The organism is Streptomyces sp. NPDC012825 (assembly GCF_042900925.1).
Taxonomy (GTDB): domain Bacteria; phylum Actinomycetota; class Actinomycetes; order Streptomycetales; family Streptomycetaceae; genus Streptomyces.
Genome location: NZ_JBIBBZ010000007.1, coordinates 1 through 55484, shown reverse-complemented (window position 1 = coordinate 55484; position 55484 = coordinate 1). Strand labels below are relative to the sequence as shown.

General features: G+C 74.5%; 47 protein-coding genes, 2 pseudogenes and 1 riboswitch (1 of these 50 running past the window's edge). Of the genes and pseudogenes, 18 read left to right on the top strand and 31 right to left on the bottom strand.

Annotation, left to right across the window (positions count from 1 at the left end):
• From ACFY7E_RS17535 to ACFY7E_RS17515, 5 genes are all read right to left on the bottom strand, one after another.
• On the bottom strand, positions 1-1772 hold the 5' portion of the coding sequence (locus ACFY7E_RS17535; protein WP_389485745.1) for a hypothetical protein. The gene continues 145 nt to the left of window position 1, outside the view; the window shows 1772 of its 1917 coding nt (coding positions 1-1772); its start codon is at positions 1770-1772; its stop codon lies beyond the left edge, outside the window.
• Entirely contained in the window at positions 1769-5839 is a 4071-nt protein-coding gene (locus ACFY7E_RS17530; RefSeq protein WP_389485743.1) for a DUF5682 family protein, read from the bottom strand. Before ACFY7E_RS17530 ends, ACFY7E_RS17535 begins: the two co-directional genes overlap by 4 nt.
• Positions 5836-6990, bottom strand: coding sequence for an AAA family ATPase (locus tag ACFY7E_RS17525; RefSeq protein WP_389485740.1), 1155 nt, complete (start codon positions 6988-6990; stop codon positions 5836-5838). The genes ACFY7E_RS17530 and ACFY7E_RS17525 overlap by 4 nt, the downstream gene beginning before the upstream one ends.
• A 262-nt stretch (positions 6991-7252) precedes the next feature.
• Positions 7253-12202, bottom strand: a complete 4950-nt coding sequence (locus ACFY7E_RS17520) for a DNA-binding protein (RefSeq protein ID WP_389485738.1) — start codon at positions 12200-12202, stop codon at positions 7253-7255.
• Positions 12199-13056 carry a DUF4132 domain-containing protein gene (locus tag ACFY7E_RS17515; RefSeq protein ID WP_389485736.1) on the bottom strand — a complete coding sequence of 286 codons (858 nt, stop codon included), beginning with the start codon at positions 13054-13056 and terminating at the stop codon, positions 12199-12201. Before ACFY7E_RS17515 ends, ACFY7E_RS17520 begins: the two co-directional genes overlap by 4 nt.
• A 246-nt stretch (positions 13057-13302) precedes the next feature.
• Here ACFY7E_RS17515 and ACFY7E_RS17510 point away from each other — a divergent pair, with 246 nt between their 5' ends.
• The 3 genes and pseudogenes from ACFY7E_RS17510 (at position 13303) to ACFY7E_RS17500 (ending at position 14514) form a co-directional block, all read left to right on the top strand.
• Complete coding sequence (locus ACFY7E_RS17510) at positions 13303-13737, top strand: hypothetical protein (RefSeq protein WP_389485734.1); 435 nt, start codon at positions 13303-13305, stop codon at positions 13735-13737.
• Positions 13738-13789: 52 nt separating this feature from the next.
• Positions 13790-14110, top strand: a pseudogene (locus ACFY7E_RS17505) (DUF6766 family protein); the annotation flags it as partial.
• Complete coding sequence (locus ACFY7E_RS17500) at positions 14026-14514, top strand: DUF6766 family protein (RefSeq protein ID WP_389486124.1); 489 nt, start codon at positions 14026-14028, stop codon at positions 14512-14514. The pseudogene ACFY7E_RS17505 and the gene ACFY7E_RS17500, both read left to right, overlap by 85 nt.
• Positions 14515-14783: 269 nt before the next feature.
• Here the strand turns inward: ACFY7E_RS17500 and ACFY7E_RS17495 are convergent, their stop codons facing one another.
• The gene (locus ACFY7E_RS17495) at positions 14784-14984 is read right to left on the bottom strand and encodes a hypothetical protein (RefSeq protein WP_389485732.1); all 201 of its coding nucleotides are present in this window, start codon (positions 14982-14984) and stop codon (positions 14784-14786) included.
• A 244-nt stretch (positions 14985-15228) separates the two neighbouring features.
• On the opposite strand from ACFY7E_RS17495, the gene ACFY7E_RS17490 reads away from it, so the two are divergent.
• Entirely contained in the window at positions 15229-16038 is an 810-nt protein-coding gene (locus ACFY7E_RS17490) for an SDR family oxidoreductase (RefSeq protein ID WP_389485729.1), read from the top strand.
• A gap of 254 nt (positions 16039-16292) precedes the next feature.
• Here the strand turns inward: ACFY7E_RS17490 and ACFY7E_RS17485 are convergent, their stop codons facing one another.
• The 4 genes from ACFY7E_RS17485 to ACFY7E_RS17470 form a co-directional block, all read right to left on the bottom strand.
• On the bottom strand, positions 16293-17441 hold the full coding sequence (locus tag ACFY7E_RS17485; RefSeq protein WP_389485727.1) for a hypothetical protein: 1149 nt from the start codon (positions 17439-17441) through the stop codon (positions 16293-16295).
• A 47-nt stretch (positions 17442-17488) separates the two neighbouring features.
• Positions 17489-18019: a DUF5709 domain-containing protein gene (locus ACFY7E_RS17480; protein ID WP_383447426.1), complete on the bottom strand. Its 531-nt coding sequence runs from the start codon at positions 18017-18019 to the stop codon at positions 17489-17491.
• 91 nt (positions 18020-18110) lie between these two features.
• Complete coding sequence (locus tag ACFY7E_RS17475) at positions 18111-18452, bottom strand: DUF6480 family protein (protein ID WP_389485725.1); 342 nt, start codon at positions 18450-18452, stop codon at positions 18111-18113.
• 120 nt (positions 18453-18572) lie between these two features.
• Entirely contained in the window at positions 18573-18755 is a 183-nt protein-coding gene (locus tag ACFY7E_RS17470) for a hypothetical protein (protein WP_389485723.1), read from the bottom strand.
• Positions 18756-18961: 206 nt separating this feature from the next.
• Here ACFY7E_RS17470 and ACFY7E_RS17465 point away from each other — a divergent pair, with 206 nt between their 5' ends.
• A complete protein-coding gene (locus ACFY7E_RS17465; RefSeq protein WP_389485721.1) occupies positions 18962-19717 on the top strand; it encodes a nucleotidyltransferase family protein in 756 nt (251 codons plus the stop codon).
• A gap of 114 nt (positions 19718-19831) precedes the next feature.
• Here ACFY7E_RS17465 and ACFY7E_RS17460 read toward each other — a convergent pair whose 3' ends face one another.
• The 3 genes from ACFY7E_RS17460 to ACFY7E_RS17450 form a co-directional block, all read right to left on the bottom strand.
• Positions 19832-20443, bottom strand: a complete 612-nt coding sequence (locus ACFY7E_RS17460) for a hypothetical protein (RefSeq protein WP_389485719.1) — start codon at positions 20441-20443, stop codon at positions 19832-19834.
• 4 nt (positions 20444-20447) lie between these two features.
• A complete protein-coding gene (locus tag ACFY7E_RS17455; protein ID WP_389485716.1) occupies positions 20448-21032 on the bottom strand; it encodes an RNA polymerase sigma factor in 585 nt (194 codons plus the stop codon).
• Between the two features lie 79 nt (positions 21033-21111).
• The gene (locus ACFY7E_RS17450; RefSeq protein WP_383447409.1) at positions 21112-21585 is read right to left on the bottom strand and encodes a hypothetical protein; all 474 of its coding nucleotides are present in this window, start codon (positions 21583-21585) and stop codon (positions 21112-21114) included.
• Positions 21586-21822: 237 nt separating this feature from the next.
• Here ACFY7E_RS17450 and ACFY7E_RS17445 point away from each other — a divergent pair, with 237 nt between their 5' ends.
• Entirely contained in the window at positions 21823-22269 is a 447-nt protein-coding gene (locus ACFY7E_RS17445) for a hypothetical protein (protein WP_389485713.1), read from the top strand.
• Positions 22270-22646: 377 nt separating this feature from the next.
• Here ACFY7E_RS17445 and ACFY7E_RS17440 read toward each other — a convergent pair whose 3' ends face one another.
• Both ACFY7E_RS17440 and ACFY7E_RS17435 read right to left on the bottom strand, forming a co-directional pair.
• Positions 22647-23210 (bottom strand): type 1 glutamine amidotransferase domain-containing protein, encoded by a 564-nt coding sequence (locus ACFY7E_RS17440; protein ID WP_389485710.1) that lies wholly within the window; start codon positions 23208-23210, stop codon positions 22647-22649.
• Between the two features lie 94 nt (positions 23211-23304).
• Positions 23305-23658, bottom strand: coding sequence for a DUF3040 domain-containing protein (locus ACFY7E_RS17435; RefSeq protein ID WP_389486123.1), 354 nt, complete (start codon positions 23656-23658; stop codon positions 23305-23307).
• Positions 23659-23949: 291 nt separating this feature from the next.
• Here ACFY7E_RS17435 and ACFY7E_RS17430 point away from each other — a divergent pair, with 291 nt between their 5' ends.
• Positions 23950-24933, top strand: coding sequence for a SigB/SigF/SigG family RNA polymerase sigma factor (locus ACFY7E_RS17430; RefSeq protein WP_389485707.1), 984 nt, complete (start codon positions 23950-23952; stop codon positions 24931-24933).
• Here ACFY7E_RS17430 and ACFY7E_RS17425 read toward each other — a convergent pair.
• The gene (locus ACFY7E_RS17425) at positions 24911-25309 is read right to left on the bottom strand and encodes an ATP-binding protein (RefSeq protein WP_389485705.1); all 399 of its coding nucleotides are present in this window, start codon (positions 25307-25309) and stop codon (positions 24911-24913) included. The genes ACFY7E_RS17430 and ACFY7E_RS17425 overlap by 23 nt on opposite strands.
• Positions 25310-25629: 320 nt before the next feature.
• On the opposite strand from ACFY7E_RS17425, the gene ACFY7E_RS17420 reads away from it, so the two are divergent.
• Positions 25630-26091: an ATP-binding protein gene (locus ACFY7E_RS17420; RefSeq protein WP_389485703.1), complete on the top strand. Its 462-nt coding sequence runs from the start codon at positions 25630-25632 to the stop codon at positions 26089-26091.
• A gap of 124 nt (positions 26092-26215) precedes the next feature.
• Positions 26216-27256, top strand: coding sequence for an NAD-dependent epimerase/dehydratase family protein (locus ACFY7E_RS17415; protein WP_389485701.1), 1041 nt, complete (start codon positions 26216-26218; stop codon positions 27254-27256).
• A 52-nt stretch (positions 27257-27308) separates the two neighbouring features.
• Here the strand turns inward: ACFY7E_RS17415 and ACFY7E_RS17410 are convergent, their stop codons facing one another.
• The 4 genes from ACFY7E_RS17410 to ACFY7E_RS17395 form a co-directional block, all read right to left on the bottom strand.
• Positions 27309-27809, bottom strand: a complete 501-nt coding sequence (locus ACFY7E_RS17410; protein WP_389485699.1) for a hemerythrin domain-containing protein — start codon at positions 27807-27809, stop codon at positions 27309-27311.
• Between the two features lie 125 nt (positions 27810-27934).
• Complete coding sequence (locus ACFY7E_RS17405) at positions 27935-29542, bottom strand: FAD-dependent oxidoreductase (protein ID WP_389485697.1); 1608 nt, start codon at positions 29540-29542, stop codon at positions 27935-27937.
• A gap of 125 nt (positions 29543-29667) precedes the next feature.
• Positions 29668-30630 carry a diiron oxygenase gene (locus ACFY7E_RS17400; RefSeq protein WP_389485694.1) on the bottom strand — a complete coding sequence of 321 codons (963 nt, stop codon included), beginning with the start codon at positions 30628-30630 and terminating at the stop codon, positions 29668-29670.
• A gap of 53 nt (positions 30631-30683) precedes the next feature.
• Positions 30684-32198 (bottom strand): flavin-containing monooxygenase, encoded by a 1515-nt coding sequence (locus tag ACFY7E_RS17395; RefSeq protein ID WP_389485692.1) that lies wholly within the window; start codon positions 32196-32198, stop codon positions 30684-30686.
• A 185-nt stretch (positions 32199-32383) separates the two neighbouring features.
• On the opposite strand from ACFY7E_RS17395, the gene ACFY7E_RS17390 reads away from it, so the two are divergent.
• Positions 32384-33115: a TetR/AcrR family transcriptional regulator gene (locus tag ACFY7E_RS17390; RefSeq protein ID WP_389485689.1), complete on the top strand. Its 732-nt coding sequence runs from the start codon at positions 32384-32386 to the stop codon at positions 33113-33115.
• A 162-nt stretch (positions 33116-33277) separates the two neighbouring features.
• Here ACFY7E_RS17390 and gap read toward each other — a convergent pair whose 3' ends face one another.
• Positions 33278-34273: a type I glyceraldehyde-3-phosphate dehydrogenase gene (gap, locus tag ACFY7E_RS17385; RefSeq protein WP_383444699.1), complete on the bottom strand. Its 996-nt coding sequence runs from the start codon at positions 34271-34273 to the stop codon at positions 33278-33280.
• 109 nt (positions 34274-34382) lie between these two features.
• On the bottom strand, positions 34383-35339 hold the full coding sequence (locus tag ACFY7E_RS17380; protein WP_389485686.1) for a GlxA family transcriptional regulator: 957 nt from the start codon (positions 35337-35339) through the stop codon (positions 34383-34385).
• A gap of 274 nt (positions 35340-35613) precedes the next feature.
• Between ACFY7E_RS17380 and ACFY7E_RS17375 the strand changes: the two genes are divergently transcribed.
• Entirely contained in the window at positions 35614-36876 is a 1263-nt protein-coding gene (locus ACFY7E_RS17375; RefSeq protein ID WP_389485683.1) for a serine hydrolase domain-containing protein, read from the top strand.
• A gap of 51 nt (positions 36877-36927) precedes the next feature.
• On the opposite strand, the gene ACFY7E_RS17370 is transcribed toward ACFY7E_RS17375, so the two are convergent.
• From ACFY7E_RS17370 to ACFY7E_RS17360, 3 genes are all read right to left on the bottom strand, one after another.
• Positions 36928-37461: a GNAT family N-acetyltransferase gene (locus ACFY7E_RS17370; RefSeq protein ID WP_389485680.1), complete on the bottom strand. Its 534-nt coding sequence runs from the start codon at positions 37459-37461 to the stop codon at positions 36928-36930.
• Between the two features lie 135 nt (positions 37462-37596).
• Positions 37597-38817 (bottom strand): S8 family peptidase, encoded by a 1221-nt coding sequence (locus tag ACFY7E_RS17365; RefSeq protein WP_389485678.1) that lies wholly within the window; start codon positions 38815-38817, stop codon positions 37597-37599.
• A 225-nt stretch (positions 38818-39042) separates the two neighbouring features.
• Entirely contained in the window at positions 39043-39882 is an 840-nt protein-coding gene (locus ACFY7E_RS17360) for an alpha/beta fold hydrolase (protein WP_389485675.1), read from the bottom strand.
• Positions 39883-40073: 191 nt separating this feature from the next.
• Between ACFY7E_RS17360 and ACFY7E_RS17355 the strand changes: the two genes are divergently transcribed.
• Positions 40074-40511, top strand: a complete 438-nt coding sequence (locus tag ACFY7E_RS17355; protein ID WP_383444682.1) for a nitroreductase family deazaflavin-dependent oxidoreductase — start codon at positions 40074-40076, stop codon at positions 40509-40511.
• Between the two features lie 34 nt (positions 40512-40545).
• Here ACFY7E_RS17355 and ACFY7E_RS17350 read toward each other — a convergent pair whose 3' ends face one another.
• From ACFY7E_RS17350 to ACFY7E_RS17340, 3 genes are all read right to left on the bottom strand, one after another.
• On the bottom strand, positions 40546-41658 hold the full coding sequence (locus ACFY7E_RS17350) for an ABC transporter substrate-binding protein (protein WP_389485672.1): 1113 nt from the start codon (positions 41656-41658) through the stop codon (positions 40546-40548).
• Positions 41659-41830: 172 nt separating this feature from the next.
• Positions 41831-42667: a ketose-bisphosphate aldolase gene (locus tag ACFY7E_RS17345; protein WP_389485669.1), complete on the bottom strand. Its 837-nt coding sequence runs from the start codon at positions 42665-42667 to the stop codon at positions 41831-41833.
• 168 nt (positions 42668-42835) lie between these two features.
• Positions 42836-43759, bottom strand: coding sequence for an SIS domain-containing protein (locus ACFY7E_RS17340; protein WP_389485667.1), 924 nt, complete (start codon positions 43757-43759; stop codon positions 42836-42838).
• Positions 43760-43908: 149 nt separating this feature from the next.
• Here ACFY7E_RS17340 and ACFY7E_RS17335 point away from each other — a divergent pair, with 149 nt between their 5' ends.
• On the top strand, positions 43909-44718 hold the full coding sequence (locus ACFY7E_RS17335; RefSeq protein ID WP_389485664.1) for a DeoR/GlpR family DNA-binding transcription regulator: 810 nt from the start codon (positions 43909-43911) through the stop codon (positions 44716-44718).
• Between the two features lie 168 nt (positions 44719-44886).
• A pseudogene (locus ACFY7E_RS17330) lies at positions 44887-46910 on the top strand (phosphocholine-specific phospholipase C).
• A 55-nt stretch (positions 46911-46965) separates the two neighbouring features.
• On the opposite strand, the gene ACFY7E_RS17325 reads toward ACFY7E_RS17330, so the two are convergent.
• Positions 46966-47601 carry a hypothetical protein gene (locus tag ACFY7E_RS17325; protein WP_389485662.1) on the bottom strand — a complete coding sequence of 212 codons (636 nt, stop codon included), beginning with the start codon at positions 47599-47601 and terminating at the stop codon, positions 46966-46968.
• Positions 47602-47984: 383 nt separating this feature from the next.
• Positions 47985-48168, top strand: a riboswitch (cyclic di-AMP (ydaO/yuaA leader).
• Positions 48169-48172: 4 nt separating this feature from the next.
• Here ACFY7E_RS17325 and ACFY7E_RS17320 point away from each other — a divergent pair.
• Complete coding sequence (locus ACFY7E_RS17320; protein ID WP_389485660.1) at positions 48173-49081, top strand: transglycosylase SLT domain-containing protein; 909 nt, start codon at positions 48173-48175, stop codon at positions 49079-49081.
• Here ACFY7E_RS17320 and ACFY7E_RS17315 read toward each other — a convergent pair.
• Together ACFY7E_RS17315 and ACFY7E_RS17310 are read right to left on the bottom strand one after the other, a co-directional pair.
• Positions 49078-50391 carry a phosphoribosyltransferase family protein gene (locus ACFY7E_RS17315; protein ID WP_389485658.1) on the bottom strand — a complete coding sequence of 438 codons (1314 nt, stop codon included), beginning with the start codon at positions 50389-50391 and terminating at the stop codon, positions 49078-49080. The two genes, ACFY7E_RS17320 and ACFY7E_RS17315, sit on opposite strands and share 4 nt — an antisense overlap.
• 125 nt (positions 50392-50516) lie before the next feature.
• Positions 50517-51281, bottom strand: coding sequence for an alpha/beta fold hydrolase (locus ACFY7E_RS17310; RefSeq protein WP_389485656.1), 765 nt, complete (start codon positions 51279-51281; stop codon positions 50517-50519).
• A gap of 152 nt (positions 51282-51433) precedes the next feature.
• On the opposite strand from ACFY7E_RS17310, the gene ACFY7E_RS17305 reads away from it, so the two are divergent.
• From ACFY7E_RS17305 to ACFY7E_RS17295, 3 genes are all read left to right on the top strand, one after another.
• Entirely contained in the window at positions 51434-53953 is a 2520-nt protein-coding gene (locus ACFY7E_RS17305) for a SpoIIE family protein phosphatase (protein WP_389485654.1), read from the top strand.
• A 168-nt stretch (positions 53954-54121) separates the two neighbouring features.
• On the top strand, positions 54122-54382 hold the full coding sequence (locus ACFY7E_RS17300; protein WP_389485652.1) for a type B 50S ribosomal protein L31: 261 nt from the start codon (positions 54122-54124) through the stop codon (positions 54380-54382).
• A 152-nt stretch (positions 54383-54534) separates the two neighbouring features.
• Positions 54535-55209: an NAD-dependent epimerase/dehydratase family protein gene (locus tag ACFY7E_RS17295; protein WP_389485650.1), complete on the top strand. Its 675-nt coding sequence runs from the start codon at positions 54535-54537 to the stop codon at positions 55207-55209.
• The last annotated feature ends 275 nt before the right edge of the window (positions 55210-55484 follow it).

Sequence of the window (55484 nt, the reverse complement as noted above, 5' to 3'; positions counted from 1 at the left end):
AGGGCCGCCGCGAGCTGCGCCGCGCCGCCGAGGCCCGCCCGGCGCAGCGGGGCGAGGAGGGCGGCCGCGTCCGTCCCCCGGCCGGCCTCGGCCACGGCACGCCGCCCGCCCGCGACCCCCGTCTCCAGGAGCCGCCGCACCCGCCACAGCGGCGCGTCCGCCAGCGGATCCGGTACGGCGGTCGGCGGGGCGCCCGACCCGGAACCCGCGGCCCCGCGCGGGAAGTGGCTTCCCTGGAGGCGGTCGTACCCCAGATCGGCCCTGCCGAGCCACTCCTCCGGCAGCCGCAGCGTGTACGGCTCCCCCGGCACCGGGCCGACCGCCAGCGGCCGGAGCGTCGCCGCCCGGTCCAGGTCCGGACGGCCGAGGACGCGCAGGGCGAGCCCGGGGTGTTCCGCGATCCTGCGCAGGTTGGCGGCGTGCGGCAGCTCCGGGTGGGGGTGGGCGGGACGCAGCCGCAGCAGCGGCCCGTCCCCGGCGACCCGGACCACGAGGTACTCCCCCGCCGCTCCCAGCACTTCCACGTCACAGCCGAGGAGGGCGGCTTCGGCGGTGCCGGCCTCCCGTGGACCGTCGTCGAACGCCGCGGCCATCGCCTCGCCCACCGGCCGGGCGAACAGCACCGACGCGGGCTCCTCGGACCAGTCCACCCCTCGTAGCGGGGTCGCGCTCACGCCCCGGCCCGCCCCGAGCCGCCCGTCCGGCGAGACGGTGGCGCCGGCGATCCGCAGCCCTCCGCGCGCGAGGCCCGCGTGGTCGAGGACGCCTCCGCCGAGCGCCACGGAAGCGGAGCCCGCTCCCCCGGCCCTGGCCGGTCCGCCGGGGCGGACGTCGGACACCGTGTAGCGGGCGCCGTCCGGGCCCATCAGATGGGTGGACACGCCCCCGTATCCGGTGGCGGAGAGCACCGGCTCCCGGCACAGGCCGTACACCCTGAGGCTGCCGCCCTGCGCGTAGGCGCGGCGCGCGCCGCCCGCCAGGCCGGGCCCCGCCGTCCCCGAGGAGAGCGGGGCCGCCGCGGCGAGGAGTTCGCGGAAGGCGCCCGCGAGGTCGCCGAGGCGCTGCCCCCGGCCGCGCTCCCGCGCGGCGCGCAGTCCCCGTACGACGCGCAGCGCGGCCGCTTCGGCGCGGGGCAGTCCGGCCAGGCGCGCGGTGTGGGCGGCGCGCAGCAGTTCGGCCTGGACCACCGCCCCGCCGGCCGTGACCCCAGCGGACAGGGCCTCGGCGGCCGCCTCCCACAGGGCGGTGGCGGCCCGGACCTGGGCGGGGGTGAGTGGGGGCGTGGCGGGTTCGGGGGCGGGGCCGTCGGGGGCCGGGACGGGTACGGCGGGCACGGTGACCTCCAGGCGGCCTTCAGTGCGCTCCGGGAGGTCCGTGGTCGGCTCGAAGGCGTCTGCGTCCGGCTCGGAGAGGGCTGCGGCCCGCTCGGAGGAGTTCACGGCCGGTTCCGGGAGGCCCGTTTCCGCGTCCGTTTCCGCGTCCGCGAGGGGTGCCGCGCCGAGGACCGCCGCGCGGTGCAGGCAGCGCGGGGCCAGCAGGCAGGTGCAGACGGCCTGTCCGGCTTCGGTGACCGTGCCCGACGGGCCGGGGCGCAGGGTGACCAGGGCGTCTTCGCCGAAGCGCACGCCGAGGGACCCGTCGGCGGCCCGGACGGCGTGCTCGGCGCAGCCCGCGATCGCGGCGTCGAGCTTCTTGCGCAGCCGTGCGCTGAGCTGCTCCACGGCCTCGGCGAGGACGTCGGGGGCGACGGGCGGCAGGGATTCGGGGCTCAACGGGGTTCTCCACGGAGGCGGTCGCCCACCCAGCGGGCGAGGGCGAGCGGGCTGAGGGCGGCCACCGGCATCCCGGCGGCGACGAGTTGACGCGCCACCGGCACCGAGTAGCGGGGCGCCCCGGCGTCGTCGAGCGCCGCGCAGCCCATCAGGTGCGCGCCGGAGGCGGCCAGGGCGCGGACCTCGCCGAGGAGGCCGGCGAGCGGTGCGCCCTCCTCGAAGTCGCTGACCACGACGACGAGGGTGCGGCTCGGCACGGTGATCAGCGAGCGGGCGTGCGCGAGACCCGCCGCGATGTGCGTGCCGCCGCCGACCCGTACCTCCAGGAGCAGCGACAGGGGGTCCTCGACCCGGTCGGTCAGGTCCACCACCCGCGTGGAGAAGGCCAGGAAGTGCGTGGACAGGGTCGGTACGCCGCCGAGCACCGCGGCGGTCAGCGCCGACCAGATCACCGAGGCCTCCATCGAACCGGAGACGTCGACCACGAGGATCAGACGCCAGTCCGACTCCTTGCTCGCCCGGGTGCTGAACACCGGACGTTCCGGCACGACCACGACCCGGCCGTCGTCCGTGCGCCGGGTGTGGGCGAGGTTGGCGCGCAGGGTGCGGGCGAGGTCGAGGCGTCCGCCGGGCCGCCGGGTGGGGCGCGGGGTGGCGAGTCCGGAGAGCGCCGGGCGCAGGCGGGTGGCCAGCTCCCGGGCGAGCTCGTCGACGAGCCGCTTCACCAGCGGCCGCAGCCGGGCGAGTCGTGCCTCGGGCATGCCTCCGGCCAGGGAGAGCACCGAGCCGAGGAGTTCCACCGAGGGACGGACCGCCGCCGGGTCCAGCTGGGTGAGCACGTCGGTGCGTCCCGCGCCGGCGGCCTCGGCCAGGACCTCTTCGCGGACGTCGGCGCCGAAGAGTGCCTCCAGTTCCCGCGACCACTCGCGCGCGGTGGGGAAGGAGTGCTCCTGTCCCCCGCCTCCGCCGGAGCCGGCGTCCAGGTCGTCGGCTCCTTCGCCGCGCCCGCCGCCGTACAGCTCGTCCAGGGCGCGGGCGTAGCGGCGCGCGTCGGCGGACAGCCGGTCCCTGTGGCGGCCGAGGAGGAGCCGCCAGCGGTCGGCGGGGGCGAGCCGCCGGTCCGGTACTCCGGTGGAAAGCGTGTCCGCCGGGGCGGCGGCGCCGGTTTCGGGTTCGGGATCGGGATCGGGGTCGGGGTCGGGGTCGGGGTCGGGTGTGGAGTACGGAGCGGCCGGGGCCTCCGGGTCGGGCAGGGCCAGGGACTTGAGCGCGGCGAGTCCGGCCGCGTCGGCCGCCGCCCACAGGGCGAGCAGCTCGGGCGGGGCGTCGAGGGAGAGGTCCAGCCGGTCGCCGAGCCGTTCGGCCACCGTGGTCAGGAGCCGGTCCCGGGCGGCCGGGGCGAGGGCGTCGAAGCCGCCGCGCAGGGCCGGGAGCCGGTCGAGGAAGTCCCGGTCGGCGAGGGCGTCGACCCGGTCGAGGAGCGGGGTGAGTGCCTCCGGGGAGGCCTGGAGCAACGGGCCGGCGGCCGTGAGCAGTCCCGCGAGCCGCCTCGTCAGGGCCCGCCGCGCCTCGGGGGTGGCGGCTCCGTCGATCCAGCCGGCCGCCCGCTCGCCGAGGTCCGCGGCCGGGTCCAGGTCGAGCAGCACCCGTACGGCCAGGGCGGCGCCCTGGATCAACGGCGAACCTTCGGCGGCGAGTTCGGCCAGGGTCCGGTCCATCCGGAGGCCCAGGTGCCGGGCGGCCGACCGGTCCGCGAGCGCGACGAGGGCTCCGGCGTCCGCGGGGGTGTCGCTGCCGGCCAGGCCGGGCAGCGACCGCACGGCGGCCTCCAGGAGTTCGCCGGTGAGCGTCCCGGCCGTGGCGCGGGCGTCCTCGGTGGTGCCGGGGTAGTGGCCGCGCCGCAGGCCCTCCAGGAGGTCCAGCGCTTCGAGGAGTTCGGGCAGTCCCGCGCTGTCGGGCAGGACGGCGGAGGCCTCGCGCAGCCGCGCGTCGACCAGGTCGGGCAGGTCGCAGCGGGCGGCGGCGGCGAGCCCGGCCAGAAGCTGGACCGGGATGGGTCCGCCCTCGGCGGCCTCGCGGCGCGCGGTCTCGGCCAGGGTGCCGGCGGCGGCCTGGGCGGCGGTGACCCCCCGTACTCCGGCGAGGTCGAGCCGGGCGGGCACGGACGGGTTCCAGGCCAGGCGCCACTTGGTGCCGAGCGCGGTGCCGTCGCCGGTGGCGGCGACGGCGAGGGGTTCGCCGTAGGAGGCGCCGATGACGAGGAGGCGTTGCAGCAGCACCTCGCGACGCCCGTCGAGGGGCGAACGGAGCGGGTCGAGGCGTACCTCCCGGGGTCCGGGCTCCTCCGGGCGGGGCAGCCGCAGCCGGGCGAGTTCCTCCTCGACCGAGGGGCCCAGGCCGGAGCGGGGCGCGTGCGGGCTGATCCGGCCGCGCGCCGTGCCGACGAGCACGGACTCCAGGGCGCGGGCCAGCGCCCGGCCCCGGCCGAGGGGTTCGCCCTGTCCGAGGACGGTGGTGACGGCCTCCAGGAGTTCTCCCCGCCCGGGAGCGGGCAGGCCGCGCAGCGCGGCCAGGTCGCAGGCGAGGCGCAGCGTCTCGGCGGCCTCGCCGGTGCCGGCGGTGTGCCCGGCGCGGCGCATCTCCCGGCACAGGCCGGTCACCGCGGCGGAGGCCGCCTCCCGGATCCGCTCGGGGTTCCCGGCCGCGGTGAGCACGGCCTGCTGCCACAGCGGGTCACGGATCCCGGCGGGGTAGCCGGACCGGGAGTCGAGCAGGTCGAAGGAGTACGGAACGAACGAGGTCACCGCCGGGGCGGGGTCCGTGGCCGGAGCCTCCGGGGTCCCGGCCCGGACTGTCGCGGCCGTGGCCGAAGTCCCCGGGGCCGGGATCGTCGGAGCCGGGGCCTCCGGGGTCCCGGCCGGAACCGTCGTATCCACGGTCGTCGCCGAGGTCGCCGAGTCCGTCACAGGGACCCCCAGAGCGCGGCCCCGGTCAGCCTTGCCGGGCTCGTCCGCGCCGGAGAGGGTGCCGGAGCCAGTACCGGCGCCTTCCGGCCCGCGCCCGTGCCCCCCGGGCTCGTCCGAGCCGTATCTGTCCACTCCGGGTCCGTCCGAGCCGGACCTGTCCACCCCGGGCCCGTCCGAAGCGGCCCCACCCGAGTCTGCCCCGTCCACTCCGGACCCATCCGAGTCGGCCCCGTCCAAAGCGGCCCCGTTCACCCCGCCCCCGCCCGAAGCAGCCCCGCCCGAGCCGGCCCCGTCCAAGTCGGTCCGGGTCGGCCCGGCCCCGGTCGGGTCTGTCGTCGAGTCCGTACCGGCCGTCCCCTCCCCTTCCGCCGGCGTGAGCAGCGCGGGCGCGTGGAAGGCTCCGATCACGGCGGCGACGCGTCGGCCTCCGGCCGAGGCCTCGGCGATCACCCGTCGCATCCGGGTCTCCCTGGCGAGGTCGACGGCGGGCATGTCCGCGTCGGCGCGCAGGGCCCAGCCCACGCCCAGGGCGGCGCGGCGGACCGCTTCCGGGGAGCATCCGGGGGCCAGCACCTCCACGGCGCGGTCCCACATGTCCTCGCCCTCCCGGCCGGTGCCGGCGGCGGCGAGCGCGGCGGCGAAGGCGCCGCGTCCCGGGGTCTCCCCGGTGTCCGGAGCGGCACGGTCGCCGTCCGTCCCGCCGTCCACCCCGCCGTCCCGGTCCCGGTCCGTGCCGAGCAGGGACCAGCCGGGGTCGGACAGGGGCAGGTCGCAGCAGACGACCTCCGCGCCGCGGTCCCGGGCCCAGCGCACCGCCGCGAGTTCCGGGGAGAAGTCCGCGAAGGGGTAGAACGCCAGGCGTCCGCCCTCGCCCGCTCCGGCCAGGGCGACGGGGGCGACGGTCTCCGGGTCCGCCAGGTGTTCCAGCCAGGGCCGGAAGTCGGCCGGGAGTTCCACGCAGACCACCTCGGCGCCCGCCTCGTCGAGGAGGGCGGGCACCACGGCGGCCAGCGCCGGGCTGTGGTGGCGCACCCCGAGGAGGTACGGGGTGCGGGACGCGGCGAGGGCGTCCACGGCCGCCCGTGGGTCGAGGGTCGTCACCGCAGGCTCCCGCGCAGGTCCCAGAGGCGGCGCCACATCGCCGAGCCGTTCTCGGCCCGGCGGCGGACCGGGCCGTCCCAGTAGCCGAGGAGGCGCGCGTGGTCGGCCGGGTCGTCCTTGCGGACGACGCCGAGGAGGTGGCCGGGCAGGAGGTCGAGGACGTCCCCGCCGGGGAGGTAGGCGGCCGCGACCCCGAGGGACGCCGCGACCTGGACGGCCTCGGCGGTGGACATGACCGTGCCCGGCCGCTCCACGTCCCAGCCCTCGGTGGAGCGGCCGGAGCGCAGGTCCCGGAAGACGGTGACGAGGGCGTCCAGGACGGCGTCGTCGACGCCGAAGGGCGCGCCCGCGCGCTGGACCGCCGCGACGGCCTGGCGGCGGATCAGGACGGCCTCGGCGTCGGCGTCCGCGATCGGGTCGACGGTCTCGAAGTTGAAGCGGCGCTTGAGCGCGGCGGACATCTCGGAGACGCCCCGGTCGCGCAGGTTGGCGGTGGCGATGACGGTGAAGCCGGGGGCGGCGGTGACCACCGCGTCCTCGGTGGAGGTCAGTTCGGGGACGGTGATCCGGCGGTCGGACAGGATGGAGACCAGGGCGTCCTGCACCTCGGGCAGGCAGCGGGTGATCTCCTCGACGCGCACCACCCGGCCGGTGCGCATGGCGGCGAGGACCGGGGAGTCGACGAGGGCCTGCGGGGAGGGGCCCTGGGCGAGCAGCAGGGCGTAGTTCCAGCCGTAGCGGAAGGCGTCCTCGGTGGTGCCGGCGGTGCCCTGCACGGTGAGGGAGCTGGTGCCGCCGACAGCGGCCGCGAGCAGTTCCGACAGCATCGACTTGGCGGTGCCGGGCTCGCCGGTGAGGAGCAGTCCGCGCTCTCCCGCGAGGGTGACCACGCAGCGTTCCACCAGGGCGCGTTCGCCGACGAACTTCGGGGCGATCTCCAGCTTCGCGGGCAGGCCCGCGCGGCGCTTCGGCAGGGCGAGCTCCGCGCCGTCGCTGCCGCAGACGAACGTGACGGCCGCGCGGGGGGTCAGGGCCCAGCCGGGCGGGCGCGGGCCGGGATCCTGGGCGGCGAGGAAGGCGAGTTCGGCGGCGTGGCGCTCCTCGGCCGGCCGGACCTGCCGGGCGGGGGCGGGCTGTTCGGTGACGGTCATGCGGGGTTCCTCCGGGAAGGGGGGTACGGGTGTCCGTCGCGGGGCGCCCGGGGGGGGGGGCGCCCCCCCGCCCCCCCGGGCGGGGGGGGGGGGGGCGGGGGGCGGGGGGGCCGGGGGGGGGGCCGCGCCGCGACGTCGCCGCGTGCGGTGGTCGGTCGGTCGGTCGACGGTGTGCCGTGCCGTCGCCGTCTCGGCGGGTGGCCGATCGGCCGGTGGCCAGGCCGACGGCGGCCGAGCCGGCGGCGGCCGGTCCGGGGGTAGGTCAGCGGCGGCGCCTGGTGCGCCGGACCTTGAGCTCCTCGAAGCGGGGAAGGTCGCCGTCGAGGGTCCGCCGCCAGGCGCGGGCGAAGAGTTCGGCGGCCGGTTCGACCGGTACCAGGACGCTCAGGAAGGGCCCGTACATCGGCAGCTTCCACTGCTCGACCGGCAGTCCGAGTCCCTTCTGCTCGGACCAGGCGCCGGGCAGGAACAGCGAGCGTCCCGCCCGGGCCCGTACGGCCGACACCACCAGGTCGGTGGCGGCCAGTTCGGCGCGGGCCGCCTTGAGGCGGGCCGGCTTCCACCCGGTCCACCGGGCGGTGTTGCGGTCGGTGGGGTCGGGCAGGGCGAGGAGCGTCAGGTACAGCGTCGCCGCGTCGGCCCCCAGGCCGTGGGTCCCGGCGACCTCCGCGACCAGGTCGGGCACGGAGCGCGAGGGGTCCTGGGGCCACCAGGTGCCGTCCTGGTCCGTCTCCCCGGCGGCGGGCGCGCCCGGGTCGGCGAGGAGCCGTGCGAACGCCGGGTCGTGCGCCCGCCGCAACGCCGTCTCGACGTCGGTCGGCCGCTGGTCGGGGCCGCGCAGGACCGTCAGGTACGGGTCGGATCCGGTGGAGTCGAGCAGGGCGGTCCGCAGGGCCGGCTGGGGCTGTCCGTCGTGCGTGGCCATGAGGACCGCGCCGTACCGTTCGTGGTCCGGGGCCGTCTCGGTGGGGGTGCCCGCCACCTTCCGGAAGTCCGCGAGGCCGGTGTAGTGGCCCGCGGCGACGAGGAGTTCGGGCGAGGCCAGGCGCTGCCGCACGGCGGTGAGGGCACCGGGCAGCGCCGCCCGCGCGGGATCGCCGGCGGGCAGCCGGTGGGCCAGCCAGGCCGTCAGGCCCATCGAGCCCGTCAGCACCGCGTCGGTGAACGGGTGGTCGGCCGGGTTCACGGGCGCCGGGCGGTCTCCCGCGATGTGCCACGCCACGTCGGTGGAGAGCTCGGGCGACGCGGCGGGGCCGAGGAGCGCCGGGAGGGCCCGGTGGACGGACCAGCCGGTGCGGACCGCGTGGGTGGCCTCCCCGATGAGCCAGTCGGGCACCTGGGTGCGCCGTCCCACGCGCGCGTTCCAGACCTCGGCCGCCGACGCCACGTCGGGGCCCTCGGTCCACAGCCGTGCCGGGTCGTCGGGCAGGAGCGCCGCCACCACGGCCCGTCGCACCCCGACGGGGAGCGCGCGGAGTTCGTCACGGGCCCGGGCCGCGTCGGCCACCTTCAGGCCGAGGGTCGTGCGCAGCTCCGTCGGCAGGAAGTTGTTCTCCCAGTCGTCGACGTTCGGCATGCCGGCGAGGACGAGCCGGGCCAGTGCTCCGGGGGCGCCGGTGAGCCTGCCGAACTCCTCGGCGGCCTCCGGGAGGAAGGGGGTCCGCTCGCGGTTCTCCGCCTCCCGCAGGAAGGAGGTCAGCCAGTCGGCGCCGCGCGTGCGGTCGCCCACCGGCGTCGCGCCGCGCAGGGTGTACGGGGCGGGTGCCTCGAACCGGTCGTCGGGGTCGTGGAAGAGCGCCTCGAACTCCCTTCCGTCGTCGACGCCCCGGTCGTTCTCGGTGATCCCGAGGACCGCTCCCCCGCCGAGCGGGAGGACGGTGGAGTACGAGGCGCCGCGCGCCAGTCCGTCGGAGGTGTGCAGGTGGGGGGTGGCGAGGTGGAGCCGCGCCAGGCGCCAGTGGCCGGCCGGTCCCGACGCCGAGGCGAGGCCCAGGGCGTCGACCCGGCCGAGCACGCCGAGCAGTGCGGCCCGGTGTTCGTCACCGCCGCCGGGGGCGACGGCCCGGTAGGCGATCGCCGCCGGTTCGTCCAGGAGGGAGACGAGGGAGAAGGAGGAGTACGGCAGGGAGGGCAGGTCGTGGTGCAGCCTTCCCGGGAGGGCCGTGGCGGAGGTGTCGGCCCGTGCCGCCGCCAGTTCGTCCAGGAAGCGGTGGGCGACGTCCGAGGCGGCGCCCCTGCTGTAGTGGCCGGAGCCGGTGAGTCCGTCGAGCGCCTCGGCGAGCAGGCTGTCGTGGGGGCCCTCGTCGCGTGCCTGTTCGGGTTCGGCCGCCGGGTCGAGTCGGGCGGCGACGGCGTCCAGGGCCTTCTGCTGCGCCACGGCGAAGCGCAGCGTCTTCGCCACGCCCGCGACCAGTTCGGGCGCGGTGATCCCCGGCAGTGCGGCGGTCACCAGGTCCGGGACGTCCGCGGCCCGCTCGGCCAGGACGGCCGCCTTCAGGAGGGTGCCGGCCGTCTCCGCGCCGGCGGCCCGCAGCGCCTCCGAGCCCTGCGGGTCGCGGGGGCGGAGGGCGTAGAAGTGGGACAGCGGCGGCAGGGGCGTGGCGGCGGTGCCGTGGATGTCGTTCCGGTCGCCGTCGGACACCGTCGTGATCACGCCGTCCGGGTCGGTGAGCAGCAGTTCCCGCCACCGGCGGGTCAGGGCCCTGGGCCGGTCATCGCCGGGGAAGGTCAGGGCGGCGACGGGTGTGTCGGAGCCTTCGGGCAGGGAGACGTTGCGGCCGGCGGTGTCGTCGGCGCGCCAGCCGTCGCCGGGGATCCGCAGGACCCGCCAGCCGAGCAGGCCGTCGGCGGGGGTGCCGAGGACCGAGCCGTCCACCGCGGGGGCGGGTCGCAGCCACGAGGAGGAGGCGGCCAGCCGGGCGCCGGGGGCGTGGGAGCGGGTCGCGTCGGCGAGGAAGCCGGGCAGGGAGCGCCGGCCCCGGGTGCCCTCGGCGGGGTCGTACTCGACCCAGCCGCTGTGTTCGTGCCACCCCTCGTTCCCGCACCGCTCGACGTGCTCCCACACCCAGTACGAGGTGCCGTCGGAGATCACCGCCCGCTCCCCGGGGAGCTTCGTGTCACCGGCGTGCAGGACTCCGCCGCCGGTGGCGCGGCCGCCGCCGGGCAGCGGCAGGCTGGGGCGGTCGGAGCGCAGGGACCAGTGGCTGATGTCGGCGTCCAGGGTGAGCACGTGGTCGGGCGCGGTGTGCCAGTAACCCTGCACGGAGCTGTTGCCGTAGCCGGTCCAGAACACGAGGAGGGCGCCGTCCACGTAGTGGAAGCCGTGGCGGTGGGAGGACCGTCCGGTGGGCACGCGCAGGTCGTGGGTGAGGACGGTGGAGTCGGCGTCGATGACCCGGACCCGGTGGGAGTTGGCCACGATCAGGCGGGGCCAGGCCTCGAAGACGACGAGGCCGTCGAGCTTGTCGCGTCCGGGGGTCAGGTCCGCGACGGCCTCCTCCCAGGCCGGCCAGTGGAGTTCCTCCCACAGGCCGGCGCGCAGGGTGCGCGCCAGGGTCTCGCCGAGGTCGGCGCCGGCGGCGGCCGCGACCTCCTCCGGTGCGAGCGCGAGGGCTTCGGCGGGCAGCCACGACAGGCGGGTGATCGCCCTGGGCACTCCGGGCAGTCCGGCGGCGGTCGAGTCGCGGGCGACGTCGCGCACCCACTCGGTGAGCATCGGGCGCCCGCCGGCCGCGGCGGCGAGCCGGCGCATCACGTCCGCTCCGGCGGAGGCGTCGCGGTAGGTGTTCGCGGCGCGCCGGAAGGCGGGGCGGAAGCGGGGGTCGGCGGCGAGCGCGGTCAGGTCGCGGGGGTCGTCCCCCCGCGCCCAGTCCGACAGGTTGAGGGAGGCGCCGGTCGTCCGGGGAGTCTCCGGCTCCGGGTCGGCGACCGGGACGTCCAGGGAGAGCAGCAGGTCGAGCAGGTCGAGGTCCTCGACGCCGATCCGCAGGAAGTCCTGGCCGTCGGGGCGGGCGGCCAGGTCGGCGCGCAGCCGCCCGGCCGCCCGTTCCACCAGGTCGAGGAGGGCCGGCGGGGTGCGGCGGTCGCCCCAGCCCCGGTGCCGGGCGGTGTGGAAGCGCTCCAGCCAGCCGGCCGCGCCGTCGGCGCAGCTCTCCTCCGGCGGCACGTCGGCGTCGGTCAGCCCGGCGTCCGCCCCGGACTCCGTGAGGATCCCCAGCCACAGGTCGCTGAGCTCGCCCTCGTCGGAGGACGGCATCATCTCCAGGAGCGTGCCGCGTACGGCCGGGACCCGGCGGGCCAGGGCGACGAGGGCGGAGCGGTGCGTCTTCCACCATCCTCCGGCCGCCCGCAGGGTGGCCGGCAGCGGCAGGAGTTCGGCGAGGTGGTCCTGTTCCGCCTCGGCGGCGGACAGGCCGGCGGCGCGGGCCAGACGGCGCAGTTCCGCGGTGGCCTGGGCGGAGGGGGCGAGTCCGCCGGCGGTGCGGCGCACGCACAGGCGCCGGAAGCGCTCGTACGCCTCGGCGGGCGCGAGCCGGGCGGCGAGCTCCTTGCCGTATCCGGTCAGGACCTTCACCGGCAGTGCGCCGGCCAGGGCGAATTCGAGGAAGACGGCGTCGAGCCGGTCCTCGTCGACGGCGAGGCCGTGCTGCGCCTCGCTGGTGCGGGCGCGGGCGAACAGCTGCCCCGCGTACGTGGTGTTCTCGACGCCGAGGAAGATCCGGGCGGCCTGCTCGTGGAAGACGGGCAGGAAGTGCGGGACGGCGGAGGCGAGCCGGCCGGCGAGTTCGAGGCAGGCGTCCAGGGCGGCCTTGGGCCTGGTCCTGGCCTGCCGGGCGAGGCGGTCGAGTTCCGGCACGACCGCGAGGGCGTGGTGGCCGTCCTCGGGGTGGTGCACCAGGACCCATTCGGGGAAGCCCAGCTCCTGGCGGCGGCCGAGGCCCACGACGGCGGGTTCCCCGTGGGGTTCGAGGCCGAGGAAGCCGGCGGCGAGGTCCTCGGCGGGGCCGAGTTCGGCCGCGGCGAGGCGGACGACGACCCGGTGCTCGCCGAGGGCGGGGTGGCGGTAGGTCCGGGCGGTCAGGTCGACCGCCGAGGCCCCCGCGTCCCGGGCGTCGGGCGGGAGTACGGCTCCGGCCGCGAGGAGTTCCGCGTTGCCGCGGGCTCCTCCGGGGGCGTCGCCCGTGGTCCTGTCGGAAGCGGTCGTGCCGGTCACGCGTCCCCACCCTTTTCGATCGTGCGGCCGGCGTAGAGCGCCGCGGCCATGCGCATTCCCTCGGACCAGGCCACCGGTCCGACCTCGTTCAGCCGCACGGCGCGGCCGTCGTCGTCGTGCCAGCCGAGTCCGCCGGTCTCCGTCTCCCCGTCCCAGTACGGTTCGCCGATCCACACCGACGCCTCCGTGGCGCGGCCGCCGTCGCGGACCTTGCAGGTGGCGTAGCCGCCGGAGACGCGGTAGCCGAGCGAGGTCGCGCGGGCCGCGAGGCCGAAGCGCGAGGCGAACTTGCCGCCCGCGTAGTCCCGTACCTCGGTCGCCGTCCCGGGGTGGGCGGCGGCCGGCCCGGTCCAGGTGGCGCGGTGGATCTGCTCCACCCTCTGGGTGATGCCGAGTTCGGCGGCGAAGTCCCGCACGTCGTCGAGGTCGGGGAGGAGCACGGGGTGCGGGAGGGTGACGGTGCGCGGGGAGAGCCGTACGGTCTCGCCGTCGAGGTCCACCACCTTCAACTCGCCGTCGGCGGTGACGTCCCGCAGGAAGCCGACCTCGTGGGGGTCGTCGCCCACCACGGCCATGTCGCGGAGGGCGGCCTGCCAGGCCTCGTCCGGCCACACGCGGGCGATCAGCCCGGTGGGCACGGGGAGCGAGGACACCATCCAGGTGTCCACCTGGGCCACGCACGCGGCCGCGTGCCGGTCCAGCCATTCGGCGAGCCGCCGGAGCCGGTCGGTCTCCGGATGGTCCCGCAGTGCCTTCGGCAGGGTCTTCAACTGCCGTCCCCCGGCGCGCCGTGCGACCACGCGCCCCTCATCGAGGGTGATCTCGTACCCCTCGTCCGCTGCCAGCCACGCCATCGGCCGTGTCCCCTCCGCCTGTCGTCGGAAAACGCGCAGCCCGAATACAGGGGTCGAACGCCCCTGAGCTGCGACATGTGGGGAGACTAACCAGGGCCACTGACAACGGATGTTCGGGTCCCGGCCGGACGAGCCCGGGCTCGGTGGCACTCGAACAGGTGAGGTGCGGGAGCATTCGGCCTCGCCGTTCTTGCCGTCCCGGCCCGGAAGGGCGTAGCCGGGAGGCGGCGTACAAGATCTGGCGCCGTGGCCGTGAGGACCGGACGGAGGAACTGGGCGAGGATCCCCGTGCTCTTCGGGGCGTTGACGGCCGTGGTGGCGCTGTGTGCGTGCGGTGCGCCGCAGACACGTCAGGACGGGGCCTCCCGGGCGGGCCGCGCCTTCGGGGAGGCCCTCGCCTCCGGCGCGTACGGCGCGGCGTGCGCACTACTCGCGCCGGAGAGCCGCGAACAGCTGGAGGAGGACGAGAAGCGGCCGTGCGAACGGGCGTTGCCCTCGCAGGACCTCCCCCGGGGCGAGGGCGCGTCGAGCGTGGACGTCTACGGTCGTCAGGCACTGCTCCAAGTGGGTTACGAGACGCTCTTCCTGTCGCAGTTCGACGACGGGTGGCGGGTGACCGCCGCCGGATGCGTGCCGGAGGGCGGCGACGATCCGTACCGCTGCGCACTGAAGGGGGCGTGACCGTGAGGACCGTGTTCACCGCGTGCGTGCTGACCGTCGTGGGAGGCCTGGCGTGCTTCACCGTGATCGGGATGATGCACCGGTGACGGCCGGCCGGGACCGCAGGGGCTTCTGGCGGTCGAACAGCCTCACCCTCTGTTCCGGGGCCGCCTTCCTGGTCGTGCTCGGTGCGCAGGCCGTCGCCGGGCGCGCGGAGTTCGACGAGCAGCCGGCCGTCCAGGGCCTGCAGCAGGTCGGCTTCGGCGACTACCTGATGTCCTCGGACTTAGCCGTCGACGTCACTGAGAACTGGCAGTCGGAGTTCCTCCGGTTCCTCCTGTACATCTTCGGCACGGTCTGCCTGCTCCAGCGCGGCTCGCCCGAGTCCAAGCCGTTGGACGGGATGGGTACGGAGAGCGAGCGCGATCAGCGCGTGGGAGAGAGCAGGCGAAGGCGGACTCGCCCCGGTGGGCGGGCACCGAGGACTGGCGGCAGGCCCTCTGCTCCCGGTCGCTCGGCCTGGTCATGGCCGTCTTCTTCCTGCTGTCCTGGCCGGCGCAGTCGGTCTCGGGCGTCGCCGCCCACAACGAGCTGCGGCCGCGCCAGCTCCGGACGCCGATCCCCTGGCGCTCCTGTCCGGTCTCGTCCGACTTCTGGAGCCGGTCCCTGCAGAACTGGCAGTCGGAGCTGCCGGCCGTGGCCTCGATGGCGGTCCTCTCCGTGTACCCGCGTCAGCGCGGCTCACCGGAGTCGAAGCCCGCCGGCGCCAAGCACGACGCCACGGGCGTGGAGGGGTGACGGACGAAATCGAGGGGTGACGGGCGGGCATCGGCCGCAGTGGGGCGTCCGGAGACCCGGACCGCTGCCCGGGCAGGAGGGGAAAGGGCCCGGACAGCGGCACCCGGCCCCTGCCCGGTCGGGCGGGGTCCACTCGTACCGATGCCCCGGGGTTCGTACCGCCGGGTCCACTCGTGCCGGCACCCCGGCGGTGTGAACCGTCGGGGTGCCGGTGGTACGCCGGGCGCATGGTCCTTCGTCCCACGGCCGGCGGGGTCGTTCCGCGCCGGTCAGGGTTCGTCGGGACGCTGCCCGGGAGGGGTTCCGCCGCCCTCGCCGCCGCTCTTGTCCCCCTTGTCCGTACCGTGTGCCGCGCTCCGGCCGCTCTCGTCGGACCGGTGGGCCTGGCGGGCCTTGAGTTCGGCGAGATCCTGCGGGGTGGCCGCGCCCTTTCCGCTCCTTGGCTGTTCACGGCTCTGCGGACCGCTCATGGCGTCTCCTCACGTCGGGTGGACCGGTTGTCCTTGCGTACCGGTGCCCTTCTCCTGGCGCGTCTCCCCGATCCGGCGGGCCCCATGCCCCGCCTCCCCCCCGTCGTCCGTTTCCGTACCGCTTCCCGCCGACGAAGGGCGGGCCCGTCACCGACAGTGGCGGAGCATGACCGGCCGCGACGGGGGTAGCGGCGGGGGGCAGCACAGGCGAGAAGCACGCAGGAGCACGAGAGGAGGCGGAGTCATGGCCGACATCCAGGGCTTCGACCCGCGCACGGCGATCGTCACGGGTTCGGACTCGGGGATCGGGCGCGCCGTCGCGGTACGGCTCGCGGAGGCGGGTCTCGACGTGGGCGTCACGTGGCACACCGACGAGGCGGGCGCGGAGGCCACGGCGGAGGAGGTCCGCGCCCACGGGAGACGGGCGGCGGTCGCCCGTCTGGACCTGACGGAGCTGCCGGGGGCGGCCGACGTGGTCGACCGGCTCGCGGAGGAGCTGGGCGGGGTCGACGTCCTGGTCAACAACGCCGGCACGGGCACCGCCGAGTCCTTCCTCGACCTGAGCCTGGAGAAGGTCCGGGAGGTGCTCGACGTCGATCTGACGGGACCGTTCCTGTGCGCCCAGCGTGCCGCCCGCCGGATGATCGACCGGGGGCGCGGGGGCCGCATCGTGCAGATCACCTCGGTGCACGAGCACCAGCCCCGGGTGGGCGCCGGACCGTACTGCGCCGCCAAGGGCGGTCTCGGGCTGCTCACCCAGGTCATGGCGCTGGAGCTGGGCGAGTACGGCATCACGGTCAACTCCGTCGCGCCCGGCGAGATCGCCACCCCGATGACCGGTCAGGAGGACGAGGACGTCCGGAGCACGTCCCGGCCGGGTGTTCCCCTCGGACGGCCGGGGGACGCGCGCGAGGTCGCCGCCGTCGTCGCCTTCCTGGCGAGCCCCGACGCGTCGTACGTGACGGGGGCGTCCTGGGCGGTGGACGGCGGGATGCTCCGCATGGGCCCGATGGCCGGCTCGCACCTGACGTCCGGCGACTGGCGCAGGCCTTGACCGGCACTGACGTCCGGCGCGGGCGCCGGCGCTTGACGGCGGCCCCTGACCGGCGCGGGCGCCGGCGTCCGACGGTGGGCCCTGACCGGCGCTGATCTCCGGCACAGGCCCTGACCGGCCCCCTCCGCCCGTACGGCGGCGCCGGGCCGCGGGCCGGTGGACACGTCTCGTGCCCCCGCCGTGGACGGCGGGGGCACGAGGCGTTCTTCGACGGCGGGCGGGGCGGTCGGTGTCAGTCGCTCCGGCGCAGGACGTCAGTCGCTCCAGCGCAGGACGGCGCCGAGGCCGCCCGCGGGGCCCGCCATCTCCTCCGGCACCACGAGGACCTCGGAGCCCGCGGCGACGCAGGCGCGCAGCAGCGCGTCGTCGGCGCGCGCCTCCTCCGGCCGGCCGATCCCCCACCCCTTGGCCTCGGCGCGGCCCGCGGCGATCTCGTCGGGGCCCGGGCCGACCCACACGGGGCGGCCCGCGTCGGGGGCGTCGCGGCCGAGGAGGAGGGTGGCGACCTGGTGCTCCCGGGCGGCGGCGGCCACCGCCGGGATTCCCTCGGCGGCCGGGCCACGACCGGTGTCGACGGTCGTCTCGCGGTGTTCGCCGGGACGACCGCGTGCCCTGCGGAAGTCGTCGAGCGCACTCCGCACGCGTTCCCGGGCGTAGCGGGAGCGGGCCTCCTCGATCTGCCGGTCGAGGAGTGCGCTGGAGGCGCCGGGCGCGCGGCTGCCGTGGTCCACCTCGACGGCGACGCTCCGGAGCCGCTGCGGCAGCCGTTCGCGCACCGCCTTGCGTTCGCGCGCGTCCCCGGCCAGGACCAGGAGGGTGCCGCCGTCCTGCGGGCAGCGCCGGACGAGTTCGCCGGCGATGACGTCGGCCGTCTCCTCCCAGGCGTCCTCGACCTTGTTGCTGTAGTGCCACTCGTACCGGTCCTGGGGGACGGAGCGGTGTCCACGGCCCTGCCCCTGCTTCCCGCGCGCCTCGCCCAGGTTCCGCGTGCCGCAGGAGTCCCGCAGTTCGAGGTCGGCGCCCTCGCGGTCGATGAGGGCCACCTGGCAGGCGGGTTCGTCGCTCCGCAGGAGCACCAGGGGCGCGATGTGCGGCAGGCTCGTCCACACGGCCCCGGCGGACGGCGGGGCCGTCGTGAGGGGAACGTCGAGGACGACCTCGCCGGCCGTCGCGAAGAGGGCGCGCCCCGGCGGCGGGTCGGAGACGGGTTCCGCGGCGAGCCGTTCGGCGACCGCGCGGATCGTGGCCGGTTCGGCGCCCTCGTCGACGAGCTGCCCGGCCACGGCGCGGTTGCGCAACTGCTGGATCTGCGCCGCGTCCTCGGTGGACCGGCTCGTCTCGACGTAGACGGAGGCCCAGGGGCCGGGACGTTCCAGGAGTGGTTTCAGGAAGTCGAGGTTCATGGTGTCCCCACTGGGGTCGGTCGGAACGGGCGGGGTTCCGGGGTCGGTCAGCGCTCCGTCCCGGGCTCCTCGCTCCGCCCGAACGGTTCGGCTTCGTCCACCGTGGCGTCCGCCCCGGTGTCCACGTGCATCGCGGCCTCCTCGGCCGGCGCGGCCCAGTCGTCCGGGCCGACGTCCTGGGCGACCGTGCGGTTCCCCGTCTCCCTCGGGGTGTCGACCGGGGCGAGGCGGCCCGCCCGGGTGGTGCCGGCCTGCTCGTCGACGGGTTCGCCCGTGCCGCCCGGGAGGTCGCCGATGCTGTCGCCCTCCGGCGGCTGCTCGTCGGGGATCTCCTGGGCGAGCCGGTCGTCGAGCGACTCGCCCTCGCGCTGCTCCCGCTGGGTGGTGCCGTGCCGGTTCACCCCTCGCGGGCGCTCGGGGGGCGAGTAGCCGGGGTTGGCCATGTCCTCCAGCGGGTCCGTCACGATCGCGTTGTCCGGGTCGAGCGCGTCGGTGGGGCGGTTGTCCACGTCGGAGTGGGTGGGCTGGTAGACGTCGTCGCCGCGGGCCTCGTCCGTGTCGGGCTCGTTGCGGTCCATGACGGTTTCCTTTCGCAGGTCGGGGGTCGGGTTCGAGAGCCGGCCGCGGACGGTCCGGCCCGGTGCGGTGCGGGAAGCGGCGGGCGGCCGCTCAGTCGGTGGCCAGGATGATCGCGTACGCGAGGAAAAACAGCGCGCACAGGATCACGACGATCCACAGGGCGAGGAGCGGGCCGGTCGCCCATCCGCGTTTGAGGGGCCGGTAGGGGCCGGTCCCCGTTCCCGTTCCGGATTCGGCGGGTGGCGTCTCGCCGGGCACGCTCGTGCCCTGGGCGCCGGGTCCCGGTGCGCCGGGCACGCTCCTGCCTTCGGTACCGGGTCCCGGCACGCCGGTCCCGCTCCCGGCGCCGAGGCCGGATGTGCCGGTGCCGCCTCCTATGTCGACACCGGGTGTGTCCCGGGGCTCGGGGTCGGGGTTGCTCGGTCCGGTCATGGCGTTCATCTCCCTCCGGAATCCGGATGTCGCACGGCCGGTACGTGACTACCCGCCCGTGTCGGCCCTGTCCGGCGTACGGGGCCGGCCGCGTGGCGGCGGGTGCCCCGGGCGCGCCGGTCAGTGGGCGGCGGCTCCGAACTCGGCGTGCTGGGTGCGCAGGACGAAGTCGGGCTCCGCCCCGGGTGGTCCGCCGAGCGACAGGCGTCGTGCCTCGGCCGACGCCTCCCGCATCAGGGCGCGGAACTCCTCGTCCGTGAGCCGCCGCCGTTCACTCTTCGTCGACTGCTCCGTGGTCCGCACGGCGGGCCTCCTCACGGTCGTCCTCCTGGTGCTCTCTCGACCCGGCGACTACCCGGTACGGAGCAGGACAGACAGCTCACGGGCGGTGGATTCGTCCCGGCGGCCGTTGATCGTCGGAGGGGTATGACCGGGTCCGCTCTGGGTAGATGCGGTTCCACCCCTTTGGGAGGGGCCATCGCGACCAGTGGCGAGGACAGGAGCAGGCGATGAACCTCACGGAAGACCCGGCCGCGCGCCGGTCGGCGAACGGAGAGGCGTACCCCGCGTCCGCCGGTCACGACCATGTGTACGCGGGCACCGGTTCTCCCGCACCTCGGAAGGCCCCGCGGGAGGAGCACGGAGACCACCGGGGGTCCCGCGAGGGCGACATGACCGCGCTGCCGCCCGATCACACCCAGGCGATCCTGGAGACGACGAAGCAGGTCGGAGCGGTGCTGAAGGCGCTGGGATGCCCGTTCGCCCTGGTCGGCGGCGTCGCCGCCTACGCGCACGGAATCCCGGTCAGGCTCCAGCACGACACGGACTTCGCGGTACGGCGGGAGGACGCCGAGGCCGTCACGGCCGCGCTGCGGGAGAACGGGATCCGGATCGTCGAGCCGCCCGAGGACTGGCTGGTCAAGGCGCGTTCCGGCGGTGAGGAGATCGACCTGATCTTCTCCCTGGCGGGGCGGCCGGTCACGACCGAGCTCCTCGAACGCGCCCAGACGCTTCCGGTGGACTCGGTCCACATGCCGGTGATCGCGCCGACCGACCTCCTGGTCTCCCGGCTGATGGCGTTCTCGGAACACCACTGTGACTTCGGCACCCTGCTGCCGGTGGCACGAGGACTGCGCGAACGGGTCGACTGGGCGCGCGTACGCCAGGAGACGGAGGGCGCTCCCATGGCCGAGGCCTTCCTGTACCTGCTGGAGCTGCTGCACGTCCTGCCGACCCACGGCCCCGACGGAGCCGGTCACTCGTAGGTCGCCACCTCACCCCGGACCTGTCCCGTGTGTGCCCCCCCGGGGGGTGCGCACGGGACAGAGCTGTCGGCGCCACGCCGCGTGCCCCGTGGCCGGCGGCGGGTGTCCCGCCCCTCAGTGCCGCCGTGCGGAACCGGCGTGCCCCGAGTCCTCTTCCGGCTCCTCGGCGGGTTGTGCCGCTCTGCCGTTCTTCAGCCATCCGTTCTTCGCTCCCCGGTCGGCGCCCCGGCCCTTTCCCGGGCCGTTCCCGTCCTCCTTCCTCTTGTTGTCCTTGCCCGTCGCCTTCCGGCCGGGCTCCGTCGCGTCCGGCTTCGGCTCCACCGCTTCCGACGGCGTCGGGCGCGACGGTCGGGGAAGCTGCCGGGGGCGGGCCGGAGAGGAGTGGGGGACGGAGGCGTCAGGGGCGGAGGGCACGGGATCCGCGGTCGGGGCGGGGGTCGGCAGCGGGCGGTCTTCGAGCAGGCCGGGGAGGTCTCCGGCGGCGAGGGCGACGCCGCCGAGGGTGGCGCTCGCGAGCAGCCCGGCCAGAACCGCCCGGAGGGAGCGCCGGCCCTGGCGGCGGTCGGCGACGGGGGTCCAGTCGTCCCGGCGACGGGTGGGCGGGGCGGCGCGGCGGGCCTCGTGGAAGGCCGCGAGGGCCGCGGGCTCGACGTCGGGCCGGGCGCCGCGGGTCAGCGCGGCGCGCAGCGCCTCCTCCAGGTCGCCGTGTCCGTCGTCGTGCGTCATTCCGTCACCTCCTCTTCAGGCCGAGTTCTCGTGCGAGTCGTTTCAGTCCCCTGTGTGCGGCGGACCGTACCGCACCGGGCCTCTTGCCCAGTACGCGGGCGGCGGCCGGTCCGTCGAGGCCGATGACGACCCGGAGGAGAACGGCCTCGGCCTGGTCCCTCGGCAGGCCCTTGACCAGGGCGAGCGCCCGGTCCGTCGACAGGGCGTCCAGCACCTCGCCGGAGGTGTCCGCCGCGGCGGGCAGGTCCAGGACGTCCTGTTCGATCGGGGCGGCGCGGGGGCGGGCGCGTTCGCGGCGCAGGTGGTCCAGGGCCCGGTTCCGGGCGATGACCGCGGTCCAGCCGCGGAACCCGGGGCCGTCGCCGCGGAACCGTCCCAGGTCGCGGGCTATCTCCAGCCACGCCTCGGCGGCCACGTCCTCGGCGTCGGCACCGACCAGGCCCCTCACGTAGCCGAGCAGACCGGGACACACCATGCGGTACGCGACGGCGAACGCCTCCTCGTCGCCCCGTTGCGCCCGTTCCACGGCGGAGCCGAGTTCCGCGTCGCGGGTCGCCGAGGACCCGTGGTCGCCAGCCCCCTCGCTCACACGTTTCCTCTTCACAGCCGGTTCCGTCAGGACGTTCCGGCCGTTCCCCCGGACCGGAAGGTGCCATCCTGTCAGACCGTCAGCACAGGCTCGCCGTCCGCCCGCCCGAGGGGCAGCCCCGGTGGAGCGGCCGCACCGGCCGGCGTCCGTGCAGGGTGAGGAAGTAGGTCCGGAGGGACTCCTGGGGTCCGATCTCGAAGCGGTTCACGGTGCGGCCGAGGGGATTCCACAGCCTGCCGTCGGGCATCCGCACGGCGACGGGGTGCCCGAAGACCGTGCGGAGCGAGTGGTCCGGCGGCAGATCCACCCACTCCGCACCGGCCTGGCGCACCAGCACCTCACCGACGTACGCGCCGAGGCCGAGCAGAGGACCGGCCACGTCCTGGCGCCGGGTGCCACCGCGGCGCAGGCCGTCGATGATCCGATCGACGACACCGAGGCTCGCCACGCCGTAGTCCAGCGGCAGACGCGTCCTCGCGACGACACCTCCGACGAACTCGGCCGCGCGCCGTTCCATCCCGGACGCCCGCAGTATCTGTTTCTCGCTGTCCATTCCCGTTCCCCCCTGGAACCCTGCACCTCACGGTGGGATCTGCTGGACCCACCGGATGATCAAGCGGATCCGGTACGCCGATCATCACGGGTCGGACGAGTGACGCTGGTCACAGGGCGCGGGAGCCCGGCACCAGGACACTTCCCGGAAGGCAAGAGACGGACCGGCCCTCGGGCACAGTCGGGGCGGGACGGGCGGTCGCTCGTCCCGCCGCCGAAGCCCTTCGGGAAGGAACACATGAATCGCCTCGACGTCGTCCGCGCGCTCGGCATCGCGGCACCCCCGCGCCCCGAGGGCACCGGGTACGGCCAGGTCGTTCCCGAGGACTTCGAGCTGCTGGTCGCGGCCGTCCCCGAAGGGGCCTTCGCGGGGGCCGTACTGCTCGAACGTCCCGCCGAACTCCCCGTACGCTCCCTCGACGCGTTCACCCGGGCCACCGCGTCGCGCGTCGAGGACATGGCGCGGGCCCTGCTCGGCCGCGAGCGGGGCCCGCCGCTGCCGCTGCACCCGGAGCCGGGAGGCATGGTGCCGTGGGGCCGCACCTCCACCGACGGCGTTCCGCTGTGGGACACCACCGCTCCCGACCCGGCCGACTGGACGACCGTCGTCACGGACAAGGACTTCCAGTCGTGGATCGACCTTCCCTTCTCCGCTCCCGGAGGACTACCTGGCCGTGATGCGTGAGTTCCCCGGCGGGGTGATCGCGGGCGTGCGGGTGCTCCCCGTCGCGAGGGCGACCTGACTGACGGAGGGCCGGGAGTTCCTCCGGTGGGGGGAGCCGGCGGGCGAGGCGTTCGGCTGGCTCGCCCTCACGGACGACCCCCGGGACTGGCGCGTCGCGTACATCGAGCCGGACGGCACTTCACCGACGCGTCTGGAGGACCACACCTTCGCCACGTTCCTACGACGCAGGCTGCACGGAGACAACTCGCTCTTCTAAACGCGTCCGGGGCCCCGACGGTGACCGTCGGGGCCCCGGGCACGGTTCGGCAGGGCGGTTACGGCTCCTGCATCCCGGCGCGTACGCCTGCGGGAAGGTGCCGTCGAGCACGGGGCGGGCTCTACGCCGCCGCGTCGCCGCCCAGGCTCCGGATGATCGCCGACGAGAAGGCGTCGAGGTCGCCCGGGTTGCGGGAGGTGATCAGGGGGTGGTTTCCGGAGGTGTCGACGACGACCTCCTCGTCCACCCAGGTGGCGCCCGCGTTCTCGAGGTCGGGACGGAGCGACGGGTACGAGGTCAGCCGGCGGCCCTTGGTCAGCTCGCTGTCCACGAGGAGCCACGGTCCGTGACAGATCGCGGCCACCGGCTTGCCCGCCTCCGCGAAGGCGGAGACGAGACGGCGGGCGTCGTCGTCCGTGCGGATCTGGTCGGCGTTCACGGTGCCGCCCGGGACGACCACGGCGTCGAATTCCTCCGCGGAGGCCTCGGTGAACGTCGTGTCCGGCCGGACCACGGAGCCCGGGTCCTTGTCCGAGACGAGAGTCTGCACGTCCTCGTCCTTCTGTGCGGCGACCGTGACGCGGGCTCCCGCCTCGCGGAGGACGGCCACCGGCTTCTCCAGCTCGTCCTGCTCCGTGCCGTAGTTCGTCGTGAGGACGAGAACGTTCTTTCCGTCGAGCGACACTGTGCGTTCCTCTCTGGTGGGGGGTCTCCTCGTCTTCTGCGCCTCACCCTCGCCCACTTGCCTCAAACCTCGCATAGCGGTCGGATGATGCGGCCTAACCGCTCTCCCGCTCCTCCCCCGCCCTGCGTCGCGCCCAGCGGACGAAGACGCCGAGGGCCGCGAGGAGGGTGAGGATCCACACGACCGCGAAGGCCCAGATGAGCGCCCGGGTCCCGGTGGTCACGGCGAGGACGAACAGAACGGCGGCCGTGACGGCGAGGACGGCGATGCCGAGGGCCGGCAGACGGCGGCGCGCACCGGCGGCCGTCGAGGAGGAGAGGGACGGAAGCGGGTGAGGGCTCCGCCCCATCGTGCGTAGTCGCCGGGCCAGGGGCTCGTCCCGATCGAGCCACTCCTCCATCTCCGCGAGGACACGCCGCTCACGTTCCGAGAGCCGGACTTCTTCCATCACGGGTACCTCCTCCGGGTGGCACTTCCGCCGTGAGGCTCTGCGAACGATGCGGCCGGCGCGGCCGATGCGACCAAGGCGGCCGACGCGATCGGTGCGACCGACGCGACGGGCCCGATCGATGCGTCGTACCGTCCGCGTCATCCGCATCGCCCGTCCGCCACTACCCCCGAAAATCGTGTCAAATCACCCGAAAGGGGCATCATCTTTGAAGAAAGCTCGCCAGACGGACCCCCTCCGCCCCCTTTGCACGGCAGCGGCGCAGGCCCATCGCCCCGCCGAAGGAGCCTCATGTCCACCGTCCGAAATCTCTCCGTCCGCCCTCGGGTCCCCGACTCGGCTCCCCGTCCGGGGGCCGCCGGGAATCCGGGGGCTTCGATGCGCCGGACGGCACTGGACGGACTGCCCGAGCTGGCCCGCCCCACCTCCGTCTCCACCGACGACGCCCAGGCCCTCTCCGCAGCACTCCTCACCCGCCTGACCGAGCTGGAGGAAGGCACACCCGAGCACGCCTACGTCCGCAACACCCTGGTCGAGCTCAACCTCAGCCTCGTCAAGTTCGCCGCCCGCCGCTTCCGCAACCGCGCCGAACCCACCGAGGACATCGTCCAGGTCGGCACCATCGGACTGATCAAAGCCATCAACCGCTTCGACCCCGAACGCGCCGTCGACTTCTCCGCCTTCGCCCTGCCCACCATCGTCGGCGAGATGAAACGCTTCTTCCGCGACACCAGCTGGGCCGTCCGCGTCCCCCGCCGCCTCCAGGAACTACGCATCGACCTCGCCAAAACCGCCGACCACCTCGAACAACACCTCGGCCGCCGCCCCACCCGCACCGAACTCGCCCACCACCTCCACCTCACCGAAGAAGAGATCGCCGAAGGACAACTCGCCGCCCACGGCTACGCCACCCGCTCCCTCGACACCCCCGTCGGCGACGAAGGCAACGCCTTCGGCGCGGAGCCCCGGCACCTGGCGACCACCGAGCCGGCCTACGAGCTGATCGAGTCCCTGACCGCGCTCCGGCCGCTGCTCGACCGGCTCGACGCACGCGACCGGCACATCCTCGAACTCCGCTTCGGCGAGGAACTCACCCAGGCCGAGATCGGCCGGCGCATCGGCCTCTCCCAGATGCAGGTCTCGCGGCTGCTCACCCGCATCCTCGGCGAGCTCAAGAACGGTCTCGACGACGACAGCGTCCCCTCGGGCGCGGCCGCCGACGAGTCGCTCACCCACGTGCCCGCGGACGGCGCTACGGGCGGGACGGCAGGCTGACCTCCAGCCATACCACCTTCCCCCCCGCACCGGGTCCCCTGTCCTCGTACCCCCACGCCTTCGCCAGCTTCTCCAGGACCATCAGTCCGTGTCCTCCCGGCAGCGCGGGCGAGCGTGACGCGGGGACGCGGGGCGGTTCGGAGCTGGCGTCGGCGACCTCCACCCGGAGCCCCTCCCGTCCACGTCGCAGGACGAACTCCTCGGGTCCCCCGGCGTGCAGACAGGCGTTGGTCACCACTTCCGACACCAGCAGCAGTACGTCGTCCACCCGTTCTTCCCCCGCCTCGCTCCCCGCGGGGATCCACCCCCAGTCCGCCAGCGCCTCCGCGGTGAAATCCCGGCAGCGCGACACCACCTTCCGCGCCCCGCGCAACATCAGCCTTCGCACCTGAACACCGCCTTCCCCGCCCTCGCCGTCAGCCATGACCCTGTCGGAGACCGGGCCTCTCGTCTCCCGGCCTCTCTTTCCTCACGCGTGTCATGAGTTCCATTGGTTTCACCGGTCCTCTCACACCTTTTGCTCCTTTTACCTCTTTCCTGGAACTGTGGTCGCATTCCCGAGTTTCCAGGGGTTACCAAAGGGAATTCAGGGAAACCGACGCGGCCACGTCCCCCGGGCGAGAGCACAGTCACGGCCGACCGGAGAGCGCCCGGTACAGGACGGTTCGTCCCCGTCGCCCGGGGCACCCGCAGCGTATGAACGGTCAGCCTGGACAGCCCGTGGCCTCCGGCACCCGTCGCTACGAACTGACGGAGGAGCCCGGGGTGATCGGCGCCTGCCGGGACCTGACGCGGCGGGCGCTGAGCGAGTGGTTCGGGGCCGCCGGCGCGCCCGGGCGGGTCGCCGCCGAGGACGCCCTGCTGCTGGTCTCCGAGGTCGTCACCAACGCGTTCGTCCACGGGGGCGTCCCGTACGAACTGCGACTCGATCACACCCGGGGACGGCTGTGGGTCCAGGTCAGCGACACGAACCCGGTACGGCCCCGGCCCCGCGGCCCGCACCGCCCCGCCCGCTCCTCCGGACACGGCCTCCACCTCCTGGAGCGGCTGTCGGCCGCCTGGGGCTGCGTCCCGAGGGGCGACGGCAAGGCCGTCTGGTTCGAGGTGGAGATGCCGCCCGTACCGGATCCCCCCGCTCGCCCGCCGACGGAGGGGTGACCGGCGCGCGGCGTTTACGGAGTGCGCCGCGCGGTCACTCGCAGGGCGTGGCCGGTCACCCGGCCCGACCGGCGGTGGGCACGTCCTCACCGTCCCCATCCGTCCCCCGCGATTGGACAGCGTCATGAGGGTCGTCGTCACAGGAGCCACCGGAAACGTCGGGACCAGCGTGGTCCGGGCACTCGACCGCGACCCCGCGGTCACGGACGTGCTCGGTGTCGCCCGCCGTGTCCCCCGGCTCCGGATCGGCGGGGCCCGCTGGGCGGCGGCGGACGTCGATCCCGGCGGCCCCGACCTGGCCGGGCTGTTCGCGGGGGCGGACGCGGTCGTCCACCTCGCCTGGAAGTTCCAGCCCACGCACGACCCGGTCGAGACCTGGCGCACCAACGTCCTGGGCAGCATCAGGGTCTTCGAGGCGTGCGTCCGGGCGGGGGTGCGCTGCCTGGTGCACGCCTCCTCGGTCGGCGCCTACTCCCCCGGGCCGTCCGACGGGCGTCCCGTCGACGAGTCGTGGTCCACCCACGGCTGGCCCGGTGCGGCCTACACCCGGGAGAAGTCCTATCTGGAGCGCTTTCTGGACGGGTTCGAGTCGGCCCACCCGGACCTGCGGATCGTACGGATGAGGCCGTCGTTCCTGTTCAAGGAGGAGGCGGCGAGCGAGCAGCGGCGCATCTTCGCGGGCCCTCTGCTGCCGTGGCGCCTCGTGCGGCCGGGGGTGCTGCCCGTCGTGCCCTCCGTCAAGGGGCTGCGTTTCCAGGCCCTGCACACCGACGACGCCGCCGAGGCCTACCGGGCCGCCGTGGTGCGGCCGGTCCGGGGGCCGTTCAACCTGGCCGCCGATCCGGTGCTCGACACCGACGTGGTGGCCCGGCTCCTGAAGGCCCGCACCGTCACCGTACCGGCGGGAGCGGCCCGTACGGTGCTCGCCGCCGCGTGGCGGCTGCGTCTCGTGCCCGCCGCGCCCGGCCTGTTCGACGCGGTCCTGCGGCTGCCCCTGCTGGACTCCTCACGAGCCCGTGAGGAGCTGGACTGGACGCCGTCGTGGACGTCCGAGGAGGCCATCGGCGAGTTCCTCGTGGGCCTCGGCCGCGGGGCCGGGATCAACACCCCGCCCCTGGCCGCCGACGCGGCGCCGGCGGGGGCCGGCGGAGGCGCGGGACGGTGAGGACGCGTCCGGGGACGGCCCGCGCGGGCCGTCCCCGGACACCCGGCGGTTCTCAGCCGCGCACGACCTTGCGCACGTTCTCCACGCTCCCGCAGTCCGAGTCGAGCTGCCGGGCGCGCTCCTTCAGGAAGGCGGCGCCCAGCTCGGCCCTGCGCGCGTCGGGGACGCCCTCCCGGGCGCCGTTGAGGATGGTGCGCTCCTCCTCGTCGAGGTGGTGGGTGACCGCCTCGACGAGCTTCTCCAGGCGCTCGTCCCACTCGTCCGAGCCGACCTCGTCCACTTCGAGGAGGGCGAGGAGGGCCTCGTTCCCCTCCTCGTGCTCCTCCGTGCCGTGGTCCACTTCCTCGTTGTCGACGTCCTTGAAGCGCTTGAGCGCCCCGTAGACCTCGGTCTCCTCCGCCTCGCCGTGCGCGATGAGCAGGGCCGAGAACTCCTTCAGCGCGGCGGCCCGGTCCTCCTCGACGCTCCGCATCCGGCGGAAGAGGTCCTCCATCGTGCGGTGGTCCTCCAGAATGGCCGCGATCACGTCCTGGTTCTCCTCGCTGCCTGCCATCGTGCTTTCTCCTCCTCGGCTCGTCCCGCGTCGTGCGGCGCTCCGACGCGTTCGGCGGGTACCCCTGCCGGACGGAACCAATCGCACCCGTCCGGGGCCGTCTCCGGAGGCGCGGCCCGGCGTGATCAGGCCGGGGCGGAGCGGCGCGCGGTGGCGAGCAGGTCCTCCCGGTCGGCGAGCTTGACGCGGGGGCGGCCCTGGGCGCGGCCCTCGGCGCGCTCGGCTGCGTCGATCGCCCGCCAGCCGTCGAGGTCGACGGCGTCGGGGCGGGCCGGGGTGACCGGAGGACCCGCGGGGGCGGTCAGGAGGCCGGCCTCCAAGTCGTCGAGGAGGGTGGTGACGGTCTCCTGGGCGCAGGACTTGTTGGTGCCGATGAATCCGGTGGGGCCCCGCTTGATCCAGCCGGTCACGTAGACGCCGGGCTCGACCCGGCCCCGCTCGTGCGGCACCGTGCCGGTCCCGGTGTCGAACGGCAGCCCCGGGACCGGTTCGGCGCGGTAGCCGACGGCGCGCAGGACCAGGGACGTCTCCAGGGTCTCGGTGTAGGTGGTGGGGACGGCCCGCACGGTGCCGTCGTCGGCGCGGCGCAGTTCGTTCCGTACGACGGTCAGACCGGTCACCCGGTCGTCGCCCTCGATCCGCGCCGGGCCGGTCAGGAAGCGCAGGACGATCCGGCGGCGGCCCGGAACGGGAGTGCGGGCGGCCAGTTCGGCGAGCACCGCCGTCTTGGGCGTGGCGTCCGCCGGCAGGCCCTCGGGCCATCCCTCCACGAGGACGTCGACGGCGTCGAGGGCGGCGAGCGCGATGAGTTCGGGCAGGGTGAACGCTGCCTCGGCGGGGCCGCGCCGGCCGAGGACGACGACCTCGCGGACCCGGCTCGTACGCAGCGCGGCCAGGGCCCGGTCGGAGATGTCGGTACGGGCGAGGGCGTCGGGGTCGGCGGTCAGGATCCGGGCCACGTCCAGGGCCACGTTGCCGTTGCCGACGACGACGGCCCGCTCGGCGTCCAGCGGGTGGGCGGCGCCGTCGTGGTCCGGGTGGCCGTTGTACCAGGCGACGAAGTCGGTGGCGGAGACGCTGCCGGGCAGGTCCTCGCCCTCGACGCCGAGGCGCCGGTCGGTGGCCGCGCCGACGGCGTAGACCACGGCGTGGTGGTCGCGGACCAGGTCCTCGTGGTGCAGGTCGTGGCCGATCCGGGTGTTGAGGCGGTACGAGAAGCCGGGCTGGCCCTCGATGGTCCGGAAGAGCTCGGTGACCCGCTTGGTGTCCTGGTGGTCGGGGGCCACCCCGGCCCGCGCCAGTCCGTAGGGGGTGGGCAGGCGGTCGTACACGGTGACGCTCACTCCGGGGTGCCGGAGCAGTTCGTCGGCGGCGAAGAGTCCGGCCGGCCCGGCGCCGATCACGGCCACCCGCAACCCGGTGGTCTCCGCCCGGCGTTGCGGGGGCACGACGGCCATGGGGGTGCGGTCGGCGTGCGGGGAGGTGTCGTAGTAGGCGCGGTTGAGTTCGAGGAACGGCAGCTCCGCCTCGGTGAGCCCGGTGTGCGGTTTGAGGGCGTCCACCGGGCAGGCCGTCGTGCACGCCCCGCAGTCGACGCAGGTGCGGGGGTCGACGTACAGCATCTCGGTCTGTCCGAAGCCCGGTTCGCCGGGGGCGGGGTGGATGCAGTTGACCGGGCAGGCCAGCACACACGACGCGTCGGCGCAGCACGACCGGGTGACGACGTAGGGCATGGGGAGCGGTTCTCCGTTCACGTTCACGGGGCCGCCGGGACGGTTCCCGGCCGGCGGTCCCGCCCGGCGGGCGGGCGGGTGTGCTGCTCGGGCGGCGTGCGCCTGCCGGGTGAGGAGCCGGTGCGTCAGGCGGCGTGCGGGGCGGGTTCGCCGCGGAAGCGGGAGGGGCGTCCGTCGATGCGCAGGGCCCGCCAGACCTTCCGGGAGGCGCGGTTCATCAGGCCGATGTCCTCGGCGAGCATCCGCACGTCGGAGAAGAGGTCGCGGAGCATCTTCTCGCCGTCGGGCGACTTCCAGAAGATGTCCTTGATCACCCAGTGGGGGACGCCGATCGTCTCGGCGGTCTTGCGGTCGGGGACCACGATGACGTCGCCGAGCACGCGCATGATGACGGGGAAGGCCACCGAGAGGGCGCCCCTGCGGAACTTCCCGTAGCCGGGGACCTTGACGCGGAGGAACTCGTGGGCGAAGGAGATGTGGCGGGCCTCCTCGGCGACGTGGATCTGCATGAGCCGTCGCATCAGCGGGTGGATGTCCTCGCCGCCGCGCAGGATCGCCTTCTGGAGGTGGTCGATGGGCTCCTCGCCGGCGAGGACGCCGGTGAAGAACGACTCGGGGATCAGTGAGCCGGCCAGCGGCAGGAAGCGGCTGACGGCCCGGAAGGAGCGCCGGCCGCCGGGCACGTCGGCGCCCGCGCGGTTGACGAACTCCTGGAACATCTGGGTGTGGTGGCACTCCTCCGTCGCCTCGTGGGTGAGGTAGCGGAACTCCGGGTTCTGGTTCGGCAGGGAGAAGAGGTAGTCCATCACCCCGCGGATCAGGACGTTCTCGAACTGCATGCCGACCTTGACGATGTTGGCGTACCGCCACAGGCCGATCTTCGTCCGGACCTCCAGCGGCTGCTCCTGGTACCACGGGTGGCCGCCGAGCGGGTCGGCCGCGGGGAGCACCCAGCGGGGGTCCTTCGGGTCGACGGCGAAGTCGGGGTGGTCCCAGTCGATGTCGGTGAAGGCGTCGAAGTGGATGTGCACCGACGCCTCGGACAGGGTCCGGAGCCTTTCGTGGTAGCTCTCCTGGCTGATGGTCATCGTCGTCCTCGATCTCTCGTTTCTGTCTTCCGAAGGGACGGGCGGGTCCGGTGTCAGACCGCCGGGGCGTGGTCCTGCCGGTCGGTGGCGGGCCGTGCTCCGGGGGTGGTCCGCTCGAAGCGGAGGGCGGGGTCCTCGACGGGGGAGTTCCGCAGGGCCCGGCGGTCGCGGTAGTAGTTGTTCCAGATCCGCCAGGGGTCCCGGACGCCCTGGCGGGGCATGATCGCGTCGCCGCGCGCGATGTAGCCGGAGGTGAGCGACTCGCCCATGACCGACACGTCGGAGCGGTCGGACGCGGCGGCGACGGGGGTGGCGCTGGTGAGGCCGTGCCGGTCCATGTGGGCGATCAGGCGGCTGACGTACGCGCAGGCGAGGTCGGCCTTGAGCGTCCAGGAGGCGTTGGTGTAGCCGATGATCATCGCCAGGTTGGGGACGCCGTCGAGCATCACGCCCTTGTAGAGGAGGTGGTCGCGGGTGACGAGGGGCTTGCCGTCGACCGTGATCTCCATGCCGCCGGCGAGCTGGAGCCTCAGGCCGGTGGCGGTGATGACGATGTCGGCCGGGATCTCCTCGCCGGACCTCACCCTGATCCCGTTCTCGGTGAAGGTCTCGATGCGGTCGGTGACCACGGAGGCCCTGCCGCTCTTGAGGGTCTTGAAGAGGTCGCCGCCGGGGACGACGCACAGCCGCTGGTCCCAGGGCCTGTACGAGGGGGTGAAGTGACGCATGTCGACGCCCTTGCCGAGGCGTGCCCGCACGGCGCCGAGCAGCACCTTGCGCATGAGCCACGGTGCCTTGCGGCACAGGGCGTACAGGCCGCGCTGGAGCGCGATGTTGCGGACGCGGCCCACGCGGTGGACGAGTCCGGCGGGGACGTGGAGCGTGCGCAGGACGGTGGAGACGGGGTCGTCGGCGGGCAGCGCCAGGATGTACGTGGGCGAGCGCTGGAGCATGGTGACGTGGGCGGCGGTGTCGGCCATCGAGGGGACCAGGGTGATGGCGGTGGCGCCGCTGCCGATGACGACCACGCGCTTGCCGGTGTGGTCGAGGTCCTCGGGCCAGTGCTGCGGGTGCACGAGGGTGCCGCCGAAGCGCTCCTCGCCGGGGAACTCCGGCCGGTGGCCGGCGTCGTAGTCGTAGTAGCCGGTGGCGCCCACGAGGAAGCGGGCCTTCCAGACCTCGGTCGCGCCGGTGGCCTCGTCGAGGGTCTCGACGGTCCACCGCCCCTCGTCACCGGACCAGTTCGCGCGGACGGCCTTGCGGCCGAAGCGGATGTGCTCGGTGACGCCGCGCTCCTCGGCGGTCTCCTGGACGTAGCGGCGGATGTCCGCGCCCTCGGCGAGGATCCTGGTGCCGTGCCAGGCGCGGAAGCCGTAGCCGAAGGTGTACATGTCCGAGTCCGAGCGGATGCCCGGGTAGCGGAAGAGGTCCCAGGTGCCGCCGACCCGCGCGCGCCGCTCGAGGATCGCGTACGTGGTGCCGGGGTTCCCGTCGGCCAGGTGGCAGGCGGCACTGATGCCGGACAGCCCCGCGCCGATGATCAGCACGTCGACGTGCTGGTGTTCCATCTCGATACCCCTCTGTCGCCGACCCGCGTGCTTCCGCACCGGTGCACCGGACGCCGAACGCCGTCGGCCGGTACGGGAATTTACCTGTGTCACTGCGTCCAAGGTACCGGCGGTAACAGGTGCTGCGCCACCCCCGGGACCCGACCGTGCGCAGCTCCTTGATCGGGCCGGGTACGATCCACGCCGTGGCGGAGGACAGAGAAGCACGCGGTGACGGACGTCCCGACGGCCGGGACACGCGCTGGTCGGGCCACCGGGCCGAGCGCCGTGACCAGGTCCTCTCCGCGGCCCTCGCCGTCATCGGCCGTGAGGGTCCCTCGGTCAGTGTGGCGGCGATCGGCGCCGAGGCCGGGATGCCGCGTTCCGTGGTCTACCGGATCTTCCGCAGCCGCGAGGACCTGGACGAGCGGATCCGCGCGCGCATCGCCGACGACCTGCTGGCCGCGCTGTATCCGGCCCTCGATCCGAAGGGCACCGTCCGGGAGGCCGTCGAACTCGCCTCCGCCACCTATGTCGGCTGGGTCGCGGAGCACCCGCGGCTCCACCAGTTCCTCGGCGCCGGCTCGCCCGAGCAGCACGCCGGCGGCTCCCGGGTGGTCGCGGGCACCCGTACCGCCATCGCCCTCCACCTGGCGCGGCTGCTCGACGCGTACGCCGAGCAGCTGGTCGACGGCGGGAAGGCGCCCGCGGGCTTCACCCTCAACCTGGCGTTCGGCATGGTCGGCCTGGTGGACGGCGTGGTCAACCAGTGGGCCGCCCACCCCGAGTCGAGGAGTTCCCTCGACGACCTGACCCACTTCCTGAGCGACGCCCTGTGGGGCGTCCTGTCCGAGTCCACCCGGCGGCTGGGACTCGTACTCGATCCGGACCAGCCGATCGGCACGGCCCTGGAACCGCCGGCGCGCCCCCGGCCCTGATCCGCCGGGCGGGCCGGGTGGACGGCCCGTCGTGCACCCCGACCGCGGAACCGGGCCCGGCGGTGGGCGGAAAACGGGAACGCGCCGACCCCGCGAGGCGGGATCGGCGCGTGGAGGTCCGCTTGCCGGGGACGGCGGCCGCGTGGACCGTCGGTCTCCCCGTCAGCCGGCGAGGAGTTCGAGCGTGTCGATCACACGGTTCGAGAAGCCCCACTCGTTGTCGTACCAGGCGACGACCTTGACGTGGCGGCCCTCGACGCGGGTGAGCTCCGAGTCGAAGATCGAGGAGGCCGGGTTGCCCGTGATGTCGGAGGAGACCAGCGGGTCGTCCGAGTACTCCAGGACGCCCGCGAGCGGACCGGCGGCCGCGGTGCGGTAGGCCTCCAGGACGTCCTCGCGGGTCACGTCGCGGGAGACGGTCGTGTTGAGCTCGACGATCGAGCCGACCGGGACCGGCACGCGGATCGAGTCGCCGGACAGCTTGCCGTCGAGGTTCGGCAGCACGTGGCCGATGGCCTTGGCGGCGCCCGTCGAGGTCGGGACGATGTTGACGCCGGCGGCGCGGGCGCGACGCGGGTCGCGGTGCGGGCCGTCCTGCAGGTTCTGCTCCTGCGTGTAGGCGTGGACCGTCGTCATGAAGCCGTGCTCGATGCCGGCGAGGTCGTCGAGGACCTTGGCCAGGGGAGCGAGCGCGTTCGTCGTGCACGAGGCGTTCGAGACGATCGTGTGCAGGTCCGCGTCGTACGCGTCGGTGTTGACGCCGTACGCGAGGGTGACGTCGGCGCCGTCGGCGGGCGCGCTGACGAGCACCTTCTTCGCTCCCGCGTCGATGTGGGCGCGGGCCGCCTTGGCCGACGTGAAGCGACCGGTCGCCTCCAGGACGATGTCGACCTCCAGCTCGGCCCAGGGCAGCTGAGCCGGCTCGCGCTCGGCGAGCACCTTGATGCGCTGCCCGTCGACGACCAGGGTGTCGCCGTCCACGCTCACCGGGCGGCCGAGACGGCCGGAGGTCGAGTCGAAGGCGAGGAGCCGCGCGAGCGCGGTGGGCTCGGTGAGGTCGTTGACGGCGACGATCTCGAGGCTGCTGTCGCGCTCGAGCAGCGCGCGCAGCACGTTGCGTCCGATGCGGCCGAATCCGTTGATGGCGATACGAGTCATGGCGATGTCCCTTCGGTTCGCCCCCCATGCTCGTGCGCGGCGGACGCCCGTGACAGCGGCGTGATCGCCACGGTCCGCAAGTATCGCGCCAGAGCGCCACCGGGAGCGGTCACTCGCCCTGGGCGAACGTGCGCCGGTACTCGCTCGGCGTGGTGCCCAGGATCCGCTGGAAGTGCAGCCGCAGATTGGCCCCGGTGCCGAGCCCCACGTCGGCGGCGATCTGCTCGACGCCCCGCTCGGAGCGTTCGAGCAGCTCGCGGGCCCGGTCGACGCGGGCCCGCATGACCCACTGCATCGGGGTGTAGCCGGTGTCCTCGACGAACCGGCGCGAGAACGTGCGGGCCGACACCGCCGCGTGCCGGGCCAGGACGTCGAGGGTGAGGGGTTCGCCGAGCCGGTGCAGCGCCCACTCGCGGGTGGCGGCGAACCGCTCGCCGAGCGGCTCGGGCACGCTGCGCGGCACGTACTGCGCCTGGCCGCCGCTGCGGTACGGGGCGGCGACCAGACGCCGGGCCGCGTGGTTCGACGCGGCCACCCCGAGGTCCCCGCGCAGGATGTGCAGGCACAGGTCGATGCCGGACGCGGCGCCGGCGGAGGTCAGGACGCTGCCCTCGTCGACGAAGAGCACGTTCTCGTCGACCCGGACCAGGGGGCGTTTCGCGGCGAGCGCCCGCGCGTAGTGCCAGTGGGTGGTGGCGCGCTTGCCGTCGAGGAGCCCCGTGGCGGCCAGCGCGAAGGCGCCCGTCGAGATCGCGGCGAGCCGCGCGCCCCGGTCGTGGGCGGCGACCAGCGCGGCGACGACGGCCTCCGGGGGGTCCTCGCGGTCGGGGAAGCGGTAGCCGGGGACGAAGACGACGTCGGCCCACGCGAGCGCGTCCAGGCCGTGGGCGACCTGGTACGACAGGCCGTCACCACCGGCGACGACACCGGGTTCCGCGCCGCACACCCGTACTTCGTAGGGCATGCTCGCGCGGGTCGTGAAGACCTGCGCGGGGATGCCGACGTCGAGGGGCTTCGCCCCTTCGAGTACGAGGACGGCGACGCGATGCAGACGGGAAACGGGCACGTCACGAGGGTACGCGGGGCGCGCCGGGCGGCGGACGCGGGCGTCGGGACCCGGGGCCCGAGCCACGGGTCCCGGGGCTCGGGACTCGGGCGCCAAAAGAACGGAATCATGCCGTCCGCATCTCGTGGCCCGTCTCAGGAACCTTCCCCGGCCGTTGACACTCATGACCGATGGGCCCGGGGCCGCGCCGCGACGGTGGCGTTCCCGCGCGCCCCGCGGCGCACTTCCGTCGTGTGCCGTGCCGAACGATTCCGACGAAGTCGAGGAAACCACCGTGCCCCTGACGTCGCACCGACGCCTGGTCGTGAGCGCCACCATGATCGCCGCACTCGCCGCGGGCGTCGCCCCCGCCACCAGTGCGTCCGCCGCTCCGCGGACCCCGGCCGCCGCCCGGACAGCGGCCGACACCGTCCCCGCCCCCGACATGGAGGGCGTGGTCGCCGCGCTGAACGCCGCCGTGGCCAACGGCGCACCGGGGGCGATGGCCCGCTTCTCCGGACCCGGCGGCGTCCGGAGCCGCGCGGTCGGCGTCCAGGACCGGGTGAACGGCACGCCCATGGACATCGGGTCGCGGTTCCGGATCGGCAGCGTCAGCAAGACGTTCTCCACGGTCGTGCTCCTCCAGCTGGTGGAGGAGGGACGGCTGACGCTGGACGCGCCGGTCGACACGTACCTGCCCGGTCTGCTCCCCGACGACCGCATCACGGTCCGTCACCTGCTCACCCACCGCAGCGGGCTCGCCGACTACACCGACCCGATGTTCGCCGACACGGTGCCGGGCTTCGAGTCCGTGCGGAACAAGGTGTTCGGCTACCAGGAACTCGTGGACCTCTCCCTGGCGCTGCCCCGGACCACCGAGCCCGGCGTGTCCTACAAGTACTCGAACGCCAACTTCGTGGTGGTCGGGATGCTCATCGAGAAGCTCACGGGCAGGCCGGTGGCGGACGCGTACCAGCACCGGATCTTCAAGCCGCTGGGACTGCGCCACACCTCGTACGTCCACCCCGAGACCCGTATCGCGGGTCGGCACGCGCGCGGGTACCTGTACCCGGACACGGCCGGCGACCCGCTGGTGGACTCCACGGAGCAGACCGTGTCCTGGGCGCAGTCCGCCGGGGCCGTCATCTCCGACGCAGCCGATCTGAACACCTTCACCAGGGCACTCGTGCGCGGCCGTCTGCTGTCCCCGGCGATGATGGCGGAGATGACGACGGTGACGCCGACGGACGCCACCAACGCCCGGTTCTACGGGCTCGGCCTGCGCCGCTACGACCTGTCGTGCGGCACCCGGGTGTACGGGCACACCGGCACCGTGCAGGGCTTCTACACGTACGCCTTCTCGACGCGCGACGGCCGCCGGAGCCTCTCGGCCATGGCCAACTCCACGAACCGCGGCGCGGTCAACACGGCGCTCGGCGGAACCCTCGAAGCGGCGTTCTGCGGCAAGAAGCCGGCCTCGGCCTCGCGCTCCGCCTCGCCCGCGGCCCGCGACTTCTCGTCGCTGCCGGCGGAGCGGGACCTGCCCGAGCGGCACTGACGGTCCCCGAGGGGGCGTTCGGGCCTCCGCCGGCCGGACGCCCCCTCGGGTTCACGCCTGGTACTCGGTGAGGTCGATGGCGTGGACGCGCAGGGGAACGCCGAGGTCCGGGTGCTCAAGATCCCGATCGGGTTCCATGCCGAGCTTGGCGGCGACGTTCTCGGACGCGCGGTCGGTGAGGTGCGTGACGGCGACGACCCGGTCGAGCCCGCGGTCCTGGAGGGCCCACTCCAGGACCGCGTGGGCGGCCTCGGAGGCGTAGCCCTGGCCCCAGAACTGCCGGCCGAGGCGCCAGCCGATCCCGATCTCGTGCGTCGGCTCCGGCAGGAACTCCGCCACGGAGAGCCCCGCGAGGCCGATCAGCTCGCCGGAGCCGATGAGCTCCACGGCGAAGAGGCCGAAGCCCTCCTCGTCCCACTCCTCCTCGTACCGCTCGATGTCCTCGGCGGTCTCCTCCAGGTCGCGGACCGAGCCGTCGCCGATCCAGCGCATGACCTCGGGGTCGGCGTTGATCTCGGACAGCGGGACGAGGTCGTCGTCGCTCCAGCGGCGGAGGACGAGGCGGGGGGTGCGGATCTCGGTCATGGTCCCATCCTGACGCACGCGCCGGACCGCCCGCGCCACCGGGTTCCGGGCGCGCGGGAACCGTCCCGGAGGCGCCGGCCGCCTCCGGGACGGTTCCCGCTCTCGTGGTGCCGCGAGCCGTACCGCGGGTCCGTGTTACGGGACGATCCGCAGGAGGCGGTTCGGGGAGCCGCTGCCCGGGCTGGTGACCTTGTCGGGCGTGGCGCCGTTGACGAGGGCCGTGGCGACCTGGGCCGGGGTGGCGGAGGCGTGCCCCGCGAGGTAGACCGCGGCGGCGCCCGCCACGTGCGGGGCGGCCATGGAGGTCCCCGAGATGGTGTTGGTGGCGCTGTCGCTCGTGTGCCAGCCCGCCGTGATCGACACGCCGGGGGCGAAGAGGTCGAGGACCGAGCCGTAGTTGGACCAGCTCGCCTTGGCGTCGGTGTTGTTCGTGGCGCCGACCGTGAGGGCCTCGGCGACCCGGGCGGGCGACGAGGAGGAGGCGTTGACCCCGGAGTTGCCGGCCGCGACGGCGTAGGTGACGCCGTCGGCGATGGACCTCTTCACCGCGTTGTCGAGGGTGGTGGAGGCGCCGCCGCCGAGGGAGAGGTTGGCCACGGCCGGGGCGCCGGCGGTGTGGTGGGAGGTGACCCAGTCGATGCCCGCGATGACACCGGCGGTGGTGCCGGAGCCGTTGTTGTCGAGGACGCGGACCGCGACGACCTTCGCCTTCTTGGCCACGCCGTAGGTGGTTCCGGCGATGGTCGTGGCGACGTGGGTGCCGTGCCCGTTGCCGTCCTGGGCGACCGTGTCGCCCTCGACCGCGTCGTAGCCGTTCACGGCGCGTCCGGCGAGCTCGGAGTGGCTGACGCGGACCCCGGTGTCGATGACGTAGGCCGTGACGCCGCCGCCCGCGCTGTCGGGGTAGGTGTACGTGCCGGAGAGCGGCAGGTTCGCCTGGTCGATGCGGTCCAGGCCCCAGGGGGCGTTGGTCTGCGTCGCGTCGGAGCGGACCACCTGGTTCTGCTCGACGGAGGCGACGGCCGGGTCGGCGGCGAGGCGGCGGGCCGCCTTCGCGTCGAGGGAGGCCGCGTAGCCGTTGAGGGCGGAGCCGAACGTCTTGCGGACGGTGCCGCCGTAGGCGGATATCAGCTTCCGGCCCCTGTCCGAGCCGGCCTTGAAGCCCGCGCCCTGCTTCAGGGTGACGAGGTAGCTGCCGGGGACGGCGTCGGCCGAGTCCGCCGCGAGGACGGTGCCCTCGGCCGGGGCCGCCTGGGCGGGGACGGCGGCGAAGGTGCCGAGCAGGGCGGCCGCGGTGGCGGCGGAGGCCGTCACGGCGAGGCGGGTGCTGGTGCTGGTGCTCTTCGGGAGTGCCATTGCGAGGGATTCCTCCTCGTCGACGTCGTGCCCGGGGGGTGGGACGGCACGACCGTGGGGGGTGCACGTGGGGCCACGTACACGGTCGGGACCGGTGTGTCCGGTCCCGGCGTGATCAGCAGCCTGGCGGCTCCCCGGGCGTGGCTCAAGGAACTTGACGCCTTGTCATGCATCTGCCATACGCCTGCAATCGAACCCCCTCGGAAGCCCCTCGGGGTGGCCTGATCAGGCGCGCCGGTGGCCGGAAACCGGGTCCGCCCGATCAGCCGGGTCCGCCCGATCAGCCCGACCAGCCCGATCCGCCGGGGCCTCCGCGAGGAAACGGGCGAGCGCCGCCGTGAAGCCGTCCGGGTTGTCCAGCATCAGGTTGTGCCCCGCGCCGGGAACCTCGATCACCGGGATCCCGAACGCGGCGGCCTTCTCCGCGTCGGCGTCCGGCAGGCTCAGCTCCCCGACGAGGAAGGTGCGGGGCATCGCGAGTCCGGCCAGCAGGTCCCCCGCGGCGGGCGTGCTCCCCTCGACGAGCGCCACCGCGCTGCGGTGCACCGCCAGCGGGTCGGCGAGGCGCAGCCGGGCGGCGTAGTCGGCGCGGCCGGCGAGGGCGAGCATGCGGGAGAACCCCCTCGTCACGAACGCCTCCTCGCTCTGGGCGGCCACCGGCGAGCTGAACGCGCCCCCGCCCGCGTACAGGTTGGGCTCCGCCACCACGAGCCGGGCCACCAGGTCGGGGCGGGCCGCCGCGAGGTGGATCGCCACCGCACCGCCCATCGAGTGCCCGACGAGGTCCACTCCCGTCACGCCGAGGTGGTCGAGGACGGCGGCCACCGCCGCCGCCTGGGACTCCACGCGGTAGTCGAAGTCCACGGGCCGGTCGCTGAGTCCGTGGCCGAGGAGGTCCACCAGGAGCGCCCGGCCGCCGCGGAGGGCGGGACGGGTGGCGATGTGGGCGAAGTCCGAGGCGGCCGTGCACCCGAGGCCGTGCAGGAAGACCCGTACGGGCCCCTCGCCCGGCAGGTCGATCCACCGGATGTACGCCCGCTCCTCCGCCAGGAACAACTCCCGCATGCCACCACTCCCCCGGGCCGTGCCGCCGCCGTGCCGTCGTCGCGCCGTCATGTCGTCGTGGCGTCGTGTCTTGGGGCGCCACCCTACGAGCCGCCACCGACAACGCCCGCCGGAGCGGCCTGCCGCCAGGTGCGCGGGCGGTCGGATAGCGTCGGACCCGACCCGACTCGATCCGACGCGGAAGGACACACATGCCCCTCGAAGGTGAGTACGAGCCCAGCCCGGAGGCGTGGGTACGGGACCAGGTCGAGCTCTACGAGTCGTCCGGCGGCACGAAGGGCACGACCATGCGCGGCATGCCGGTGGTCCTGGTGACCAGCCGGGGCGCGAAGAGCGGCAAGCTCCGCAAGACCCCGCTGATGCGGGTCGAGCACGACGGGGCGTACGCGCTCGTGGCGTCGAACGGCGGTGCCGTGAAGCACCCCGTCTGGTACCACAACCTCGTCGCGTCGCCGGAGGTGGAGCTGCGCGACGGCACCGAGGCGTGGGACATGCGGGCCCGCGTCGTCACCGGCGAGGAGCGACGGGACTGGTGGGACCGGGCCGTCGCCGCCTTCCCGGACTACGCCGACTACCAGCGCAGGACGGACCGGGAGATCCCCGTGTTCGTGGTGGAGCGGACCGGCTGAGAGAGGGCGCGGGGCCCGGCCCCCGCGCCGCCCCTCAGCCGGTGCGGAGGACCCGGAAGCGACCGGGCTCCGCCGGGTCCCGGTCGGCGACCTGGACCGGCGCCCAGGTCCACTGCCGCACGCCGATGCCCGGCGCGCGGGAGAACCGGATCGGCCCCCGGGCACCCTCGGCCTCCACGCGCGGCCACGAGGCGGCCACGGCCGCCCGGTCCGTACCGTGGGAACGCAGGGCGACGGCGAGGAACGTGACGGTGTCCCAGCCCTCGAAGGCGACGAAGGAGGGGGCTTCGCCCAGCCGTTCGCGAAGCTCCTTCCCGACGCGTCCGCCGAGCGGGCCGAGCCGCTCCGGCAGGTAGCGCAGGAACGGGATCCCGGCACCGGCCCCGCCCAGCTCCGTAGCCCATTCGGCGAACTCCGGCTGTCCCGCCGGGGCACCGATCAGGATCTCCGCGAGCCGCCGGTCGCCCCGGACGGCCCGGACGATCGGCACCGCGGGCTCCGGATGGCCGACCAGGAGGAGGAGCGCCGTCGCGCCGTGCTCGACGAGCGCGTCGCACAGAGCCGCAGGAGTGAGCGCGTTCGCGTCGAGTTCGACGACGGTGCCGCCGCGAGGAGTGAGGTGGTCCCGCAGGATGCGGGTCCCCGACTCCCAGTAGACGCTCGGCTGGACGGCCACGGCGACGCGGCCGCGGCCCGCGCCGAGGAGGAAGTCCGCGTAGAGCCGCCAGCCGTGGGACTGGGCCGGGGCCAGGCGCGCGACCCACTCCGTCGGTCCCTCGGTGAGCGCGTCGAGCACGGCGGACGAGCAGAGGAACGGCAGGCGGAGGGCGTCGGCCCGCGCGGCGGCGGCGCGGGCGACGACGCTGTGGTACTCGCCGACCACGGCGGCCACGCCCAGGCCCGCCAGTTCGTCCACGGCCGCCGCCGCCCGCTCCGGATCGGCCGCGGTGTCCCGGACGAGGAGTTCCAGCGGCCGGCCGTCGATCCCTCCCCCGGCGTTGACCTCGTGGACGGCCAGGTCGAGTCCCGCGAGCAGGTGCCGTCCCGCCCCGGTCCAGCCGGGCCGGGTCAGCGGGACGAGGGCGCCCAGACGGACGGGCCGCCCGTCCGCGCGGTCCGTCCCGGACGAGGGCGATGGCGTGTTCATCGGGTGGTGTCCTCCCTGGGGCGACGTGGTCGCGGTCCGTGTCCCCCGCGTCCCGCCCCGGCGGACCCGCCGGGACGGTCACGCCGGTCATTGGATCCGTGGCAGGCGCCGGCGGGCAATCGATTATCCGTCCGCCGGAGCGGTCGGTGGCGGGCGACCGCGCCCGCGCCGGTCAGGCCGGGGCCAGGACCGTCAGGAGGTGGGCGACCTCCCGGGCGACGGCCGCGCGGGCCGGGGTCAGGTAGTGGCGGGGGTCGACCGCGTCGGGATGGTCGGCGAGGTGGTCACGGACGGCCCGGGTGAAGGCCTTGTTCAGGTGGGTGGAGACGTTCACCTTGGTCATGCCGGCGGTGACGGCGGTGGCGAGGCCCGCGTTCGAGACGCCCGAGGAGCCGTGCAGGACCAGGGGGACGTCGACCGCGACGCGCAGCCGGGCGATCAGGTCGAAGTCGAGGACCGCGTCCCGGGTCAGCATCTGGTGGGAGCTGCCGACGGCGACGGCGAGGGCGTCGACCCCGGTGGCGGCGACGAAGGCGCGGGCCTCCTCCGGGTCCGTGCGCACGCCCGGGGTGTGGGCGCCGCCCTTGCCGCCGACCTCGCCGAGTTCGGCCTCGACCCAGACGCCGCGGCGGTGGCACTCCTCCACGACCTCGCGGGTCGCGGCGACGTTCTCGTCGTAGGGGAGCTTCGAGGCGTCGAACATGACCGAGCCCAGGCCGAGTCCGACGGCCTCGCGGACGAGGTCGGGGTTCTCGGCGTGGTCGAGGTGGACGGCGACGGGGACCTTGGCGGCGCGGGCGACCGCCAGCGAGGCGAGGGCGACCGGCTCCAGGGCGCCGTGGTAGCGGACGGTGTTCTCGCTGATCTGGAGGACGACCGGCCGGTCGGCGTTCTCGGCGCCGGCCACGATGGCCTGGGCGTGTTCGAGCTGGAGGACGTTGAAGGCCCCCACTCCGGTGCCGGCCGCGCGGGCGCGGCGGGCGATCTCGTCGGTCGGCGTCAGCGGCATGGCACGTCTTCTTCCGGGGCGCGGTCGGCTGCTTCTCGGGTGCGGTGAACGGGGTGACGGTCGAGGCGGCGGCCAGGACGGCGGCCGGGCGTGGACACCGGGCTCCCGGATGTGGACACCGGGTCGTCGGACATGGACACCGGCCTGTCGGGCATGGGCGCCGGCCCGTCAGGCATGGACGTCGGAGAGGACCACGGAGCGGGTCAGGTTGCGGGGGGTGTCCGGGTTCAGCCCCTGCGCCTCGGCGACGGCGACGGCCAGCCGCTGGGCGCGGATCAGGTCCGCGAGGGGGTCGAGGCCGCTCTCGGAGAGGATGCCGCCGACCTTCCGCACGTCGTCCGCGAGTCCGGCGGGGAGGGCGCCGAAGCCCCAGGCGACCCGGCCGGGGCCGGTGATGCTGATCGGGCCGTGGCGGTACTCCATCGCGGGGTACGCCTCCGTCCACGCGCCCGCCGCCTCGCGCATCTTGAGTCCGGCCTCCAGGGCGAGTCCGTAGGTCCAGCCGCTGCCGAGGAAGGTGAACTGCTCGGCCGTGAGGACGTTCTCGTCCAGCGGGGAGGCGAGGGCCCGCTCGGCGTCCCGCGCGGCCTCCTCGACGGTGGCCACGCCCCCGGGGAGGGCTTCCTCGGCCTCCAGGTGCGCGCGGAAGAGGGCGAGCGCGGTGGTGGCGAAGCGGGTCTGGACGACCGACTCCTCGTCCGCGAAGTCGAGGACGGCGACCTCGTCGGCGAGGTCCATCACCGGGGTGGCGGGGTCGGCCGTGACCGCGCCCGTGGGCACGGTGCCGCGCAGCCGGGAGAGGACGGCGAGGACCTCGCTGGTGGTGCCGGAGCGGGTGATCGCCACGACCCGGTCGTAGCGGCGTCCGCGGGGGAACTCGGAGGCCGCGAAGGCGTCGGTCTCGCCGTGGCCGCCGGACTCGCGCAGCTCGGCGTAGGCCAGGGCCATGAACCAGGAGGTGCCGCAGCCGACGACCGCGACCCGCTCGCCCCGCCGGGGCAGGGCGGCGACGTGCCGGGGCAGGGTGCGGGCCGCCTGGCGCCAGGTCGCCGGCTGGGAGGCGATCTCCACGGCGGTGCGAGTGGTGCTCATCCCGATCTCCTTGCAAGAAAGACTGCGCGATACTGAAGGAACATGCTTGAAGTCGGACTCATTCAAGCAGAAAGATGCAGGACGTTTCCAGGTCCTCCACCTCCCGGGAGCTAGAATCGGACGTTCGCACGACCGGGAGGGAGGGACCCATGTCCAAGCACGAGCGGTGGAACACGCTCCTCGAACTACTGGCGGCCTCGGGAAAGATCGAGGTGGAGGAGGCGGCGGCGACGCTCGACGTCTCCGCGGCCACGATCCGCCGGGACCTCGACGAACTCGCCGAGCAGCAGCTTCTCGTACGGACGCGGGGCGGCGCGGTCGCACACGGCGTGTCGTACGAACTCCCCCTGCGGTACAAGTCGACGCGGCACGCGCCGGAGAAGAGGCGGATCGCGGAGGCCGCGGCCGATCTGGTCGCGCCCGGCGAGGTCGTCGGACTCAACGGCGGCACGACGACGACGGAGGTGGCGCGGGCGCTGGCACTGCGGTTCGCGAGCGGACGCGCCGAGGCCCCCGGGCCGGTGCCGGCGCCCGCGGGACCGGCGCTGACCGTGGTCACCAACGCGCTCAACATCGCGGGCGAGTTGGCGGTACGCCCACAGATCAAGATCGTCACGACGGGCGGTGTCGCCCGTCCCCAGACCTACGAGTTGGTCGGCCCGCTGACGGTCGGGGTGCTCAGCGAGGTGGCGCTCGACGTGGTCGTGCTGGGGGTCGACGGGGTCGACGTCGAGCTGGGCGTGATGGCGCACCACGAGGACGAGGCGAGCATCAGCCGGCTCTTCGCGGAGCGGGCGAGCCGGGTGGTCGTGGTGACCGACTCCTCGAAGATGGGCCGCCGGGCGTTCGCACGGATCTGTGGTCTGGACCGGATCGACACCCTGGTGACGGACCCGGGCATCGCGCCGGAGACGGTCGCCCGGCTCACCGAGGCCGGAGTGAAGGTCGTCACCGTCTGATCCGTCCACCGCTATTGGTATCCAGTCGGACCAATCACCGGCCTGAAATCCCTAGGGCTTTGGTTGTTGCCCTAGTAATTACCGCATGGGCTTATACCTTTGACCGCTCCTCCTTCCCTCATGTCTCCCACGTGCCGCCGGGGCACACCGTGAGACGAGAGGCGGGGCATGATTCCCATCAGTCGCAGGGGTTTCGTCGGCATCGGCGCGGGGCTCGCGGCGGGGGCGGCGCTGCCACCGGTGCCCGCGTCGGCCGCCGCGCGGGCCGCGACCGGCACCCTCGCCGACGTCCGCCACGTGGTGATCCTCATGCAGGAGAACCGCGGCTTCGACCACTGCTTCGGCACCCTGCGCGGGATGCGGGGCTTCGCCGACCGCGCGGCGGGCAACCTGCCCGGCGGCCGGGGGACGTTCCACCAGCCGCACCCGGGCGGGCGTCAGTACCCGTGGAAGCTCAGCGACACCCCACCGGTCGGCGGGGTGGACGGGGAGACCCTGGCGCAGCGCAACGGCGACCCGCCGCACAGCTGGACCTCGCAGCACGCGGCCTGGAACAAGGGACGCCTCGACAACTGGGTGACGGGCGTGGGCAACGTCCGCACGCTCGGCCACCTCGACCGCGAGGACATCCCCTTCCACCACGCGCTCGCCGACCACTACACGATCTGCGACGCGTACTTCTGCTCGGCGCTCAGCGCCACCGGCCCCAACCGCACCTTCCTGTGGAGCGGGAGGATCGACGCCTCCAGCAAGGACGGCGGCGAGGAGCGGGGGCTGACCTGGGAGACGTACGCGGAGGCGCTCCAGCGCGCCGGGGTGGGCTGGAAGGTCTACCAGAACGCCCAGGACAACTCCGGCGACAACGGCCTCGCGTACTTCAAGAGGTTCACCGACGCGCGGCCCGGGGACCCGCTGTACGACCGGGGCACGGGCTCGGTCCCGAAGGCGACCGGCTCGACGCCGGACGACATCGCGGCGGCGATCCGCGCGGACGTCCTGGCGGCGACCCTGCCGCAGGTGTCGTGGGTGGTCGCGGGCGAGGCGTTCTCCGAGCACCCCTGCGCGCCGCCCGGCGACGGCGCGCACTTCGTCGACCTCGTCCACCGCGCGCTCGCCGCGAACGCCGAGGTGTTCGACTCGACCGTGCTGTTCCTCGACTACGACGAGAACGACGGCTCCTTCGACCACGTGCCGCCGCCGGTCGCCCCGCCGGGCACACCGGGCGAGTACCTCGACGGCGTGCCGATCGGTCTGGGCTTCCGCGTCCCCATGCTCGTCATGTCCCCGTGGACCCGGGGCGGCCGGGTGAGTTCCGAGGTCTTCGACCACACCTCCGTGCTGCGCTTCCTGGAGACCTGGACGACGGCCCTCGGCACCCCGGCCGCCTGCCCGAACATCAGCGCCTGGCGGCGGAGGGTGACGGGCGATCTGACCGGCGTCTTCGACTTCGCCCGTCCGGTGTACGGGGTGCCCGCCGGGCTTCCGTCGACGGCGAAGGTGATCGGCCAGGCCACCTGCGAGCCGCTGCCGAACCCGGTCCCGCAGAGCAACGCCCTGCCCGCGCAGGAGCCCGGCACCCGGCCGGCCCGGGCTCTGCCGTACCAGGTGAACGGCAATCCGGACCGCTTCGAGTTCGGCTCCGGCGGCAAGATCCTGGCCTGGTTCTCGATGACGAACCGGGGGGCGGAGGCCAGGCGGGCCGCGCACTTCCCGATCCACCCGCACCAGTACCGCGACACGGCCGCCTGGCAGTACACCGTGGACCCCGGCGGCACGGCCACCGACTTCTTCAACATCGGCACGGGCTCGGGGTCCGGGAAGTACGACCTCTCGACGATGGGACCGAACCGCTTCCTGCGCCGGTTCGTCGGCGACGCCTCCAAGGCGGGCAGGGACGTCGAGGTGGCGGCCCGGTTCGCGACCGAACCGGGGATGGGGAAGACGGCCCTCTGGTTCAGGATGACCAACGCCTCCGGCGGGCCCGTCACCTTCATGGTCCGCTCCAACGCCTACCGGACGGACGGGCCGTGGACGTACACGGTGCCGGCGAACTCCAGCACGAGGACTTCTTCAACGCCGTCGCCCACCAGAAGGGCTGGTACGACTTCACGGTCACCACCGGCGTCGACGGGACCTGGTCGCGCCGGTACACCGGCCACATCGAGAACGGGGCCACGAGCGCCAGCGGTTGATCCCGGCCGACCGGGCGCGGGGGCGTGCGGGGCTCCCCGCGCCCGGGCGGCGCCGTCAACGGCCGGCGTGCGCGGCGCGGCGGATCGTGGCGTCGAGGAGGGCGAGGGCGTCGTCGGCCGTGCGCCCGGGGGCCCGGTTCCACGGACCGATGAGGTCCCGCCACCCCCGCGACCGCAGCTCGGTCATGATCCAGGCGGCCGCCTCGTTCATGGTGTCCGTGCCGCCGTAGCCGAGGCGGTGGGCGGCGAGGAGCGCCCCGCAGACGCAGCGGGCCCCCCGTCTGTCGCGCAGCTTGTACGGGGCGTTCTGCCAGCCCCACTCGGTCAGGACGAGGCGCGCGTAGCCGAGGTGGACCGAGGGGCGCAGCTCGGCCCGGCCGACCCGGCGCCACACGTGGAGGCGGTCCGGCAGCACGGCTCCGATCCGGCCGGGGAGGCGGCGCTCGACGGGGCCCGGGGCCGGAAGCGCGTCGAGCGCCTCGGCCACGAGCCGCTCCACGGGCACGCTGAGCAGGTCCCGCCAGCTCTCCTCCCGGCCCGGCGCCGGGGGTTCGGGGGCGGGCGCCGGCGGTTCGGGGGCGGTCCAGTCGGTGACGATCCGCTGCCAGACGGCGCTCTCGTAGAGGGCGGCCGCCTCGCGGTCGAGGACGTCGGGGGTGTCGGGGGTGAGCTGGGGGGCGGCGGGGGACATCGGGCGGCTCCTGGGTCGGGCGCTTCATCCTTCGGGAGGAATGTCGGCTTTGAGCATCTTGCCCTTGAATGCCAGCGATCGCCCTCGGGTGCCCCAAAGCGCCCCTTTACGCCCCCAGAGGCCCCACCTCGCCGATTTTCGTCTTATTTCCCCATCAATGGAAGTACATCGCATATTCGGACATAACCCGCCTGGTGACGCGACTCACTCCGCACGGGCCGCCGCACCGCGCCGCCCTCCCCCACCCCTTACCGCACAAGGAAGTTCGGCGTTTCCCGAGCCCGACCGATCTTGAATTCCTCGAATTCGGTGATCCTTTTGCGAGGAACGACGTCCTGATCCTCTTGTTATTCGCCGCATTACTGGCCTACGGTCACCTCCATTCGAGCGGAACGCCTAATCCTGCCACCGCTCGGAAACCTCCCTTTTCACCCGACGGCAGGAGCGGGGGACCCACGAATACGCCGGTCCGGATTCCGGAACGGCTCGGGGTGCAGCCGCGTGCGCGCGGCCGGACATCTCCCGTCCGAACCCGACAGCTCACCTCGTAGGCGCCGGAGAGGAATCCGTCATGCCTGCACACGGCAAGCACCGCCGCCCCCGCCGCAACCACGTCTCCCGTGGCCTCGCCCTGGTCGGCGCCGGTGGAGCCGCCCTGGCCCTGCCCCTGATCGCCCCCGCCACGGCCGGCGCCGCGCCCGCCGCCGGGACCCCGGAGATCGCCGCCACGGCCTTCACCGCCCCGGCCGCCGCCAAGGCTCCGGCCGCCCCGGCGACCACGCGCACGTACACCGTCGTGAGCGGTGACTCGCTTTCCCTGATCGCCCACAAGAAGGGAATTCAGGGAGGCTGGAAGAGCCTTTACCGCGCCAACCAGAGCGCCGTGGGTGACAATCCGTCACTCATCCACCCGGGTCTGGAACTGACGATTCATCGGGGCACTGCCAAGGCCGCCCCGACGCAGGCGGAGAAGCGGGAAAAGACGGGGCGGAAGGCCACCGCGAAGGCGGAGAAGTCCGCTTCGACCGAACGGGCGAACCGCTCCGAGCGCCGCGCGACCGCGCCGTCCGCCGGCACGGGGGCCTCCGCCGCCGCCCCGGCCTCCGCCGCCGTTCCGGCCGCCCCGGTCGAGGCCGCTCCGGTCGCCGCCACCCAGTACACCGACAACCTCGACGGCTGGATCCGGCAGTCGCTGGACGTCATGGCCCAGCACGGCATCCCCGGTTCCTACGAGGGCATCCACCGCAACATCATGCGCGAGTCCTCCGGGAACCCGCTGGCCATCAACAACTGGGACATCAACGCCGTCAACGGCACCCCCTCGAAGGGCCTCCTCCAGGTCATCGAGCCGACCTTCCTGGCCTACCACGTGCCCGGCACGTCGATGGACATGTACGACCCGGTCGCCAACATCACCGCCGCCTGCAACTACGCGGCCGACCGCTACGGCTCCATCGACAACGTCGACAGCGCGTACTAGTCCGCACCGGGTGCTTCCGGGGCGCCCCGGCCCCGGAAGTGCCCGGTGAACCAGGAGGCGGCGAGCTCCGCCACCTCCTCCAGGGCTCCGGGCTCCTCGAAGAGGTGGGTGGCGCCCTCCACCACGGCCAGCCGGTTCTCGCAGCGCAGCAGCGCCCCGGCCCGTCGGTTGAGGTCCAGGACCAGCGGGTCCTCGCCCCCCACCACCAGGAGCGTCGGGGCGCGCACCCCGGCGAGCCGGTCGGCCGCGAGGTCCGGCCGGCCGCCGCGCGAGACGACGGCGGCGACGGGGGACGCGGGATCGCCCGCCGCCCACAGCGCGGCCGCCGCGCCCGTGCTCGCGCCGAAGTAGCCGAGCGGGAGACCCGCGACACCGGGCCGCTCGGCCAGCCGTTCCGTGACCCCGGCGAGCCGGCCCGCGAGGAGCGGGGTGTCGAAGACGTGCGCCCGATCGGCCGCCTCGGCCTCGCCGAGCAGGTCGAACAGCAGGGTCCCGAGACCGGCCCTGTTCAACTCCGCGGCGACCGCCCGGTTCCGGGGGCTGTGGCGGCTGCTGCCGCTGCCGTGGGCGAACAGGACGAGACCGACGGCTCCCTCGGGCACGGCCAGCCTTCCCGCGAGGGCGGTGCCGTCGACCGGAATCCGTACGTCCGTGTCCCGGACGACGGGGTCGCGCGCGGCCCGGCTCCGGTCCAGACAGGCGATCACCTCGTCGTCCGGCGTCTGCGGGAAGTCCCGGTAGAACTGGCCGACGGCGTAGAACCCCTCCGGGGTGTCGACGCCGACGGTCTCGTCGGCCTCGCCGCCGAGCCGGGCCGTCCAGCCGGGCGGCGCGACCGGCACCGCGAGGACGATCCGGGCCGCGCCCCGGGCGCGGACCACCCGGCAGGCCGCCAGGGCCGTGGCGCCGGTGGCGAGCCCGTCGTCGACGACGAGGACCGTCCGTCCTTCGAGCGGGACGGGTGTCCGGCTGCCCCGGTAACGGCGGGCGCGCTGCTCCAGCTCGGCCAGTTCCCGCTCCTCCACGGCTGCCAGTGCGCGGGCGTCCACGCCGGTCTCGTGCAGCACCTGCTCGTTGAGCACCCGGACCCCGCCCTCGCCGATCGCCCCCATCGCGACCTCCGGCCGACGGGGCACGCCCAGCTTCCGGACGAGACAGATGTCGAGGGGGGCGCCGAGGGCGTCGGCGACCTCCGCGGCCACCGGCACGCCGCCGCGCGGAAGGCCGAGGACCACGACGTCCCGGCCCTTGAAGTGGTCGAGCCGGGCGGCGAGCCGCCGTCCCGCGTCGCTGCGATCGCTGAAGACCATGGTCCGACGCCCTTCCGCCCGTGCGGCCGCCCGGGCGGGCCCGGGACGGACGACCGCGTTCTTCCAGGGTAGGCGCGTCGGGCCGCTCGGCGAGGCGGGCCGCGGGTGTGCCGCGGGCGTTCCCGTCAGGCGGCGAGGAAGGCCTCGATGGCCTCGGCGAGGGCCTTCGGGGTCTCCTCGGGGGCGTAGTGCCCGGCGTCCTCGATGACTTCGAGGCGTGCGTTGGGGTACCACCGCAGCCAGGTGCCCTCCATCGCCTCGGCGCCGAGCGCCGGGTCGTGCGCGCCGACGACGAGGAGGACGGGCGTGGGGTTGTCGCGGACGCGCTCGTGGAAGTCGGCGCGGGACCAGGAGTCCAGATAGGCCCGGAAGGCCGTGGCGGAGGAGCGGTCGAGGGAGCGGTCGACGAGCGCGCCCAGCCAGGCGTCGTCGTACCGGCCTCCGGTGGTGTGGTCGATGATCACGCGCCGGCGGGCCGGATCCCCCGCGGCTCCGGCGAAGAGCTCCCAGGACTCCCCGTCGAGGGGGAACCCGGCGGCGGAGACCGGTGAGACGCCGATGAGCGAGCGGACGCGGTCGGGGGCTTCGAGGAGCACCAGCTGGGCCGCCTTGCCGCCCATGGAGTGGCCGATGACGGAGAAGGAGTCCCAGCCGAGGTCGTCGGCGACCGCCAGGGCGTCGGCCGCGACCTCCTCCATCGTGTAGGCGCCCTCGTGGTCGAGCGCCTCGCCGTAGCCCCGGCAGTCGACGAAGGCGTAGGTGCCGACGTCACCGTCCAGATGGGCGCGCAGCGGGGCGAAGCTGGTGCAGTCGCCGAACCAGTTGTGGAGGACGAGTGCCCTCCCCGGCCCTTCGCCGTGGACGTCGTACGGAAGAACCCGGCCGGTCATCGTGCCCCCTGGTCGCGCGGTGACGCCGCCGCGCGTCGTCGGCGGCGGTCGACCACCGAGTGTGACGGCCCGGACGCGTGTGGTCAACGTCTCCGTCCGGTGGAGGGTCCTCCGGGATGCGGGGGCTTCGGCCCCGGGGGCATCCTTGCTGTGTGACCTCGCACGGCGCTTCCGGCTCCGGCCCGGCGGGCGGTACCGGGCGTCCGTACGGGAGCGGAGCCGGCGACGAGCCCGCTTCCGGTTCCCTGACGTGGGCGCTCGCGGAGGCGGCCCTCGGGGTTGTGGAGGAGGTCGGCGGATACGCGGGCGGGGTGTATCTGCGCTCCGAGACGCCGGGGCTGCTGAGGCTCGCGGTCCTCGTGGGGCTGCCGGGGCCGTTGTTCCGCCCGTGGTGGCGGATGCACGCCAACCGGCCGTTCCCGGTGGCGGAGGTCCACCGGTCGGGCCAGGCCGTCCACCTCGCCGACGTCGAGGAGGCGATGCGGCGCTTCCCCCAGCTGGTGGCGAGCCTGCCGTTCCCCTTCGCCTCGCTGTACGCGCCGGTCCTCGCGGGCCGTGAGCGCTTCGGCGTGCTCGTGGCGCTGCGCGCGCCCACTCCGGGCGTTCCGGTGGACGTGCGGGACCGGAGCCGGATGACGCGGGGCGCGCTCCGCCTCGGTGAAGCCCTCACCGAGCTGTCCCGCCGGGGGACGGTGGTCGAGTGGACGGGCGATCCGGTGTGCGTGCAGCTGCCGACCGGTTCGGGACCGCCGGTGCGGTTCGGCTCCTTCGAATGGGACCTGCTCTCGGGCGCCGTCACGATGGACGACGGCCTCCTGGGCATCCTCGGGGCGGGCGTGACCTCGCCCTGCACGATCGAGGTCCTCACCTCCCTCCTGGAACCGGAGGACGGGTACGCGCTGTGGGCGGCGGCCCGGCACGCGACGGGCGCCGGCGGGCGCCCCCTGGTGCGCAGGCTCCGGCTGAAGGGTCCGGACGGCGGGCTGCACCTCCTGGAGGTGTCCGCACGCGCGCGGCGGACCGGCACCGGGAAGGGGTCCCGGCTCGCGGGCACCCTCGTCGACCTCGGCACCGGCCTGATCGGCTCGGACGCCACCGACCGGCTGCCGCGGGCACTCCTGGCCGTCGACCGGCTCGGCCGCGTCACGTACGTCAACGAGCGTACGGAACAGCTGCTCGGGCGGCCGCGCAGGGACCTGGCCGGGCGGCCGCTGTGGGAGGCGCTGCCCTGGTTCGGGCACGCCTTCCACCAGGAGCAGTTGCGCGCCGCCCTGCTCTCCGGGGAGCCGGTGCGCTTCCTGGCCCGTCCGGAGCGGGGTGGCTGGCTGTCGGTCTCGCTGCACCCGGGGCGGGACGGGGTGACGATGGTGCTCCTCCCCGAGGAGGGCCCGGCGGGCCTCGCGCACGGGGCCGGGACGGGCCGGCGCCTCACGGACGACCTCACCTCGCCCGGGGACCGGGCGGCGGACCTGTACCGGCCGGTGGCGCTCGCGATCGCGCTCACCGAGGCGGTGACGGCGCGGCAGGTGTCGGCGGTGGTGACGGAGGAGCTGCTGCCGGCGTTCGGCGGGCGGCAGCTGGCGATCTACCTGCTGAGCGACCGGCGTCTCTACCTGGCGTGGGAGACGGGTTTCCCGCAGGGCTTCCTCGAACCCTTCGACGGTGTGGGGCTCGACGCGCGGGTGCCGGGAGTGGAGACGCTGACGACGGGCAGGCCCCTGTTCTTCGAGTCGATGGAGCAGCTGGGCCGGGCGTATCCGGACCTTCCGCTGGACGCGGAGTCGGGGGCCCGGGCGTTCCTGCCGCTGATCGCCTCGGGCCGGCCGGTGGGCTCCTGCATCCTCGGCTTCGACCAGCCCCGCGGCTTCGGTCCGGAGGAGCGGACCGTGCTCACGGCGCTCGCGGGGCTGATCGCGCAGGCCCTGGAGCGGGCGCAGCGGTACGACACGGAGTCGGCGGTCGCGCGCGGCCTCCAGGACGCGCTGCTGCCGCACCGGCTGCCGGTCCGGGTCGGGGTGGACACGGTGGGCCGCTATCTGCCGGGCACGCAGGGCATGGACGTGGGCGGGGACTGGTACGACGTGATCGAGACGGGCCAGGGGCGGCTGGCCCTGGTCATCGGCGACGTGCAGGGCCACGGGGTGGCGGCCGCCGCCACGATGGGACAACTGCGGAGCGCGGTGAGGGCGTTCGCGCTCGGGGGACACCGGCCGCAGGACGTCATGCGGGGCACCAACCGGCTGCTGATCGATTTGGACCCGGGGCAGTTCGCGAGCTGCTGCTACGTCCTGCTCGACCCGGAGACCGGTGAGGCGCGGGCGGTGCGGGCGGGGCACCCGCAGCCGCTGCTGCTGCAGCCGGACGGGACGGCCGAGCAGGTGGAGCTGGCGGGCGGGATGGTCCTCGGGATCGACGACGGGGCCTCGTACCCGGTGACCCGGCTGCGGCTGGCTCCGGGAGCGGTCCTCGCGTTGTTCACGGACGGTCTCGTGGAGCGGCCGGGACGGGACATCGACGAGGGGATCGAGCGGCTCCGCCGGGCCCTCGCCGCGACGGCCTCCCTGCCGCTCTCGGAGACGGCCGACCGACTGACCCGGGAGGCCCGACAGGCCATGTCCCGGCCGGACGACATCGCCCTGCTGCTCGCGGCACGATGGCCGGAGGGCGGCTGAGCCGTACGGACGTCCCGCACCGGTCGGACGGCTGCGGGAGGGGCACGCGCGCGGGGTCCGTCACCCGGTCGGGCCCGTGGCGCTGGTCGGCGGCCGCGACCCCGGGGAGGCTGGGGATGCCGCGCCGATCAGGCCGGACGAGTCAGGGCGGCAGCCCGAGGAGGACACGTGCAGCAGGACAAGCAGCCCGAGTACGGCCCCGTGGTCTTCCGCGACCGCTCGGCCGGGTACGCGTTTCTGACCCGCTCCACCGCGACCAGCGACCGGACCATCGAGTGGGACGACGGCAACACGTACCCCGTGATCGACGTCGAGATCTCCTCCGAGAGCCACCCGTTCTACACGGGCAAGGCGCGGACCGTGGACACCGAGGGCCGGATCGCCCGGTTCGAGCGGCGCTTCGGCGAGCAGGGCTCCTCCGGGCGCTGAGCCCTTCCCGGGCCACGCCGGGCTTTCCGGAATCGCTTCCGAACCCGGCTTCCGGAACTGGCCAGGAGATGGCCTGTTCGGCTTCCACGATGAGGTCACGAGAACGGCGGGGCGTCCGCGCCCCGCCACGGACTTCCTGGAGGGGAACAGCCGTGATCGTGGTGACCGGAGCGACCGGAAGCGTCGGGCGACCGCTGGTGGAGGCGCTGGCCCCGGCCGGCGCGGAGGTCACGGCGGTGAGCCGCCATGGGACCGGAGAGCTGCCCGCAGGGGTGGCGCACCGGCGGGGCGACCTGGCCGATGTCGACGGTCTGGAGGGGCTGTTCGAGGGGGCCGAGGCGGTGTACCTGCTCGTCGCGGGGCTCGGGGACGACCTGCGTCCGCGCGGTTTCGTCTCCAACGCCTTCCTCTGGGCCGACCGGGTGCGCTCGGCACGTACGGTGGCGGCCCCCTTCGCCGATGTGGACCTGCTCGTCGTGGATCCGGCGGACATCGCGGAGGTCGCGGCCGCCGCGCTGCGCGGTCCGGCGCACGCGGGGCGCACGTACGTGCTCACGGTCCCGGTCGCGGTGACGCCGCGCGAGCAGCCACGGGCGTTGGCAAAGGCGGTGGGCGCTCCCGTGGGGTTCACGGCGCTGGGCGCGGACGAGACCCGGGAACGGCTGGTGCGGTTCCTGCCGGAGGAGGCCGTCGACGGGATGCTGCCGGTGATGGGCGATCCCGGCGAGGAGGAGCGACGGGTGAGCCCGGACGTGGAGCGGGTCCTCGGGCGTGTGCCACGGCCGTTCTCCGCGTGGGCGGAACGCCACGCGGGCGCGTTCGCCTGAGGCTAAGGCTGAGGTTGAGCCTTGGCCGGGGCGGAGTCGACCGGGCGGTGCGCGCGGCGGGCAGGGCCGGTGGATGGGGCGGGTCCGCGCGCGAGGCAAGGCCGGTGTGCGCGACGGGGTCGGTGTGCGCGGCGGGGGGGGGGGGGGGGGGGGGGGGGGGGGGGGGGCCCCCCCCCCCCCCCCGCGACCGGACGGGACCGGTCAGACGCCGATGTCGCCCCCGTCCGTGCGCCAGACGGCGACGACCGAGGGGCGGACGATCTTCCCGGGCCCGT

What these genes read in the sequence shown, in the direction of transcription:
- ACFY7E_RS17420 (WP_389485703.1), top strand. Translation starts at nt 25,630, where the DNA reads ATGAACGGTCAGCCTGGACAGCCCGTGGCCTCCGGCACCCGTCGCTAC.
- ACFY7E_RS17335 (WP_389485664.1), top strand. Translation starts at nt 43,909, where the DNA reads ATGTCCAAGCACGAGCGGTGGAACACGCTCCTCGAACTACTGGCGGCC.
- ACFY7E_RS17405 (WP_389485697.1), bottom strand. Translation starts at nt 29,542, where the DNA reads ATGCCCTACGTCGTCACCCGGTCGTGCTGCGCCGACGCGTCGTGTGTG.
- ACFY7E_RS17480 (WP_383447426.1), bottom strand. Translation starts at nt 18,019, where the DNA reads ATGGACCGCAACGAGCCCGACACGGACGAGGCCCGCGGCGACGACGTC.
- ACFY7E_RS17525 (WP_389485740.1), bottom strand. Translation starts at nt 6,990, where the DNA reads ATGACCGTCACCGAACAGCCCGCCCCCGCCCGGCAGGTCCGGCCGGCC.
- ACFY7E_RS17485 (WP_389485727.1), bottom strand. Translation starts at nt 17,441, where the DNA reads ATGAACCTCGACTTCCTGAAACCACTCCTGGAACGTCCCGGCCCCTGG.
- ACFY7E_RS17350 (WP_389485672.1), bottom strand. Translation starts at nt 41,658, where the DNA reads ATGAACACGCCATCGCCCTCGTCCGGGACGGACCGCGCGGACGGGCGG.
- ACFY7E_RS17370 (WP_389485680.1), bottom strand. Translation starts at nt 37,461, where the DNA reads ATGACCGAGATCCGCACCCCCCGCCTCGTCCTCCGCCGCTGGAGCGAC.
- ACFY7E_RS17410 (WP_389485699.1), bottom strand. Translation starts at nt 27,809, where the DNA reads ATGGCAGGCAGCGAGGAGAACCAGGACGTGATCGCGGCCATTCTGGAG.
- ACFY7E_RS17430 (WP_389485707.1), top strand. Translation starts at nt 23,950, where the DNA reads ATGTCCACCGTCCGAAATCTCTCCGTCCGCCCTCGGGTCCCCGACTCG.
- ACFY7E_RS17475 (WP_389485725.1), bottom strand. Translation starts at nt 18,452, where the DNA reads ATGACCGGACCGAGCAACCCCGACCCCGAGCCCCGGGACACACCCGGT.
- ACFY7E_RS17460 (WP_389485719.1), bottom strand. Translation starts at nt 20,443, where the DNA reads ATGACGCACGACGACGGACACGGCGACCTGGAGGAGGCGCTGCGCGCC.
- ACFY7E_RS17365 (WP_389485678.1), bottom strand. Translation starts at nt 38,817, where the DNA reads ATGGCACTCCCGAAGAGCACCAGCACCAGCACCCGCCTCGCCGTGACG.
- ACFY7E_RS17415 (WP_389485701.1), top strand. Translation starts at nt 26,216, where the DNA reads ATGAGGGTCGTCGTCACAGGAGCCACCGGAAACGTCGGGACCAGCGTG.
- ACFY7E_RS17445 (WP_389485713.1), top strand. Translation starts at nt 21,823, where the DNA reads ATGAATCGCCTCGACGTCGTCCGCGCGCTCGGCATCGCGGCACCCCCG.
- ACFY7E_RS17425 (WP_389485705.1), bottom strand. Translation starts at nt 25,309, where the DNA reads ATGTTGCGCGGGGCGCGGAAGGTGGTGTCGCGCTGCCGGGATTTCACC.
- ACFY7E_RS17515 (WP_389485736.1), bottom strand. Translation starts at nt 13,056, where the DNA reads ATGGCGTGGCTGGCAGCGGACGAGGGGTACGAGATCACCCTCGATGAG.
- ACFY7E_RS17400 (WP_389485694.1), bottom strand. Translation starts at nt 30,630, where the DNA reads ATGACCATCAGCCAGGAGAGCTACCACGAAAGGCTCCGGACCCTGTCC.
- ACFY7E_RS17320 (WP_389485660.1), top strand. Translation starts at nt 48,173, where the DNA reads ATGCCTGCACACGGCAAGCACCGCCGCCCCCGCCGCAACCACGTCTCC.
- ACFY7E_RS17490 (WP_389485729.1), top strand. Translation starts at nt 15,229, where the DNA reads ATGGCCGACATCCAGGGCTTCGACCCGCGCACGGCGATCGTCACGGGT.
- ACFY7E_RS17435 (WP_389486123.1), bottom strand. Translation starts at nt 23,658, where the DNA reads ATGGAAGAAGTCCGGCTCTCGGAACGTGAGCGGCGTGTCCTCGCGGAG.
- ACFY7E_RS17340 (WP_389485667.1), bottom strand. Translation starts at nt 43,759, where the DNA reads ATGAGCACCACTCGCACCGCCGTGGAGATCGCCTCCCAGCCGGCGACC.
- ACFY7E_RS17345 (WP_389485669.1), bottom strand. Translation starts at nt 42,667, where the DNA reads ATGCCGCTGACGCCGACCGACGAGATCGCCCGCCGCGCCCGCGCGGCC.
- ACFY7E_RS17450 (WP_383447409.1), bottom strand. Translation starts at nt 21,585, where the DNA reads ATGGACAGCGAGAAACAGATACTGCGGGCGTCCGGGATGGAACGGCGC.
- ACFY7E_RS17395 (WP_389485692.1), bottom strand. Translation starts at nt 32,198, where the DNA reads ATGGAACACCAGCACGTCGACGTGCTGATCATCGGCGCGGGGCTGTCC.
- ACFY7E_RS17465 (WP_389485721.1), top strand. Translation starts at nt 18,962, where the DNA reads ATGAACCTCACGGAAGACCCGGCCGCGCGCCGGTCGGCGAACGGAGAG.
- ACFY7E_RS17315 (WP_389485658.1), bottom strand. Translation starts at nt 50,391, where the DNA reads ATGGTCTTCAGCGATCGCAGCGACGCGGGACGGCGGCTCGCCGCCCGG.
- ACFY7E_RS17310 (WP_389485656.1), bottom strand. Translation starts at nt 51,281, where the DNA reads ATGACCGGCCGGGTTCTTCCGTACGACGTCCACGGCGAAGGGCCGGGG.
- ACFY7E_RS17360 (WP_389485675.1), bottom strand. Translation starts at nt 39,882, where the DNA reads ATGCGGGAGTTGTTCCTGGCGGAGGAGCGGGCGTACATCCGGTGGATC.
- gap (WP_383444699.1), bottom strand. Translation starts at nt 34,273, where the DNA reads ATGACTCGTATCGCCATCAACGGATTCGGCCGCATCGGACGCAACGTG.
- ACFY7E_RS17325 (WP_389485662.1), bottom strand. Translation starts at nt 47,601, where the DNA reads ATGTCCCCCGCCGCCCCCCAGCTCACCCCCGACACCCCCGACGTCCTC.
- ACFY7E_RS17355 (WP_383444682.1), top strand. Translation starts at nt 40,074, where the DNA reads ATGCCCCTCGAAGGTGAGTACGAGCCCAGCCCGGAGGCGTGGGTACGG.
- ACFY7E_RS17495 (WP_389485732.1), bottom strand. Translation starts at nt 14,984, where the DNA reads ATGAGCGGTCCGCAGAGCCGTGAACAGCCAAGGAGCGGAAAGGGCGCG.